Source organism: Streptomyces huasconensis (assembly GCF_021028635.1).
Classification (GTDB): Bacteria; Actinomycetota; Actinomycetes; order Streptomycetales; family Streptomycetaceae; genus Streptomyces; species Streptomyces huasconensis.
Window position 1 is genome coordinate 2,997,171 of sequence record NZ_CP086119.1, and the last position, 57,671, is coordinate 3,054,841.

Sequence of the window (57,671 nt, forward strand, 5' to 3'; positions counted from 1 at the left end):
ACGTCCACCGGCGTGGGGCGGTTCAGGACCACGCCGAGCGAGCCCTCCTCGTCGTGGTCGAGGAGCAGCACCACCGCACGGTCGAAGTTGGGGTCCGCCAGGGTCGGCGTGGCCACGAGCAGCCGCCCTGTGAGCGAGGACACCTCGGTCATGAACGACATGATCCCGCATCTTCGCCGTGGGCGGGGAGGTAATGGCCGTACGTGAGCCGGTGCAGTTCAGGGCGCATGAGAGCGACCGGAGCGCACGGCCGGGGCCGGTGACCCGGAGTGTCCGGTTCCGCACGGTTCGTGTTGTGGCGAACTCATGACCTGTTTTGCGCCCCCTTGGCCTTACGGAAGGGGGGTACGCGGCCATTACGCTTGCCCCTTGTTCCCCCGTCCATCCAATCGGAACGCGAGATTCATGACCGTCACCGGCATTGACGATGTACTGCTTGTCCACGGCGGAACCCCGCTGGAGGGCGAGATCCGTGTCCGCGGCGCGAAGAACCTCGTGCCCAAGGCCATGGTTGCCGCGCTGCTCGGCAGCGCTCCGAGCCGGCTGCGCAATGTCCCGGACATTCGCGACGTGCGTGTCGTACGCGGCCTGCTCCAGCTGCACGGCGTGACGGTCCGCCCCGGCGAGGAGCCGGGCGAGCTGATCCTGGACCCGTCGCACGTGGAGAGCGCCAACGTCGCCGACATCGACGCCCACGCCGGGTCGTCGCGGATTCCGATCCTCTTCTGCGGGCCGCTCCTGCACCGCCTCGGGCACGCCTTCATCCCCGGCCTCGGCGGCTGCGACATCGGCGGCCGGCCGATCGACTTCCACTTCGAGGTGCTGCGCCAGTTCGGCGCCACCATCGAGAAGCGCGCCGACGGCCAGTACCTGGAGGCCCCGCAGCGCCTGCGCGGCACCAAGATCCGCCTGCCGTACCCGTCCGTGGGCGCCACCGAGCAGGTCCTGCTCACCGCCGTCCTCGCGGAGGGTGTGACCGAGCTCTCCAACGCCGCGGTGGAGCCGGAGATCGAGGACCTGATCTGCGTCCTGCAGAAAATGGGCGCGATCATCGCCATGGACACCGACCGGACCATACGGATCACCGGTGTCGACAGCCTCGGCGGCTACAACCACCACGCCCTCTCGGACCGCCTGGAGGCCGCCTCCTGGGCTTCCGCGGCCCTGGCGACCGAAGGCAACATCTACGTCCGCGGCGCCCAGCAGCGCTCGATGATGACGTTCCTGAACACCTACCGGAAGGTGGGCGGTGCCTTCGAGATCGACGACGAGGGCATCCGCTTCTGGCACCCGGGCGGCTCGCTCAACGCGATCGCCCTGGAGACGGACGTGCACCCCGGCTTCCAGACCGACTGGCAGCAGCCGCTGGTCGTGGCGCTGACGCAGGCCGCGGGCCTGTCCATCGTCCACGAGACGGTCTACGAGTCGCGGCTCGGCTTCACCTCCGCCCTGAACCAGATGGGCGCGCACATCCAGCTCTACCGCGAGTGCCTCGGCGGCTCCGACTGCCGCTTCGGCCAGCGCAACTTCCTGCACTCGGCGGTCGTCAGCGGCCCCACGAAGCTCCAGGGCGCCGATCTGGTCATCCCCGACCTGCGCGGCGGCTTCTCGTACCTGATCGCCGCTCTCGCGGCCCAGGGCACCTCCCGCGTCCACGGCATCGACCTGATCAACCGCGGCTACGAGAACTTCATGGACAAGCTCCAGGAGCTCGGCGCGAAGGTCGAGCTGCCGAACGGCAAGGCGGCGCTGTAGGCGTCTGCTGCACCTGAGAACCAGAAAACCTGAAACAAAAGGGGCGGTCACCCGGTGGGTGACCGCCCCTTTCAGCTGCTCAGGGTCTTTACTTCCCCTTGGCCGCTTCCTTCAGCTTGGAACCAGCCGAAACCTTGACGCTGTAACCGGCCGGGATGTTGATCGGCTCGCCGGTCTGCGGGTTACGGGCGGTGCGAGCGGCACGGTGGGTGCGCTCGAAGGTCAGGAAGCCGGGGATGGTGACCTTCTCGTCGCCCTTGGCAACGATCTCGCCGACGGTCTCGGCGAACGCGGCCAGCACGGCGTCGGCGTCCTTGCGGGTCACCTCGGCGCGGTCGGCCAGCGCGGCCACCAGCTCACTGCGGTTCATGTTTGTACTCCCGTGTTCTTTTGCCGTTGAGGCGTGATCGAAGCCGATGCTGCCAGGGTCCTCGGACAGTCCCCGGACCCGGGTCTTACGTCAGACCCTCGCGCCCGATTACGCATCCTGCCCCCACCTGCGGCGGGAAAGCCAATCCGGCACCCTCCGAAGGGCCGCAGAGCCCATGGTCCGCCACCCTAAAGGGGCGTTTAGGGGCCCGCGCCCCGCGACGCGCCGAGGGTCAGGCGGACGTGGGACCCGTCACAGTGACCCCCGCGGCCTTCGCCGCGGTGCGCACCGCACCGGCCACGGCGCCCGCGACCTTGTCGTTGAAGACGCTCGGAATGATGTAGTTCCGGTTCAGCTCGTCCTCGGCGACGACGTCGGCGAGGGCGCCCGCGGCGGCCAGCATCATCTCCGTGTTGACCGTACGCGACTGGGCGTCGAGCAGGCCGCGGAAGACGCCCGGGAAGACCAGGACGTTGTTGATCTGGTTCGGGAAGTCCGAGCGGCCGGTGGCCACGACCTCCGCCGTCTGACGGGCGATCGCCGGGTCGACCTCGGGGTCCGGGTTCGCGAGCGCGAACACGATGGCACCGTCGGCCATGGCCGCGACGTCGTCGCCGTTGAGCACGTTCGGGGCCGAGACGCCGATGAAGACGTCGGCGCCGACCACGGCCTCCTTGAGGGTGCCCGTGAGGCCCTCGGGGTTGGTGTTGTCGGCGATCCAGCGCAGCGGCGAGTCCACGTCGTGCGAGACCAGGTCCTCGCGGTCGGCGTGCACGACGCCGTGGATGTCGGCCACCACGGCGTTCTTGACGCCCGCTGCGAGCAGCAGCTTCAGGATGGCCGTACCGGCCGCGCCGGCGCCCGACATGACCACGCGCACGTCGCCGATGCCCTTGCCCACCACGCGCAGGGCGTTGGTGAGCGCGGCGAGGACGACGATCGCGGTGCCGTGCTGGTCGTCGTGGAAGACGGGGATGTCCAGCGCCTCGCGCAGCCGTGCCTCGATCTCGAAGCAGCGCGGCGCGGAGATGTCCTCAAGGTTGATGCCCGCGAAGCCGGGGGCGATCGCCTTGACGATCTCGACGATGGCGTCGGTGTCCTGGGTGTCCAGGCACAGCGGCCAGGCGTCGATGCCGGCGAAGCGCTTGAAGAGGGCCGCCTTGCCCTCCATGACCGGCAGCGCGGCCTTCGGGCCGATGTTGCCGAGGCCGAGGACGGCCGAGCCGTCCGTTACGACCGCAACGGAGTTGCGCTTGATGGTGAGGCGGCGCGCGTCCTCGGGGTTCTCGGCGATCGCCATGCAGACCCGGGCGACACCCGGGGTGTAGATCATGGAGAGGTCGTCGCGGTTCCTGATGGGGTGCTTGGACGCCATCTCGATCTTGCCGCCGAGGTGCATCAGGAAGGTTCGGTCGGAGACCTTGCCGAGGGTCACGCCCTCGATCGTGCGCAGCTGCTCGACGATCTCGTCGGCGTGCGTGGTGGAGGACGCCGCGATCGTCACGTCGATCCGCAGCATCTCGTGGCCGGAGGCCGTGACGTCGAGGCCGGTGACCGAGCCCCCGGATGACTCGACGGCCGTGGTGAGCTGGGAGACCGCGGTTCCGCTCGCGGGCACCTCCAGCCGGACCGTCATCGAGTAGGAGACGCTGGGCGCCGTTGCCATGGCCGACTTCCTCTGCTTTCACCGTGTAGCTCTTGCCGTCCGATGGTCGCACCTACCGCCGGGTACGTGGTAGCCGCCCCGGATTGAGAACGTTTTGTTCACCGGGCGGCACACCGCACTGGGGCGCGATTTCGGAAACTTGTTTCCACCATACGAGAAGTTGTGGAAAACAGAAAGAGGCCCACGTCACGTGGTGACGTGGGCCTCTCTCATCCGTTCATGACACCGACCCGCCATGCTCGCCTCGCGGCAAGTGGTCGCTCGTAGCGACGAAGGTTGGGCCCGGGGGCTTGGATCGGGCCGGTGCCACATCCAAGGTAACAAACGATCCCCGTAAGGCAATTCCCGTCCTGGGAAGTGCCGGGAACTCAATCCCGGAGCAGGTCCGGCACCCCGTCCCCGTCCGGGTCGTCCCGCTCGCCCGACAGGACCGTGAGCTGCTGCGTGGCGCGCGTCAGCGCCACGTACAGGACCCGCAGGCCCGCCGGGGACTCGTCGGCGATCTCCGCGGGCGAGACGACGACCGTGGCGTCGTACTCCAGGCCCTTGGCCTCCAGGCTGCCGAGCGCCACCACGCGATCGCCGAGCCCGGCGAGCCAGCGGGCCGCCTGGTCGCGGCGGTTCATCGCGACGACCACCCCGACCGTGCCGCTCACCCGCTCCAGGAGCAGCGCCGCCTCCTCCCGTACGGACGCGCCGAGGTCCCCGTCGCGCACGACGCAGAAGCGGGGCTCCACGCCGGTCGAGCGGACCGCGGAGGGCGACTCGGCGCCGGGCAGCGCGAGCGCCAGGACCTTGGCGGCCACCTCGGCGATCTCGGCGGGGTTGCGGTAGTTCACGGTGAGGGTGAAGCGGCGGCGCGGGCGGGAGCCGAGGGCCTCGTCCCGGGCCTCGGCCGCCTCGTCGGGGTCGGACCACGAGGACTGCGCGGGGTCGCCGACGACCGTCCAGGTGGCGTGCCGGCCGCGGCGGCCGACCATGCGCCACTGCATGGGGGTGAGGTCCTGCGCCTCGTCGACGATGACGTGGGCGTACTCGGTGCGCTCCGCCGCCAGGCGTTCGGCGCGCTCGCGCTGGGTCTCCTCGCGCTGCGGCATCAGCTCTTCGAGGCCGGTGAGCAGGTCGAGGGGGTCCAGTTCGCGCTTCTTCTTGGGCCGGTGCGGCGTGCCGAGGATCGCCTGGAGTTCGTCGAGGAGCGCCACGTCGTGCACGGACAGGGCGTCCCTCCTGAGGGACCGGGCGACCTTGCGGACCTCGCCGGGGTTCAGCGCGCGGCGGGCCCAGCGGGCCAGGCGCCGCTCGTCGCCCATCGCGGCCAGCACCGCGCGCGGGGTCAGCTCCGGCCACCAGGCGTCGAGGAAGCGGATGAAGTCGTCCTCGGAGGTGATGTCGTCGTCGAAGGAGGAGCGCAGCTCGGCGGCGAGTTCCGGGTCGGAGTGGCGGCCGGCGGCCCCGGACTGCGACCACAGGGCGTCCAGGAGGAGCTTGCGGGCGCGCGGGCGCAGCAGGTTGACGGGGGCGGTGCCGCCGAGGGCGTTGCGGCGGATGCGGTTCAGCTGCTCGGCGTCCAGTTCGAGGCGGCGGCCGAAGGCGACGACGCGCAGGCGCGTGGGGGCGCCCTCGGCCGCCTGGGACGCCCCGGGCTCCGGCTCGGGGTCGTCGCCGAAGGTCAGCTGCTCGTCGCGGGGGGCCTTGGGCCTGGCCTGTACGCCCTCCAGCGCGCCCCGGGCCGCCTTGCGCAGCACGTGCAGCATCCGCGAGGAGCCCTTGACGCGGGCCACCGCGGGCGAGTCGTAGACCGTGGCCTCGACGCCGTCGACCAGGGAGCCGACCGCGCGGATCGCCACCTGGCCCTCCTCGCCCAGGGAGGGCAGGACGCCTTCCGTGTAGGCGACCAGGAGCGGGGTCGGGGAGACGATGAGGATGCCGCCCGCGTACCGGCGGCGGTCCTGGTAGAGGAGGTAGGCGGCGCGGTGCAGCGCCACCGCCGTCTTGCCGGTGCCGGGGCCGCCCTCCACGTACGTCACGGACGCGGCGGGCGCGCGGATCACCATGTCCTGCTCGGCCTGGATGGACGCCACGATGTCCCGCATGGTGTGGCTGCGGGCCTGCCCGAGCGCGGCCATCAGCGCGCCGTCACCGATCACCGGCAGCTCTTCGCCGTCGAGGTAGGCGGTGATCTCCGGACGCATCAGGTCGTCCTCCACGCCGAGGACCTTGCGGCCCTTGGAGCGGATGACGCGGCGGCGCACGACACGGCCCGGGTCGACCGGCGTGGAGCGGTAGAACGGGGCGGCGGCGGGCGCGCGCCAGTCGATGACGAGCGGGGAGTAGTCCGCGTCGAGGACGCCGATGCGGCCGATGTGCAGCGTCTCGGCGATCTCGGCCGTGTTGTCCTCCGTGATGGCGCCCTCGGCGGGCTCCACGGCCGTGTACGCGCCGTCGGGGCCCTTCTTGCCGTCCTTGCCCCGGAGCAGGTCGATGCGGCCGAAGAGGAAGTCCTCGAACTCGTTGTTGAGCCGGTTGAGATGGACGCCGGCGCGGAAGACCTGCGCGTCACGCTCGGCGAGCGCGCCCGGCGTACCGACCTGGGAGCGCTTCGCGGCGTCGTTCATCAGGAACTCGGCCTCGTGGATCTTCTCCTCGAGGCGTCGGTAGACCTGGTCGAGATGGTCCTGTTCGACGCTGATCTCACGGTCGCGTGTGCCTGGCGGCCTCACTGCGTTCACGTCGGCCACCGAGGCCCCTTTCAAGCGTGCTGCTGCCCCTGTTGAGCAGCCGTCCACCGTACGCGAAAGGGACCGTGCTTGTGCACCTGGCCGCGCTTATACGTCGACCTCGACCAGACGGTCGCCGTCGAAGGTGGTCACCTCGAAGTGGTCGATGTCGTTGCGGTCCATGGCGGCGCCCCCGTGGACGTACAGAGGTCCGCGCGCCCACTTGTTCGGGCTGTCCTTGATGCCGTAGCCCCACTTGGGCACCGACCAGCTGGTGACCGTCTCCTTCGTGCCGTCCTTGCCGACCGCGACGAGGGAGCACTTGAGCGGGCCCTTGACGTTCTTCAGCTCCAGGACGGCGTGGGTGCCCCAGGCCTTCTTCTCCGTGCCGACGGTGGCGCTGACCTTGGTCGCCGGGTCGGTGGCCTCCCTCTTCTCCTCCATGTGGTGGAAGAAGGCGTCCTCGGCGGGGCTGGTGGGGTGCGGGTCCGCGGCGAGGTCCCGCGGGCCGCTGTCGCCGTCGCCGCTCACCGCGAGGACGGTGAGCGGGCCGCCGACGATCAGCGCGACCGCCGCCGCGACCAGGAGCAGGCCGCGCCTGCGCCGCCGCTCGCGCGTGCGCGACACCTCGCCGAGGAGGCGGTCGGCGAACCGCGGGCCGGGGCGCGCGGCGAGCGGTTCACCGGCCTCCGGTGCGCCGCGCCCGCCCGGGAGGTCGGCGAGCGCGGCCAGCATCGGCTCCACGGCGGAGAACTCCTCCAGGTGCCGCGCGCAGGGCTCGCAGCCCGCGAGGTGTGCCTCGAACCAGGCGTTCTCCGCCTCGTCCAGGACGCCCAGGGCGTAGGCGCCGACGGCCTCGTGGACGGTGCCGTCCTGCCACCCGCCGTGGTGGTCGTATGGGTCGTATGGGTGGCCGTAGGACCCGGTCATGCCTTCACCCCCCGCTCCTCCAGTGCGAGCTTCATCGAGCGAAGCGCGTAGAAGACCCGTGAGCGGACCGTACCGCTGGGAATGCCCAGCGTCGCGGCCGCCTCGTTGACCGTACGCCCTTTGAAGTACGTTTCGACAAGTACCTCCCGGTGCGCGGGAGTCAGGTCCTCCAGGGCGTCGGAGAGCGTCATCAGCCACAGTGCCTTGTCGATCTCGTCCTCCGCGGGGATGACCTCCAGCGGCGACGGATCGACCTCCTGCGGCCGGGCCTGCCGGCTGCGGTGGCCGTCGATGACGATGCGCCGGGCGACCGTCACCAGCCAGGGGCGTACCGAGCCGGTCGCCCGGTTGAGCTGACCGGCGTTCTTCCAGGCACGGATGAGCGTTTCCTGCACCACGTCCTCGGCGCGCTGCCGGTCCCCCGCGACCAGCCGCAGCACGTACGCGAGCAGCGGTCCCGCGTGCTCGCGGTAGAGCGCGCGCATCAGTTCCTCGTCCGGCCCCGGCGGCCGCCCGAGACGGTGCCGGGGCGGCCGCGGTCGTTCATCGGCCACAGCGGAATCCTTGCGCACGTCTGCCTCCGGTGTCCGCGCTTCGGGCGGGTCGGGTGGGTCTCATGACGGAGGTACGTACGAGGGGTGCGGGGCGTTCAACGGGCGGGCGGTTCTCCGCACCGCCCGTGACGCGGCGACGTCACGCGCGGGCCAGTGCCACCCGGCGGCGGTGGCGGGCGACCCGTTCGCGGTTGCCGCAGACCTCGCTGGAGCACCAGCGGCGGCGGTGGCCGCGGGAGGTGTCGAGGTAGACGAGGGGGCAGTTGTCGCCCTCGCACCGGCGCAGCAGGGCGCGGGCCGCGGGGTCGGTGAGCAGATCGACGGCGTCCCTGGCGACGCAGGCGAGCAGGGCCGCGCAGGCCGGGTCGTCGCGCAGGGCGCGGGCCAGGGTGCCGTCGGCGGCGCGCACCGCGCGGGGGGCCGGGGGCGCGGCGGCGGCCAGCGCGTTGACGTGCTCCAGGGCACTGTCGGCGGGGCGGTGCTCGATCTCGCCGACCACCAAATCCGCCACATGCGTACGTAGTTCACGGAACGCGGTGAGCCAGTCCGGGTCCGCGCCACGGAGCGGCGCACCCGCCGGGAGGAGACCGGCGCCGGTGAGCCAGGCGCGCAGTCTGCGGACGGAGTCGAGCCGTTCCACGGGGTGGTGCGTCGCCACGAGGTCCAGGCAGCTCCGCCCGGTGTCGAATCGCAGCTCGTACGGGACCGGGGCCATGCCCAACGCCATGCGTCTGTCACCGCCTTGGGGTAACCGGTGAGTAAATGCCGTCGCCTCCCCCTACAGTGCACGCCACCCGGCGGGTCCGGAACCCCTCCCGCCGCCCCGCGTCCGACGCGGCGTCAGATCATGCGCTACTCCGCGTACTTGGACTCCGCAGCCGGGTCGATCGCGAGCCGGTACCCCCGCTTGACCACCGTCTGGATCAGCTTCGGCGCGCCCAGGGAGGTGCGCAGCCGCGCCATGGCCGTCTCCACGGCGTGCTCGTCGCGCCCGGTGCCGGGCAGCGCGCGCAACAGTTCCGCGCGGGCCACCACCCAGCCGGGGCGGCGGGCCAGAGCGCGCAGCAGGGCCATGCCGGCGGGCGGCACGGCCCGCAGCTCCTCGTCGACGAGGACGGCGTGGCCGCGGATCTCCACCCGGTGCCCGGCGATGGGCAGCGCCCTGGCGCGGGCCGGGAGTTCCTGGCACAGCAGCTGGACGAGGGGGCCGAGCCGGAAGCGCTCCGGCTGCACGGTGTCCACGCCGCGCGACTGGAGCGGCAGCGCGGTCACGGGCCCCACGCAGGCGGGCAGCACGTCGTGGCCGAGGGCGGCCAGGAACTCCTCCGCCATACCGCGCTCCTCGGCGCGGGCCAGCAGTGAGGCGGCGGCGGGCGCGCTGGTGAACGTGAGGGCGTCGACGCCCCGCCCCACCGTCGCGTCGAGCAGCCGGTCCACGGGCGCGAGGTCCTCCGGCGGCAGCCACCGGTAGACGGGCACGCCGACGACCTCCGCCCCGCCCGCCCGCAGCGCCTCGACGAAGCCGGGCAGCGGCTCGCCGTGCAGTTGCAGCGCGATGCGGCGCCCGTCGACGCCCTCGCCGAGCAGCCGGTCGAGCACCTCCGCCATCGACTCCGACGACGGCGACCACTCCTCGGTGAGCCCGGCGGCGCGCACCGCGCCCTTCACCTTCGGGCCCCGGGCGAGCAGTTCCACCCCGCGCAGGCAGCCGAGCAGCGCCTCGCCGTACCCCCAGCCGTCGGCGGCCTCGATCCAGCCGCGGAACCCGATGGCGGTGGTGGCGATCACAACGTCCGGGGCGTGGTCGATCAGCTGCTTGGTCGCCGCGAGGAGTTCGCTGTCATCGGCAAGCGGCACGATGCGCAGCGCCGGGGCGTGCAGGACCGTGGCGCCGCGCCGCTGGAGCAGCGCGCCCAGCTCGTCGGCGCGCCGGGCGGCGGTCACCCCGACGGTGAATCCGGCGAGGGGTCCGTGCGCGGTCGGGGAGTTCGCTGGGGTCGCGTGCATAGGTCTGTCTCGTCTCGGCTGTCTCGTCTCGTCCCGCTCGTGGCGCGTGGGCGGCGGACGACCGAGCCTGTCAATGCCGCGTGACAGGCCCGGTTCGCGGCGATGTCCGCCGTGTTACGTCACACCTCGGCGTAGCTGAGCTGCGACTTCACGTCCGTACCGGCCCCGGCGGCCGTACGGCGGACCGCCTTGCCGCGAAGGTATACGGCCCAGGTGACCCCTGAACACACCGCGTAGAAGCCGAGGAACGCCACGAACGCCCCCGTGCCCGACCCCACCGCCTGGAACGACTGCCGCAGGGCGAGATTGATGCCGAGCCCGCCGAGCGCGCCGACCGCCCCGATCAGCCCCATCGCGGCCCCGGACAGCCGTCGCCCGTACGCCGCGGCCTCCTCCCCCGCCAGCCCCTTGCGCTCGGCCTTGGCCTGGAAGATCCCGGGGATCATCTTGTACGTCGATCCGTTGCCGAGCCCGGTGAGCACGAACAGGGCGATGAAGGCGCCGACGAACAGCGGCAGCGACTCCTTGACCGAGGCGATCACGACGACGCCGGTCGCGGCGCCCATCGCGGCGAAGTTGGCGAGGGTGATGCGCGCCCCGCCGTGCCGGTCGGCGAGCCGCCCGCCCACGGGCCGGATCAGCGAGCCGAGCAGCGGCCCGATGAAGGTCAGCTGCGCGGCCTCCAGCGGCGTACGCCCGAACTGCGTCTGGAGGACGAGCCCGAAGGCGAAGCTGTACCCGATGAAGGACCCGAACGTCCCCACGTACAGGAACGCCATGATCCACGTGTGCGCGTCCCGTACGGCGGCCCTGACGGCCCCGGTGTCGTTGCGCACGGACGAGATGCTGTCCATGTAGCGGGCGGCGCAGAACACGGAGACGAGAACCAGCGGGATGTAGATCCCGAGCACCACCCGCGGCCCGCCGCTCGCCCCGATCACGGCGAGCCCGACGAGCTGCACGACGGGTACGCCGATGTTGCCGCCCCCGGCGTTGAGCCCGAGCGCCCAGCCCTTCTCGCGCAGCGGGAAGAAGGAGTTGATGTTGGTCATGCTGGAGGCGAAGTTGCCGCCGCCGACGCCGGTGAGCAGCGCGCACACCATGAAGGTGGTGTACGAGGTCCCCGGCTCCATGACGAGGAAGGCGGCGACGGTGGGCAGGAGCAGGAGGGAGGCGGCGATGACGGTCCAGTTACGCCCTCCGAAGCGGGCGACGGCGAAGGTGTAGGGAACGCGGACGACGGCCCCCACGAGGGTCGCCATGGACACCAGGAAGAACTTCCCCGCCGGGTCGATCCCGTACTCCGGGCCCATGAACAGGACCATCACGGACCACAGGCTCCACACGGAGAACCCGATGTGCTCGGAGAGCACCGAGAACGCCAGATTCCGCCGGGCGACCCGCTCCCCTCCCTCCTCCTTCCAGAACTTCTCGTCCTCCGGCTCCCACCGCTCGATCCACATCGCGTGCCTCCACGGCTCATCCACATCCACATCCGCTGCCGACGCTCCCGAAGGTAGGGAGCACGCGTTTCGGCCCTGTGGCGGGGAGTGACCGGCGGGGAACGTTGCTCTCACGGGGGGTGGGGTGGGGTGGTGAGGAGCGGGCCAGGGGACCTACCGGTGCGGGAGGCGCGTTATGCCGAGACGGTCCACACCCCCGCACCCGAGAGCGCGTGGGCGATCTCCTCGGCTCGGGCTGTGCGGACCTCGATCGACTCGCCGGAATGAAGAAGGAGATCGACGGTCGGATCGAGCCGGCTCACTGAGTTGGGGATGTATGCCGCGCCCGCGAGATTCGCGAAGGAGAGGTCGAGCGCGCTCCCGTCCGCACCGCGGAGTCGCACCCCGTCCGCCCCGATCACCAGCACACCTGCACGCGGCGGAGCACAGTCCCAGGCAGCGGCTCCGACGGCCCCACGCTCTCCTGTCGGTTCACCCAGCCCGTACCGGACGGGGTGCACAACTGCCCCAGGGGGAAACGAACTCGTCAGGGCGCTCACGGCCTCTTCGAGTTGAGTCCGCTCCCTGCACCGCTTGAGCGCGACCGTCGGAAGGCCGACCATCAGGACAGCCAGGGCGATGAGGCCCACCAGCACGAGGCCGGTGATGTTGTCCGGACGGACCATTGCGAAAACCACCGCGACGATGGCGACAGGGGCACTCAGGGCGAGATACAGCAGCACCGGACGGATCGTCCCGGGCCGTTGGACTTCGACCGGTTGGGACATCCGCTCCCGGTGCCGCTTCCGTCGGCGCTCCCTTCCCCGGATCACGTTCTCCCGCGAGGCCCAGGCGTAGCGATCGGCATACTTCCGCACGGTCGCCCAGGCGAAGGACGCGGCCACTGCCAGCCCCGGCAGCATCACGAGAACGTCCCCATCGGATGCGTTCGCCAGCACCAGGACAGCCAGGATGAACGCCAGCACCAAGATGGCCGCCGCATTGAAGAAGCGGGAGTGCGGGGAACCCTGCGAGCCGTAACCACCAGGGATCTCCGAGTCGGGGCCCCGGTCCACAGCGGCCCACTGACGCAGTAGCCGACTCCGCCGCACCCCCCGAGCACGCAGGGAACGCAGAACCAGGAGCGCCGGGAGCGCGATGATCCCCAGTAGCAGGCATACCGCGGTTGTTACAGCGGCATTGTCGGCGTCACGGTCCTCGCCCCCGAGCGCGTCAACCACCAGGACCGGAATCAGGACAGCTACGAGGGTCACCACCGTCGAGCACAGGAAGAAGGCAACGCCGCGTACGCGCGAAAGGTCTTCACGCATCAGCACCTTGAGCGCCTCCGACTGCGCACGCAGGAGGGCCGCCCGGTCCGGCCAGGACCGGGCAGGCCCGGGTTCCTCAGGAAGCGGCGTCGCCCGGAACAGGGAACCTCGCGGGGAGGAGCCGACATCGGTGGTATTCGTCATGTTCATCCCTCTGTCGTCCTGCGGGTCACTCGGAGTCCAGGGGCGCTTCGCTCACGAAGACCGAATTCCCGGCAATTACCGCCACCAGAGCAGCGAGTTCACGCACTTGATCAGGATTCAAGCAGGTCCCGACGACCAAAAGCCCCTTTCCACCCTGGGGCGAGCAGGCCAACGCACCGGCAAGGCCTGTCCGGAGACCTGCGGGCACCTCGTCCTTCCAGTCTTCCGGAACGGGAACGAGAGGCTGTGACAGAAAGCCGAAACCGATCCCCATCTCTGTGGTGAACCGTTCGACATACGCGACTCGCTCCTTGAACCGCGCATCGAACACTCTCGACATCAAAGCGCCGAGGTCCACTTCTTCAGGAGTTGACGGAACAGCGACGACTCCAGCTTGAACCTGCCATACGGCCTGATCCCCGGTTCTGGGAAGCGGTGCCGTAATCACGCCATACATGAGCGCACCATCAACGAGGTGCCGCTCATGGCACTCCATCAGGCCGTCGACAAACTTTTCCCGCCGATCTATGGGGGTATTCGGGTAGGTGCGGTGGATAATTTCGGCACAGCGGACCCGAGTGGCTTCCCTCTCATCTCCATCGGCCATCAGGTCGAACCAGTCCGGGGGAACGAAAAGACTGACCTGCCCTGGCTCGATTTCCACGGTGTCGCTCCTCATGGCGCCCAATTGGACACCACCGGCTTCTGCGTCAACGCGCCGAAGTCCCACTTGAAGATCTTACCCATCGTCTCAGTAGTGTCACCCCCACCTTCGGCCGTCAATGCATGACCTGCCCAGGTTACGTGAAAACTAGCCACTCGTGAGGTGAATTCTTCCTGTCCCATGACATAGGAGGCGCTTGGGGTGCTTTTTGCAAGCTGAAATATTCCGTACGGGAGTTCCTGAGCCGGGCCAATCAGCTGAGGGACCGTTCGCATCGGCGCTCCCGACAACTGCGCAGCGGCGAGAACGCTGTCTCCCATCTTTGCGCCCAACTTGCCGACCCCGAACCCGACCGCATCCATGATGACATCTTTGGTCAGCAGAGCCTTGCCGAAACTTCCGGTCGTACCGACCGCAGAGAGATAGTGGGCGCCCAACGCAACACCCGCAAGGGGAAGCGAGGCGGCAGCCATGAATTGAAGGCCGGGGACGAGCGCCAGGAGCCCCGTGACGGCACTGAGCAGGCCGGCGATGTCACCGATGAGATCCAGCAAGGGGGCAAACTCACCCAGCAGCTCGATGAGTTGATCGTGCACCCAGGCCAGCGCATCACCGATCTTATCGAGCACTTCTCCGATGAAATCACCCAGACGTTCCCAGAAGCCAGGCTCATTCGGTGCCACATCAATGGCATCCTTCAAGCGGTCGGCAGCTTTCCGTCCTTCTTCTTCATAGTTGGCCCGGAGGGTCCGCGCCCGCCTGCGCACCTCCTCGACCGGGTCGCCCTCCTCCCCCGAACCCTCTGAGCGTTTCTTATCTTCGGAGTGAACAGCTGCTCTCCCTTTCTCCCCCCTGCCCTTTTCCTTGCCGGCAACCCTTTCGGCCTCAGCAGCTTCGCGTTCGAGACCTCGGGCAACCTTCTGCTTGTCCTTCATGTAATCGGCCCAGCCCTGGATTACCCCTTTCGCCCCGTCGAAAGAGTCGAAGGCCTCCTCGACCTTGGGCCTGAACTCGTCATCCAGTAGTTCGCGAAAAGCAATGGCCGCCTTGCCTCGCCATTCTCCATCATCCGCACCGCGCAGGACTCTCCGGATCTCTCCCAGGGCGGCTGCCGCTCCGCGTAGCGAGTCGGAGACCTTGTCCACGGCGTCATGGTCACCTGGACAGGGGATGAAGCCGAGTGTCGGGAAGTCATCGACCGTAGGTGCGCTCACTTCTTCCCCGCCGCCTTCGATAGCGCAGCAGCGAGATCCTCATCCAACTTTTCAAAGGTATTTTCGATGTGGGCCAAGGTCTTCGCCGCACCCTTGGAGAACTTCCGCAGCTGTGCGATGCCGTACTCCCACTCGCTGCCGAAATCCTCCATGCGACGTTCAAGGTCCTTGGCACCCATCGCCTTGGCGTCTATGTCAGCCATAGAGCGGATAGGTTTACCGAGAAGATCCTCGATGTTCTTCAAGTTTCGACGCACTCGGCTCAGCATTTCACCGTCGATGTACAGATCACTCACGCGCTTCTTCCCCGATTCGCACTCGTATCAGCCCAGGTCTTCGCAGCGCCGGGCGACGAGGCCCGGCGTTCGGTCACCGGTTGACGGACTGGATCTCCTCGACCTCGACCTGCTGATCCGCGCCGAACCGGCCCTCGGGAAGGTATCCGTCCTCACCGGTGGTGCTGGTCCAGCTGATCTTCCAGGTGACGGTCGCCTGGAGGTCGTACGAACTGTCGCCGGAGGACCGCAGGTACTTCACGCCGCACGGCGGAACGGTGTCCGCGGGGGTGCCCTTGGCCCGGGGCACGCCGATCCGGTGGTCCTCGATCGGGCACTCGCCGGACGCGGGATACGTCTCGGCGTCCTCCGTTCCGGGTGCAATCGAGAGGGACACGGGTTCGGCCGTCGTGGTCGCTGACAGGCCCGATCCCGGGATGCTCGCGGTGACGGAGACCTTCTTGAACTTCGCCTTGTCCAGCCAGATCCAGGTCGGGAGATTGACCTTCGTCGTTCCTTGCGGGGCCATCGAGATCTCGGTGCTCGGCACGGGGAGCTCGTCGTAGGCGTACTCGGCGAGGACCTTGGGGGTCACCGCGAGGGGTTCCTTGGGAGTCTCGCCGTCGGCCACCCAGAAGGGCAGCTTTTTGCAGGAGTTGGCCTCGGGGTCGTCCTTACGCTTCTCGTTGATGGACGCCGCCCAAAACTGGCCCTCGCCTTGCTTGTCGAGGTTGTAGTTCTTGTAAGGGTGGCCCTCTTTGAAATGTGAGTCGAGGATGCCGCCTACGAAGTCACCGATCCCGAATACCTTCATCTGCCGGATCGCCTTGACGGTCGCCTGGATCTCCTTCGGGGAGTACGCAGGCTCATACCAGCAGGCCGGCGGGTTCCAGTTGGTGTTGACCGGCGTGAGCGTTCCCGTCTTAGCGGTTTCCGGAGCGCCGTTGACAGTCGTCCGGATTCTCGTCTCGACGGTGAGGTTCTGATTCTGGCGTCCGCCCTGCGCCTGTGCGACAGGTGCTTCCGCCTCGTTGCCGCCCCCGGCATGAGCGGAAGTCGGGACCACAGCGACGATCAGCGCGAGAAGGGGCACGCACCGTCGGCTCAGCCTTCGGCAGGTCACGGCATGCACCGCTTCGCCGCTACGGTGGTCAGTACAGAAGTCGTCTGCCAGACACCTTCTTCGTTCTTCTCCAGGCGGGTGTTGTAGAAGGAGTAGTCCTGCGCGGATGCCGGAATCGACCTGTCGACCTTGCCGCTCTTGCGGTCCTTGGGATACGTCTTGGTGGCATCCATGCAGTACGTGACCGCAGCAGCGCCGTCCTTGAGGAACGTGACCTTGCGGTCGTAATACCGCGTGGTGCCCACGAAGCTCTTGTTCTTCTTGTAGAAGCCCTTGACGTGATTCGCTGCCGACAGCAGTGCGTCACCCGTCGAATAGAACTTCAGGGCCGGGTGCTTCTCCGCGTCGACCGTGACCGCCTCGGTCACCGAGCTGATCCGCCGCGCGTTGTCCGCCAGGACCGCGTCCTTCTTCGGGTCGCCGGTCCGGCCGCCCTCGAAGACATCCTTCACGTCCTTCGGCAGATTGATCCGCGGCCGATCGATCCCGTCGTCCGACGCCGACGGCGAAGCCGACTTCGATGCGCCGTCGTCGGCACCCGCGATCTTGTCCTTGCCCTCGGAGTCAGTACTGCCCCCTCCACAGGAGGTGAGCGAGAAGACCACCGCGGCAGTCATGGTGGCCGCGGCGAGCAGGGCGGCGGGTCGGCGGTTCACTGTCAACTCCTGATGGCACGAGATTCTCTGGAGTGAACCAAGCTATCGATGAGGGAAAGGTGAAGCCACGTCAAGGCCGACCGCACATGAGGCATACAGGGACATAGCAAGCGCGCACCAGCATCGTTGGCGCAAACTGATCGCCAGTGCATTCAGTTGATCACTGAGCGCCACAACTGACGGACGCGCGCTCCAACGTTCGCGCCCCCGCGACTGCAACGCACCACTCAGCCCAGGTGGGTGTCCCCGAGGGACACCAGCAGACGGCTCAGCGCCCGGTCGAGGGCCTCGCGGTCGGCGGGGGTCAGGGCGGCCAGCATGCGTTCCTCGTTGGCGATGTGGTCGACGACCGCGCGGTCGACCAGGTCGAGACCGGCCTCGGTGAGGCGGACGCGGATGGCGCGGCGGTCGGTGGGGTCGGGGCGGCGTTCGATCAGGCCCTTGCGCTCCAGCTTGTCGAGGCGGTTGGTGATGGCGCCGGAGGTCACCATCGCGGTCTTGAGGAGGCCGCCCGCGGTCAGTTCGTGCGGGGCGCCGACACGGCGCAGGGTGGCGAGGACGTCGAACTCCGCGAACTCCAGCCCGTACTCGGTGAAGACCTTCTTCATGCCCTTGCTCAGCAGGTGGTCGGCGCGCTTGATGCGGCCCACCAGGGCCATCGCGTCCAGATGCGCGGGGTCGAGGTCGGGGCGCTCGCGGCGCCACTGGCCGCGCAGCTCGTCGATGGCGTCGGGGCCGGACCCGGTCGGCGGTTCCTTCTCGGTCTTCTCCGTCATGACAGCGACCGCTCCCTCGAATCTCTCAACATTCAGATACTTGACGTTCGCGGACCTGGGGCCCATATTTATCTCAACGTTGAGAATAACAGCGTTCAGGGGAACAGCGAGGGGAGCGTCATGTCCGTGACCATCAGCAGCAGGAGCAGCGCCCGGCAGGGTGGTATCACGCAGGGCGGCGGCACCGCGCCCCGCGGCTCCGCCAAGGCCGTCGCGGGTGTCGCCGCGCTCGCCGCCATCGGCCCCGCCACCTGGGGCACGACCTACGTCACGACCACCGAACTCCTGCCCCCCGACCGGCCGTTGCTCGCCGCCGCGCTGCGCGCCCTGCCCGCCGGGCTGATCCTGCTCGCGCTCACCCGGCGACTGCCGCGCGGCGACTGGTGGTGGAAGGCGGCCGTGCTCGGACTGCTCAACTTCGGGGCGTTCTTCCCGCTCCTCTTCTTCGGCGCCTACCACCTGCCCGGCGGCGTCGCCTCGACGATCAGCGCGGTCATGCCGCTGCTCGTGGCGGGCTTCGGGATCGGCGTCCTGAAGGTGCGGCCCACCCGCCGTACGCTCCTTGCGGGCCTCGTCGGCCTTGTGGGCGTCGCCCTGCTGGTCCTGCGCGGCAGCGCGGCGGTCGACGCCGCCGGGATCGCCGCGATGCTGACGGCGACGACGCTGATGGCCCTGGCCGTGGTCCTCAGCAAGCGCTGGGGCCGCCCGGAAGGGGTCTCGCTCCTCGCGCTCACGGGATGGCAGCTGACCGCGGGCGGCCTGGTCCTGGCCCCCATCGCCCTGACCGCCGAGGGCCTGCCCGACCACTTCACCGGGGCCAACATCGCCGGATACGCCTACCTCGGCGTCATCGGCACGGCTCTCGCGTACGCCCTCTGGTTCCGCGGCATCGAACGCCTGCCCGCCTCCTCGGTCTCCTTCCTCGGCCTCACCAACCCGGTCGTCGCCACGCTCGCGGGCCTGCTGTTCCTGGGCCAGACACTGACCCTCTGGCAGCTGGGCGGCCTGCTCCTGGTCGTGGCGAGCGTCCTCCTGGGCCAGAACCTCCGCCGCGCCCGCCGGGCATGACGACACCGGCGCCGGCGCGACGCGGCACCCTCGAAAGGCTGCTACCTCGCGCCGAACAGCCGTCCGCGCGGGAACGCGCGCCGGGGCCTCCGATGGCACCCGCTCATCGGTTGACCGCCTGCACTTCCCGCACCACGACGTCCTGCGACGCGCCGTAGACCCCCTCCGGAAGAGGGCCGCCGTCCTCATCGGTGCTGGTCCAGCTGATCTCCCAGGTGAGGGTGGCCTTCAGCTGGTACGCCCCGTCCTTGGCCGACGACCGCAGGTACCGCACACCGCACGGCGGCTCCGTGTCCGCGGGCGTGCCCTTGGCGCGTGGGCTGCCGATCTTGTCGCCGTCGAGCGGGCACTCGCCCGAGGCCGGGTACGTCTCGGCGTCCGGCGTCCCGGGGTCGATCGTGAGCGCGACGGGCTTCGCGGTCGTGGTCGCGGAGAGTCCCGAGCCCGGAATGCTCGCGGTCACCGACACCGGCTTGAACTTCGCCTTGTCCAGCCAGGCCCACGTCGGCAGGTTGACCTTGGTCTCACCGTCCGGGGCCATCCTGATCTCGGTCTCCGGGACGGGCAGCTCGTCGTACGCGTACTCGGCGAGAATCCGCGGGGTCACGGCGAGCGGCTCGTCCGGCGTCTTGTCCTCGTCGACCCAGAAGGGCTGCTTGTCGCAGGCGCTGGCCTCCGGATCGTCCTTGCGGTTCGGGTTGACCGCCGCCGCCCAGAACATCCCCCTGCCCTGCTTGTCGAGGTTGTAGTTCTTGTACGGCTTGCCCTCCTTGTAACGGCTGTCGAGGTAGTCGCCGACGAACTCCCCGACCCCCTCGAAGAGCGGGACACCGTCACCGAAGCCCCGCCACGCCTTGACGGTCTTCTCGATCTCCTTGGGGGAGAAAGCGGGTTCGTACCAGCAGGCGGGCGGGGTCCAGTTGCTGTCCGCCGACGAGAGGTTGCCGGTGGCGGCGGACTTCGCGTCGCCGTTGACGGTCGTCTGGACCTTGGTCTGCACGGTGATGGTGCGGCCGTTCTTGCCGCCCTTGGCGTCCTTGGTGGTGCCCGAGGTGTTCGTCCGGTCCGCCCACGCCACTGGCGCGGCCTGCACGGTGAGCAGCAAGGCGGCGCATACGGCCAGGGCTGTTCCTCGGCGCGTCACGGCTGGCAGACCTCGCTCCCGCGCTCGGAGGTGCTCTTGGTCACCTGCCACACGCCCTTGGCGTTCTTGCGGAGCCGGTCGTTGTAGAACACGTACGAGTTCTTCGTGGGCTTGGTGACGTTGACCTTCTGCGTCTTACGGTCCTTCGTGTACCCCTTGGACTCGTCGGCGCAGTACGTGAGTCCGGCCGAACCGTCCTTGCTGAAGACGACCTTGCGGTTGAAGTAGCGCACGGTGCCCGTCACCGTCGTGCCGTCCTTGATGAAGCCGCTGACCCAGTCCACGGTCCCGAGCAGGGCCGAGTCCTTGCTGTAGAAGACGATGGCCTCGGACTTCGGGTCCTGCTTCTCGATGGCCTCGTCGATGGCGCGGAGATACTCCGCGTTGTCGCGCAGCACCGCGTCCGTCTTGGCCTCGCCTGTCGTCTCGGGCGAAAAGATGATCTTGTCGCCCTTCGGCAAGGTCACCTTGGGCCGCTCGATCCCGTCATCCGAAGCCTTCGCCGACGGCGACTCCCTCTCCTTGCCCCCCGCGTCCGCCCCCGCGATCTTCTCGTTGTCCTTGCCGCCCTCGTCGCCGCTTCCGCAGGCGGAGAGCGAAAGGGCCGCGACGGCGGTCAAGGCGGCCGCTACGAGCAATGTGGGGCGGCGGTTCACGGTCAGCTCCTGGTGGGGCGTGGGTTCTTCGGGTTATCCGGTTCTCTGGAGTGAACCAAGCTATCCATGCGGCAAGGGGCGACGCCAACCGCGTCGGCCCGCCGCCGTCGCCTCACGGCACCGCGCCGACACGAAAGGGCGCCGCCCCCACCCGCGTTCGCGGTCGGGGGCGTACAGACGGAAGGCGTGGCCGCCGGGCCGCGCCTCCTTCGTCACTTCGCCGGGAACTTCCAGACCGCCGGCTCGCTCTCGCTGTCCTCGGGCGCCCAGTGGACCTCCAGCTCCTTGGTGTTCACCGGCACCAGGTACGTCTGGCAGATCACGTGGCTCTCGCCCTTCTTCCAGCCCTCCAGCTCCAGTTCGTCCTCGCAGCCCGGCGCGTCCTCGGAGGCGCCGATCAGCAGGCCGCCGCGGGTGCCGTCGGCGTAGACCTCCGCGCCGTCGCCCACGTCCGGGACGTCCTTGAGCGGGGCGCCTTCCTTGAGGGTGTACTTCACGTGGGCGACCGCCGCCACCAGGCCCTTGGCGTCCTTCGGGTCCGAGACCAGCTTCTTGGTCTCGGCCTCCGTGCCCACGTCGACCTTCTGCGCGGCGACGTCGTACGTGACCGTGGCGTCGCCCTCCTTGACCTTGCCCGTGGTGCTCTCGCCGGCCGCCAGCGCCGATGGCTTCGTGGGCTCGGTCCGGGACTTGGGGGCGTCCGCCTTCGGCTTCTCCTCCGACTTCTTGTCGTCCCCGCCGCAGGCGGTCAGGGCGAGGGCGAGTACGGCGACGGGCGCGGCGAGCCGCAGCGCGGTCTTGGTGCAGAGCAAAGTGATCTCCTGGCAGTGACGGGCCCGCCGCTCAGCAGAGTTCCGCCCGTGCGAGCAGCAGGAAGAGCCGCCAGCTTAGGAGCCGGTGACGCGGCGCGTCGAGATCGTTACCGTCACTCGCACCCCTCGCGTTAGCGGTTGCAACGCTTTCCGTGGCCGCCCCGACAACCCGCCCACGTGCAGTCGCTTTACGCGCACCCAGACTTCGCCATCGCGAAGCGAACCAACCAAGCCGCCCCTGCGGGACGTTCGAACCGGCCCTTCAACGCCCGCATTTCCAGCGGTATTTCGGCTCATTACGGTCACGTACTCGCGCGTAACAGTCGCGCAACGCAACGGTTCGATCGCGAACCATCCGGCCCGTACAGCTCTTCACCGCTGAACCTCCGCCAAGGCCGCGAAGAACCTCCACCCCTCCTCCGCGGCGCCTCCACTCGGCCCATTCCGCCCACTCCGCCCGGACCGAGCGCCCCCCTGCCACACAGGGCCCGGAGCACGAACGCAGCGCGGCGTCGGCAGGAGTGGGTTTCGGTCATTTCCGACTCATCATGATGAGTGCGTCTGTGTCCGGAATCCATCCCTCTGCGGGCCTCTCCAGCCAGTCTTCGTCGGCCGCCAGCTCCGCGGCGGCGGCCCGGACGGCGGCGGCGCCCGGATGGGCCAGGCCCTTTCGCCACACCAGGGACACGGGAGAGAGCGGGACCGGGTCGATCAAGGGCCGCAGCTCCGCGCCCGGCATGGCCGGAAAGTCCACCACGGCGAGGACCGGGTGACGCTTTTTCGCCATGAGCCGACCGAACTCCTCCCGGCCCACGGCGAGCGGCGCGGGCGGCGCGACAGCGATGCCGCGCCCCTCGAAGAGCCGGTGCGCGAGGTCGGTCCACTCCGGCGTCCGGGGGTTGCCCGCCCCCGCGTACACGGTCTCCCCCGCGAGCGCGTCCAGCGGCACGGCGTCGAGCCGGGTCAGCGGATGACCGTGCGGCAGCAGCACCGCCATCGGCTCGTACCGCACGGGCTGGTGGGCGAGCGAGGCCCGCAGGGCGGGGTCCAGTCCCGCGTACCGCCCGAAGGACATGTCCAGCCGTCCGGCAATCATCTCGACGGCGGCTCCGGTCAGGCCGCTCTCGAAGCGGGCCATCAGCTCGTGCTCGGGGGCGAGTTCGCGGGCCCGCTCCAGGACGCGCCCGAAGACGAGCCCGGGGCTGTTCAGGTCGACGAGCAGCGGCCGCGCGGCCCCCGTGAAGGCGGCGACCAGCTCGTCCTGGGCCTCCAGGGCCCTGCGCGCGTACGGCAGGAGCCGCTCGCCGTCGGCGGTCAGGGCGACCTGTCGTGTCGTACGCGAGAACAGTTCGGCGCCCAACTCCCGCTCCAGGCGCCGCACATCACGGCTCAGCGCCTGCTGCGCCACGTACAGCCGGGCGGCGGCCCGGGTGAAGTGCAGCTCCTCGGCGACGGCGAGGAAGGCCCGGAGCAGGCGGGGTTCCACATCGCGGTGCGGGGCCGGAAGTCGGGTCACCGCAGGAACTTACAACGCGGGCGCGTGAATGGCGCCCCACAAGGTGTTGGACCCCGCCGATCCCCCGCCGCGAGGGTGGGCCCATGCCCCGCAACCCCTACGCCCGCCTCTTCGCGATACCCGGCGCCACCGCCTTCACCCTCGGCAACCTCATCGCCCGCCTGCCCATGGGCATGTTCAGCGTGAGCGCCGTCATCATGATCTCCGGCGCCCGCGGCTCGTACGCGCTGGCCGGCGCCGTCACCGCGACCGGCCTCGCGGCGACCGCCGTCGTGGCGCCCTGGACGGCACGGCTCGTCGACCGCCACGGCCAGGCGCGCGTCGCCGTCCCCGCCACCGTGATCGCCGCGCTCGGCTCGCTCTCGCTGCTGCTGTGCGTGCGGTACGGCGCGCCCGACTGGACCCTCTTCGCGTCGTACGCCGCCACGGCCACGACGCCCAACACGGGCGGCATGTCGCGGGCGCGCTGGGCCCACCTCCTCAAGGGCGACGCCGCGGCCGTGCACACCGCCAACTCCTTCGAACAGGCCGCCGACGAGCTGTGCTTCATGCTCGGGCCGGTCCTCGCCGCCTTCCTGTGCGCGGCGCTCTTCCCGCAGGCGGGCACCCTCATCGGCGTGGTGCTGCTGCTGACCGGCGTGCTGGTCTTCGCCGCCCAGCGGGCCACCGAGCCGCCGCCCCAGGGGCGTACGGACGCCGCCACGGAGGCAGCCGGATCGCCCCTGCGCGCGCCCGGGATGCCCGCGCTGCTGGTCGTCTTCGTCGCGACCGGCGCGGTCTTCGGCTCCCTGGAGGTCGTCACGATCGCCTTCGCCGACGCGCAGGGGCACAAGGCGGCCGCGGGCGCGATCCTCGCCCTCCAGGCCGCGGGCTCCTGCGCGGCGGGCCTCGTCTACGGAGCCGCGAGGCCCCGCGGCCCGCTCGTCCGCCGCCACCTGCTGTGCGGCGCGGCGATGGCGGCCCTGATGACGCTGCCGCTGCTCGCGGTGACCGTCACGGGCTCGCTGACCGCGCTGGCCGGAGCCCTGCTGCTCGCGGGCATGGCGACGGCGCCCACGATGGTCACCGGGATGACCCTGGTGCAGCACCGCACCCCCGAGGGGCGCCTGAACGAGGGCATGACCCTCGCCGTGACCGGCCTCCTCGGGGGCATCGCGTGCGGCGCGGCGGGCGGCGGCTGGGCGGTGGAGCGGCTCGGCCCCGCCGCGGGCTACTGGGTGCCGGTCGCCGCCGCCTGCGCGGCCCTGCTGCTCAGCAGCGCGCAGGCTTGCGCCACGAGCACTCCGCGTCGACGCCCCGCTCGGTCACGGCACGTGTCGCGCGAGGCATGACCGGCACGGCCCGGTCCCTGGTCGACGAGGCGAGGGTCACCACGATCGCGTCCTCCAGTGCCTTCACCGAGGGGGCGAGGTGGTTGTTGAGGATGACGCTGAAGACCAGTTCGCGGCCGTCCTTGTCCCGTACGTAGCCGGACAGCGCGGAGGCGCCCGTCAGCGTCCCCGTCTTGGCCCGGACGTTGCCGGCCGCCGGCGTCCCGCACATCCGGGACCGCAGCGTGCCGCCGACCGCCTTGCCCGGCCCGCAGCCCACCGGCAGGGACGCGTACCAGTCGGCGAACCACGGCTCGTCCTTGGCCGCGCGCAGCAGCCGGATGTACTGGTCGGCCGGGGCGTTGTCCTTGCGGGAGAGCCCGGAGCCGTCGACCTGGCGCAGCTTCCCGGGGTCGACGCCGACGGACTTCAGATAGCCGCCGACGGCCGCGATGCCGTCGCCCCAACTGCCGGGCCGCCCGGTCGCCTTGTGCCCCATGGTCTTGGTGAGGCCCTCGGCGTGCATGTTGTTGGAGAGCTTCATGAACGGCACCAAGAGGTCCTTGAGCGGCATGGAGTCGTGCGAGGCGAGGCGCCGCGCGCCCGTGGGCGTGGCGATCCCGGTCCTGGTCGGGCCGCTGACCCGCACCCCGTGCGCGGCGAGCGCGTCGCGGAAGACGGCGGCGGCGTACCCCGTCGGCTCCCAGACGGTGACCCACTCCTTGGTGGGGGACCCGCCGACCGGGACCGTGCCGGTGACCGTGATGGTGTTCTCGCCGTGCCGGCGCGCCACGGCGACGGTGTCCGCGCCGCCCGCGGCGACGGTGCTCGCGCGCAGGTCGATGTCCACGTAGTCGGTCCGCGGCGTCACGCTGACGCGCGGCTTGTCACCGGCCTGCGCCCCCGGCGCCACCTCGACGATGACGGTGCCGGTGTCGTAGTCGGTGTCGGGCGCGACGCTCAGGGCGCTGATCTGCGCCGCGTAGTACGCGGACTCGTCGTCGGCGCTCCAGGTGTCGCCGACGCGCTGGTCGTCGAAGCGGGTGTCGTCGGCGATCAGCCGCCCGGAGACGCGGCGGACGCCCGAGCCGGCGATCCGCGCGGCGAGGCGGTCGTAGTCCTCGGCGAGCGTCGTCGGGTCGCCGGTGCCGCGCAGGTACAGGTCGCCGCGGAGTACGGGGCCCCGCCGTTCGCCGTCGGCCAGGACGTCGGTGGTGAAGCGGTGGCCGGGCCCGAGCAGCTCCATGGCGGCGGCCGAGGTGAGCAGCTTGGTGTTGGAGGCGGGCATGAGGCGGCCGCTGGGGCGGTGGCGGTAGAGGACGTCGCCGGACGCGGCGTCGGCGACCACCACACTGGCCACGCCACCCTCCATGCGGGGGTCGCCGAGGACGGTGTCGATGGCTTCGGGCAGCCCGGATGGGTCGGCGTCGGCCCCGGCCGGGGAGCCGACGGTGAGGGTGACCGCCGCGAGGCCGAGCACGGCGGGCCAGATCCAGTGGCGCATACGGTTGTTGACGCGTCGCACGGGGCTTCTCATGACCCTGGAGCATCCCGGACGGCGCGCCCGAACGACAGCCCCCGCCCCGGCCCGGCACGAAAAACCCGGCGGCGCGGAGAAGGCTCGCACCACGGAGAAGGCTCACACCACGGAAGAAGCCCTCTGGCCTGGGGCCAGAGGGCTTCAACCTCACATGGGAATTGTGGAGATGGCGGGAATCGAACCCGCGTCCAACGGTGCGGAATCAGGGCTTCTCCGTGTGCAGTTCGCTGCGATTTTCTCGGCCCCGGCGATCACGCGAACAAGTCGCCGACGGGCCCAGTCACTGTTTGATTTCCTCCTGGACCCCGTGACCGGGTCCAGAAGTTTAGTTCCCTAGCTGATGCCAGGATCCGGGTCGGGAACAGCCCCGGGCTGACACTTCACCGAGTCGCTACTTAGGCAGCGAGGGCGAAGGAATCGCGCTTGGTGTTGGCGATTATTGGTTGCGACATATGGTTTACGAGATCATTGCCGCTTCCTCGACACGCTTCCCCTGCTTCGACATCCGCTGTCGAAACCGATCATCCCCATGTTGATTTTTCAATCCGCGCCCCGTCACCTGCGGGGCATGGCCCATCGTACGTGACCAACGCCGACCCGTGCCAGCCTATTCCCGACAGGCGGGTCCGACGCCTCGGGTCCGGTGCTTCAGGACCGGTGCTTCAGGACCGGTGCCTCGGGTCCGCGCCTCGGGTCCGCGCCTCGCCCGCCGCTAGGCGATGCCCTGCCGACGCCGGGCCGCCGAGATCGCGCGGTTGGTCTCGCGCGTGTCCTGCTTCTCCCGCAGCGTCTGCCGCTTGTCGTACTCCTTCTTGCCCTTGGCCAGCGCGATCTCGACCTTGACCCGGCTGTCCTTGAAGTACAGCGAGAGGGGCACGATCGTGTGACCCGTCTCCTGGGACTTCGACTCCAGCTTGTCGATCTCCGCCCGGTGCATCAGGAGCTTGCGCTTGCGCGTGGCGGAGTGGTTGGTCCAGGTGCCCTGCACGTACTCCGGGACGTGGATGTTGTGCAGCCACGCCTCGCCCCGGTCGATCTGCACGAAGCCGTCCACGAGGGAGGCCCGGCCGAGCCGCAGGGACTTCACCTCGGTGCCCATCAGCACCAGGCCGCACTCGTAGGTGTCCAGGATGGTGTAGTCGTGCCGCGCCTTCTTGTTCTGCGCGACCATCTTGCGGGCGGGGGCCTTCTCATTGGCCTTCGCTGCCTTGCGCTTTACCTTTTCCTTCGCCATAGTGCGGCCATTTTCGCACTACGAGGGGGGTCCGAGGCCAGTCAATACTGTCTCGGCCCTGGCGGCGGCCCCGTCCTCGACCTCCAGGTCGGGGGTGATGCCCCGCCCGTCCACCGCCCGGCCCGACGGGGTGCGGTAGTGGCCGACGGTCAGCTCGGCGACGGAGCCGTCGGGAAGGCGGCTCGGCATCTGGACGGAACCCTTGCCGAAGGTACGGGAGCCCACCACGACCGCGCGGCCGCGGTCCTGGAGAGCGCCGGTGAGGAGTTCCGCCGCGCTCATCGTGCCGCCGTCGACCAGCGCGACCACCGGCCGCCCGGTGTCGCCGCCGCGCTCGGCGTGCAGTGCCTTCTGCTCGCCCCGTACGTCGTACGTCGCCACGAGACCGCCGTCGACCAGTGCCGAGGAGGCGGTGACCGCCTCCGAGACCAGGCCTCCGGAGTTCCCGCGCAGGTCGAGCAGGATGCCCGCGCCCTCGGGGGCCTCGCGCACCGCGGAGCGCACGGCCTCTCCGGAGCCCTTGGTGAACGCGGCGACCTTGATCATGACGGCACCGCCGGGCAGCTTGGTGACGGTGACGGAGTCCGTGGACAGGCGTGCCCTGCGCAGGGTCTCGCTCCACGCGCGCGTGGCGCGCTCCAGCCCCAGTCGCACCGGGGTCCCCGCCCGGTGGCCGCGCAGCAGGGCGACGACCTCCGTGACGGGGCGGCCGGTGACACGCCTGCCGTCGATGGACCGCAGCCGGTCGCCCTCGCGGATGCCGGCGCGGTCGGCGGGCCCGTCCTTCTGGACCCGGGAGACCTCTATGCGCCCGTCGGCACCGCGCCGGGCCCAGAGCCCGACGCCGGTGTAGGCGCCGTCGAGGGCCTGCTCGAACTCGCGGTACTCGCCGTGGGAGTACACCGAGCCCCAGCGGTCCCCGCTGCGGCTGACGGCCTCCTCGGCCGCCTTCTCGGCGGACGTGCCGTCGGCCATGGCCTCGGCGGCGGCCTCGGCGGCCCGCTCGGCGGTGCGGCCGCCGCCCGACGGGGCCACGGCGTCCGAACGCACCGGAAGGGGTGGCGTATTCCGGCCGCCGTCCGCCGCCTCGCTCCAGGAACCGGTGGCGGCCCCGGTGACGAGCACGCTCGCGAAGACCAACGTCAGGGTCGCCCCGCGGCGTACACGGCGGGGCACGGCGAGCCGATCGGCGAACCGGTCAAGACCTGACATGCCGGTGAGTCTAGGACAACGAAGGGCGCCGTACGGTCCGTTGAACCGTACGGCGCCGCGGAACGCGCAGGGTGCTTGTCACACCTTCAGGTACTTGCGCAACGCGAAGAACGCGGCGAGGGCGGGCATCAACAGGCCGATCGCGAGCACCAGCGGCAGCTTGGCGAGGACGGCGTCCCAGCCGATGAAGTTGATGAGGTTGATCTTCTCGGAGAGCGCGAGCCCGTGGTCGATCATGAAGTAGCGGCCCACGAGCAGCATGCCGCAGGCGAGGGCGCCGCCGATGAGGCCGGCGACGGCGGCCTCCATGATGAACGGCATCTGGATGTAGAAGCTGGAGGCGCCGACCAGCCGCATGATGCCGGTCTCGCGCCTGCGGCTGAACGCCGAGACGCGCACGGTGTTGACGATCAGCATCAGCGCGACGACGAGCATCAGCGCCATCACCGCGATGGCCGCCCAGTTCATGCCGTTGAGCAGCTCGAAGAGGTTGTCCAGGTAGTCCTTCTGGTCCTCGACGGACTGCACGCCGTCCCGGCCCGAGAAGGCGGTCGCGACCACCTGGTACTTCTCCGGGTCCTTCAGCTTGACGCGGAACGACTCCTGCATCTGGTCCGGCGTGAGGGAGCTGGAGAGCGGGGAGTCGCCGAACTGCTCCTTGTAGTGCTTGTACGCCTCGTCCGCCGTCTCGTGCTGGACCGTGTCCACGACGGGCATCTTCTTCAGATCGCCGAGGATCTGGTCCTTCTGCTCGTTCGTGACGGCGCCCTTGGCGCACTTGGGGTCCTGCTCGGCGTCGGCCTTGTTGCACAGGAAGATCGAGACGTTGACCTTGTCGTACCAGTAACCCTTCATCGTGCTCACCTGGTCACGCATGAGCAGCGAGCCGCCGAACAGGGCGAGCGAGAGCGCTACGGAGACGACGACCGCGAAGGTCATCGTGAGATTGCGACGGAGGCCGACGCCGATCTCCGACAGGACGAACTGGGCGCGCATGGCGGCCTTTCAGTGGATCAGCTTTCAGTGGATCAGTTGGCGCGGAAGGCGTTGGGAGGTACGGGACGTCAGTGCTGGTAGCCGTACACGCCGCGCGACTGGTCGCGCACGAGACGGCCCTTCTCCAGCTCGATGACCCGCTTGCGCATCTGGTCCACGATCTGCTGGTCGTGTGTGGCCATCACGACGGTGGTGCCGGTCCGGTTGATCCGGTCGAGCAGCTTCATGATGCCGACGGAGGTCTGCGGGTCGAGGTTGCCGGTGGGCTCGTCGGCGATGAGGAGCTTCGGCCGGTTGACGAACGCGCGCGCGATCGCGACGCGTTGCTGCTCACCGCCGGAGAGTTCGCCGGGCATCCGGTCCTCCTTGCCGCCGAGCCCCACGAGGTCGAGGACCTGGGGGACGGACTTGCGGATCTCGCCGCGGGACTTGCCGATGACCTCCTGCGCGAAGGCGACGTTCTCGCCGACGGTCTTGTTGGGCAGGAGGCGGAAGTCCTGGAAGACGGTGCCCAACTGGCGGCGCATGTGCGGCACCTTGAAGTTGGACAGGCGTGCGAGGTCCTTGCCGAGGACGTGCACCTGGCCGTGGCTGGTGCGCTCCTCGCGCAGGACGAGCCGCAGGAAAGTGGACTTTCCGGAGCCGGAGGACCCCACCAGGAAGACGAACTCGCCCTTCTCGATCTCGAGGGAGACGTCCCTCAGAGCGGGGCGGGTCTGCTTGGGATAGGCCTTGGAGACGTTGTCGAAACGGATCACGGATGCACCACGGGTTGCCGGGGGTAGGTGAGCGTGACCCTACGCGAAGGCGGTACGCGAGCGCAGTCGGCGTCCGGAGTTGCGCGTTTTGTCCATGGACGTGTCGGAGGTCACGGGCGTGCGGAGGGGCGCAACCGTGCGGGACGGTCGCGCGAGGGCGGGCCGCGCCGAATTCCGCGGAAGCTGGCACAGTGGTAAGGGGAACGATTGGGTTCCCCGTACCGTTGGGCAGGCTGAGACTGTGCGGGAGGAGAAGCGCATGACCCTGGATCGGTTGGTATGCGCGAACTGCGCGGCGCCCGTGAGTGAAGGCCGCTGCCCCGTGTGCCGGGCCAATCGCGCGCGCATGCAGCAGGAAGGGCCCTTCGCGGGCCTCAATCCCGCGACACTGATAGCGCTGCTCGTGGTGTTGATCGCGGCGGTCGCGCTGCTGGCGCACCAGTCCGCGTAGGACGACGAAAGAAGGGCCCGGAGCTTCGTGAAGCTTTGGGCCCTTCTTCGTACGACTGCGCGGGCCGCACAGGCCGTATGTGCCGTACGACGTCCGCGTGAGGTACGGCACGTACAGACCGTACGTGCCGTACTCCGCCTACGCCGTCACGCGCGTCGGCGCCTGGGATCAGGCGGCGGCGCCGCGGTTGCCGACGAGGCGCGGCAGGATGCGGAAGCCGATGCCGCCGGCGATCATCGTGGCGGCGCCGATCACGAGGAAGGTGGTCTCGGCGGCGCCGGTCTCGGCCAGCTCGCCCTTGTCGCCGCCCTTGCCGCTGCCCGTGTTGCCGCCCTGCTCGACCGGCGCGGAGCCGGTGTCGGTCAGGCTGTCCTTGGCCTTGCCCTGCTCGACGGGGACGGAGCCGCCGCCGTCGGGGCCGGTGTCGTTGCCGCCACCGCCGTTGCCGCCGCCGTTGTGGCCGCCGTTGCCGTTGTTACCGCCGTTGCCGTTGCCGTTGTGGCCGTTGTTGCCGCCGTTGCCGTTGTTTCCGCCGTTCCCGTTGCCCGGCTCGGTCGGGTCCGAGGTGGGCAGCGGCGGGTCCGTCTCCTCGGGCGGCTCCGTCGGGTCCGTCGGCTCACCGGTGGGCTCCGGCGGGTCCGTCGGCTGCGGGTTCGTGGGCGTGTCCGTCGGGATCGTCGTCGGGTCGTCGTTCGGGACGTCGACATCGACGTCCACGCCGACGCCGGTCTCGTCCGCGTGGGCGCCCGCGCCCACCCCGCCGAGGTCGACGCCGACGTCGAGGGCCGAGGCGGCACCCGCGGCGGTCAGCGAGGCACCGGCGGCGATCACGGCGCCCGCGGCTATCCGCGCGATACGGATGCGCGTCTTCTTGGTCATCAGGCTGCTACCCCCAGTAGCTGAAATGTCAGTGAGGCAGCGTCCGGGGCGGCATTCGCCGGGGGCGATCGTTCCGGCCCCCACAGGTCCCACGCACCCCGCTGTTACGCATACCGCGCGCTAGCCTTTCCACTTTTCAAGGCAGCGTCAAGGTCGTTGCGTGCGCGATGCCCGATATGAGAGCAGTTGCCCGTCGTCGGGAGATGTGACTGTGACGTAAAAGGCAACTGCCGCCTCTTGGGCAGCAGTTGCCTTGTCGATAAAGCCGCTCAGAGCGGGTTTTTACTTCTCCTGCTGCTTGCGCCAGCGAATTCCGGCTTCCAGGAAACCGTCGATCTCGCCGTTGAAGACGGACTCGGGATTGCCGACCTCGAACTCGGTACGGAGGTCCTTGACCATCTGATACGGGTGCAGGACGTACGAACGCATCTGGTTGCCCCAGGAGTTGCCGCCGTCGCCCTTGAGGGCGTTCATCTTCGCCTGCTCCTCCTGGCGGCGGCGCTCCAGGAGCTTCGCCTGGAGGACGTTCATCGCGGTCGCCTTGTTCTGGATCTGCGAGCGCTCGTTCTGGCAGGAGACGACGATGCCGGTCGGCAGGTGGGTCAGGCGGACCGCGGAGTCCGTGGTGTTGACGCCCTGGCCGCCGGGGCCCGAGGAGCGGTACACGTCGACGCGCAGCTCGCTCTCGTCGATCTCGATGTGGTCGGTCTGCTCGACCACGGGAAGGATCTCGACGCCCGCGAAGGAGGTCTGGCGGCGGCCCTGGTTGTCGAAGGGCGAGATGCGGACCAGGCGGTGGGTGCCCTGCTCCACGGAGAGCGTGCCGTAGGCGTACGGGACGTTGACGGCGAAGGTGGTCGACTTGATGCCGGCCTCTTCCGCGTACGACGTCTCGTACAGCTCCGTCTTGTAGCCGTGGCGCTCCGCCCAGCGCAGGTACATGCGCTGGAGCTTCTCGGCGAAGTCGGAGGCGTCGACGCCGCCGGCCTCCGCGCGGATGGTGACGACGGCCTCGCGGGAGTCGTACTCACCGGAGAGGAGGGTGCGCACCTCCATCTCGTCGAGGGCCTTCTTGACGGCGGTGAGCTCGGACTCGGCCTCGGCACGGGTGTCCGGGTCGTCCTCCTCCTCGGCCATCTCGAACAGCACGCTGAGGTCGTCGATGCGCCCGCGCAGCGCCTCGGCCTTCCTGACCTCCGCCTGGAGGTGGCTCAGCTTGCTGGTGATCTTCTGCGCCGCCTCCGGGTCGTCCCACAGGCTCGGTGCGAGCGCCTGCTCCTCGAGCACGGCGATATCGGCCCTCATCTTGTCGAGGTCCAGGACGGCCTCGATCGACTCCATGGTCGAGGAGAGGGACTTGAGCTCTTCGGATACATCGACGACTGCCACGACTCCAGCGTAACGGCTGCGGCAACCGTCCCCGCCCGCCGTGGGCCCTCGGGGCCCCGGCGCCCGGCGCTCAGGGGGTCGGAGGCGCCGAGTTCCCGCTGTCCGGGGGCGCGTCCTCGCCCGAGGTCGCCGCCCACGTGCCCACGCCCGCGGCCGCGATCAGGACCACGCCCGCCACGCCCAGCGTGATCCGCCGGCGCCGGGCGGAGGCGCGGTGCTTGGCGGAGCCGGGCCGGGCCGCACCGGCCGCCCGGGGGACGCGGGCCGTGCCGCGGGCGCCGCCCGCCAGCTCGTCGGGGCCGGGGACCCGCATGGAGGTGTGGGTGTCACGGTTGGAGTCCGCGGACGCCGGGCCCGGCACCAGGGGCACCGCCCCGCGCCTGGGGGCGGCGGCGCGCGGCTCGGGGGCCGGGGCCGCGTCGTCGTACGCCTCCTCGGCCGCGGAGGGCTCCGTGTCCGGCTCGTCGACGTCCAGCGGCGGCATGCCCGCGATCAGCGGCAGCAGCTCCCGCAGGCGTGCGGCCAGCTCGGAGGCGCGCAGCCGGGACGCCGGGGCCTTGGCGAGGCACTGCACGAGGAGCTGCCACAGCTCCTCGGGGATGCCCGGGAGCGGCACGACCGTCTCGGTGACGTGGCGCCGCAGGACCGCGCCCGGGTGCCCGCCGCCGAACGGCGTGAAGCCCGCGAGCAGCTCGTACAGGACGGTCGCGAGGGCGTAGATGTCGACGGCCGCGCGCGGCGGCAGGCCCTCGATGATCTCGGGGGCGAGATAGTCCGGGGTGCCGATGATCTTCGTCGCGCGGGTCCGCCGCGGGGAGTCGATCAGCTTGGCGACGCCGAAGTCGGTGAGCAGCGCGGGGTGCGCCCCGCCGGGGCCGAGGGGGCCCTGCATGTCCAGGAGGACGTTCTCGGGCTTGACGTCACGGTGCACGATGCCCGCAGCGTGCGCGGCGGCGAGGCCGTCGGCGACGTCCGCGACGATGGCGACGGCGGCCTCGGGCGCCATGCGGCGCTCGCGGTCGAGGCGGGTGCGCAGGTCCGTGCCGCGGACGAGGTCCATGACCAGGGCCAGGTCGTTGCCGTCGACCACCAGGTCGTGGACGCCGACGACGCGCGGGTGGTCGAGGCTGAGCAGGGCCGTGCGCTCCTGGACGAAGCGGCCGACGAGTTCCTGGTCGGACGCCAGGTCCTCGCGCAGCAGCTTGATGGCGACGGGGCCCTCGGGCCCCTCACCGAGCCACACCGTGCCGGCGCTGCCACGGCCCAGGATCTGGTGGGCGGTGTACCGGCTGCCGATCTTGCGCGTCAAGACTGCTCCTACGGATGCGTGTTGGCGACAAAGCTACGCGTCCTTGCCGCCAACCTTCACTCCGGGAGCCGAAATCACCCTGCCGATGTCGACAAATCCCCAGAACCGCCCGCGCGCTAGTTGGCGCCGAGCTTGCCGATCCAGCCGCTGACCGTGTCGTACCAGTCCGTCAGCTGCTCCCAGTAGCCCTTGGTCGTGCCGATCCAGTCCTGGAGCGGGCTGAACTCCCAGACCAGCCAGCTCGCCACGAAGAGGATGACGAGCGTGAACAGGCAGCCCTTGAGGCAGCCGAGGCCCGGGATCTTCATCGGGTTGGCGCTGCGCTGCCGGGGCTGCCTCGGCTCGCGCGGCGGGCGCGGGGCGGGCTGCTGGGGCGGCGGCGCCTGCGGGGGCGCCGCGTACTGCTGCGGCTGGTGCTGCGGCTGCTGGTACGGCTGCGGCGCGGGTCGCTGCTGCGGGCGTCTGCCGCGGGGCTGCTGCGGCGCGTACTGCTGGGGGCGCGGCTGCGGCTGCTGCGGTTCGGGGCGGGCCACCTGGCGCTGGGGCCGCCTGCGCAGCGGGTCCTGGTCGGGGTCGAGGTACTGGACCTGCGTCTGGTCGTTGCGGTCGCGGGCCGCGCGCATCTGGTTCTGCCAGGGGTGCGGCTCGTTCGGGTCGGCGCCGGGGGTGCTCGGCGGGACCGGTGGCATGACCTCGGTCGGGTCGGCGGCGCCGGTGTTCGGCAGGACGGACGTCGGGTCGGCGTCGCCGGGGCCGCCGGTGTTGCGCATGACGCTGGTCGCCGCGTTCGGGTCGTACGGGCCCGCCGTGTTCGGCAGGACCTGGGTGGGGTCGGCGGCGCCGGGGGCCTCCGGCACGGGGGCCGGGGCCGGGTCGGGCATGAGCAGGGCGCCCACGCCCTCCGCCGCGGTGATCTGCGCCGGGGTGGAGTGCACGCCGATGCCCTCGGCGACGACACGCAGGCCGCGGGCGAGGTTCTCGGCGCTGGGGCGGCGGTCCGGGTTCTTGTCCAGGCAGCGCTCTATGACCGTCCACAGCGGGTCGGGGACGGTCGAGGGGCGGCGCGGTTCGGCGCTGAGGTGCTGGTGCAGGACCTCCAGGGCCGAGCCCCCGCCGAACGGCGGACGGCCGGTGACCAGCTCGTACAGCAGGATGCCCGCGCCGTAGATGTCGACGGCGCTGGTCTGCGGGCGGCCCTCGGCGGACTCCGGCGCGACGTACGCGGGCGTGCCGACGAACTCCTGGGTGCGGGTGAGCCCCGGGGAGTCGGCGAGGCGCGCGATGCCGAAGTCGGTGAGCATCGGGTGCATGCCCCCGGCATCCTGCTTGAGCAGGACGTTCGCGGGCTTCAGGTCGCGGTGCACGACGCCGTCGGCGTGGCTCGCGGCGAGGGCGTCGGCGATCTGGGCGGTCAGCAGGGCCGCCGCGACCGGCGTGAACGGGCCGTTCTCGCGCAGATAGCGGTGCAGGTCGGGGCCGTCGACCAGGTCCATGACCAGGGCGAGGAGGTCGCCCTCGACGACGAGGTCGCGCGTCCTGACGATGTTCTCGTGGGTCAGCCTGAGCAGGACGGACCGCTCCCTGAGGAAGCGCATCACGACGTCCGCGTCGTTGGCGAGTTCTTCCTTGAGGACCTTGATCGCGACCGTCTCGCCGGGCTGGCCGGGAACGGCCGCCTCGGCCCCCGCGGTCTCCCGCTGGCGGGCTCGCCAGACGGTGCCCGTGGCGCCGCGTCCGAGCGGCTCCTCGAGCAGGTACTTGCTGCCTACCGGCCGCACGTCATGCGCTCCCTGCTGGTCTGGCTGGTCCCCGCCGGACTGGTCCTGTCCGGTCCGGTCCGGGGGGCTGTCGCTGTCCGAAGGTGTTCCGACCCACTGTAGTGCTGCCGCCGGGGCCGCCGGCCGATCGGAATCCGACCGTTCTCTTGTCCGCAGGGAAGACGCCTGCCCGTGGCCATTGGTTGCCGCGGCGTCGTCCGCAACGGTCCAAGCAGGCACTTTTCCGAGCAGAGCCGACCAATCAAGATCACTTACCGGTGGCCGCCGGGCGTGTTGTCGGCGGCAGGTGCGAAGATGCCTCCCGTACTGGCCGACGTGCCCGTGTGCGGTGGGGGGAAACACAGCGCGAGTCCCCGTGCCGGGCGCCCAGCGCAGAAGGGACCGCTGACGGCGATGCAGATCCGGCTGACCGTCCTCGGGCCGCGCAGCGGCCAGACCGAGCAGCAAGGCCGCCCGGCCGGGGCGGCGGGGGCCCACGGCTCCTGTGACGTCCTGGTCACCGCCCCCGCGGGGACCGCGCTCGCCGCCGTCGCCTCGGGCCTCGCCACGGCCGTCGCGGGCAGCGACAGCCCCCTGGTGCTGTACGCGGGCCCCGAGCGGCTGGACGCCCAGCGGTGCACGCTAGGTGAGCCCCCCTTGATCGACGGCGCGGTGCTCTCGCTGGGCGCGCCCGCCGAGCCGGGGCCCGAACCGGCCGGTGCGGCGGCGCAGTTGCACGTGGTGGCGGGTCCCGACGCGGGCGGCGTCCATCTGCTGCACGGTGGCCAGATCCGGGTCGGCCGCTCCGCGGACGCGGACGTTCCGCTGGACGACCCCGACGTCTCCCGGATGCACTGCGCGGTCACCCTCGCGGCGGACGGCCTCGTCACGGTCACGGACCTCGGCTCGACGAACGGCACCTCCGTGGACGGCAGGGAGGTCACCGACCGTCCCGTGCGGCTCGCCCCCGGCTCTCTGCTGCGCATCGGCGAGTCGGCACTCCGGCTGGCGGACGGCGCCCTCACCCCGGCCCTCACGACCGCCCCGGACGGCGAGGGCCACGTGCGCGTGCGGACCGCCGAGACGCCTCAGCCGGCGTTCCCGGCCCGGTCCGGCCCCGCGCAGGGCCCCGCCCCGCACACGTACGGCTCGGCGCCGTGGGGAGCGGCGGTCGGCGACCGCACGGCCGGGGCGTACGGAGCTTCGGACGTGCACGGCGGCACCCCGGGGGCGTACGGCGGCGACCCGGGCGCCCCGCCCGCCCAGGGCGGCGCCCCCGACGAGGCCACCCGTGTCGGGACCCCCCTGCGGGGGACGACGGTCCCGCGCGGCCTGCGCAGGCGCGGCGGCCTCTCCGCCTGGGCGCGGCGGCTGACGGGCGGCCGGGACAGCGGCCACGACCAGGGCGCACACGCCGACCCCGGGGAGTACGACGACGCGTACGGCAGCGGTTTCACCGGCTTCGGCGCCCCCGAGCCCACCCCCGAGGAACTGGCCGTGGCCGCCGCCGCGCGGACGCCCGAGTCCTGGCCGGACCCCGCCACCCTGCTGCTCACCGCGCTCGGCCCGGGGGCCCGCCTGTGGGAGCGCGGTCCGGACCACCCGGAGTCCCTCGCGGTGCGGCTCGGCACGGTCGACCGGGTGGGCCCCGACGACGGGGGGCCGCTGCCCGCGGTACCCGTCACCGTGAGCCTGCGCGAGGCGGGCGCGCTCGGTCTCGCCGGGCCCCGGGAGCGGCTGACCGGGCTGGCCAGGGCGGTCGTCGCCCAGCTCGCCGCGCTGCACTCCCCCGACTGCCTGGAGATCGTGCTGATCAGCACGGACCGCGCGCGCACCACCGCGGAGCGCACCGCGGAGTGGGCCTGGCTCGGCTGGCTCCCCCATCTGCGGCCCACGCACGGCCAGGACTGCCGCCTCCTGCTCGCCTACGACCGCGACCAGGCGGCGGCGCGCACGGACGAGCTGATCCGCCGCCTGGACGACCGCATCGCGGACAGCGCGGGCGGCACCGACGGCGTCGACGGTGCGGGGGTGAGCGCCGACGGCGGGGCGGCCGCCGCGGAGCCCACGTCCCGGACCGTCGTCATCGTCGACGGCGACCCCGGTTCCGCCGGGCTGCGCGAGGCCGCCGTCCGGCTCGCCGGTGAGGGCGCGCGGGCCGGCATCCACGTCGTGTGCCTCGCCGAGACCGAGGCCGCCTCGCCCGCGTCACCCGTCCTGGACACGTACGAAGCCGCCTGCTCGGTCTCGCCCCCCTTCCGCGCGTGCGGTGCCGTGGCGCTGCTCAGCGGGGACGTGGCGACGGCGCTGCGGCTGATGCGGACGGCGGGCGGACGCCCCGCGGGGCACGGCACCGTCGCCGCGCTGGACGCGGTGTCGCGGGCCTGGGCCGAGCGGTTCGCGCGGGCGCTGGCGCCGCTGCGGACGGACGGCACGGCCGGTGAGGGGCACGCGCGCGTGTCCGCGCCGCTGCCCCAAGCGGCCAGACTGCTGGACGAGTTGGGCCTCGCCCGGGCCACGCCCGCCTCGCTGATGGCGCGGTGGGCGGCGGCCGCGGACGACCCCGAGGCGCTCGGCGGGCGCGCCACCGCCGTGCTCGGCGCGGGGCCGCGCGGACCCGTCGTCGCGGACCTCGCGGCCGACGGGCCGCATCTGCTCGCCGAGGGCCCGGCCGGCAGCGGGCGCACCGAACTGCTGCGTTCCCTCGCCGCGTCGCTGGCCGCCGCCGAGCGGCCCGACCGGCTCGGCATCGTGCTCGTCGACGGCCGGGACAGCGGCGGTGGAGGCGCCGGGCGGCAGGGCGCGGGGCTCGGCGTCTGCACGGACCTGCCGCATGTCACGACCCACCTGGTGGCCAACGACCCCGTGCGCATGCGGGAGTTCGCGCAGTCTCTGGCCGCCGAGCTGAAGCGGCGGTCCGAGCTGCTCGGCAGGCTCGGGTTCGCCGAGTGGCACACGCGGCGGGAGGTCTCGGGGCGGATGGTGGCGCAGCGCTCGCCGTCGTCCTCCGGGGCGTCCGGTGGCGGCGTGGGCGGTTCCGCCGCCGCCGGGTCCGCGCAGCCGTCCGACGGTGATCTGGACGTGCCGCCCAGTTCCACGATGCGGCTGCGGCCCATGGCGGCGCGGCAGCGGGCCGAGCCCGGGCCGCCGCTGCCCCGGCTCGTGGTGCTCGTCGACGACTTCGACGCACTGCTCGCGCCCGCCCTCGGCTCCCCGGGGCGACCCGCGGCCGGTTCGGTCGTACGCGCCCTGGAGGCCGTCGCGCGGGACGGCGAGCGGCTCGGCGTGCACCTCGTGGCGACCACGGCGCGAAGTGAGCGGATGCCGGAGACCGAGCTGTGCCAGCGGGCCTCGCTGCGGGTGGTCCTCGACGCGGTGACGGCCGGGCCGGAGGAGCCCGCGCCGGGCCGGGGCGAGCTGCGTTCCCCGGACGGCAGGGCCACCCCCTTCCAGGCGGGGCGGGTCACCGGCCGGATTCCGCGGACGGCGACGCTGCGGCCCACGGTGGTGCCGCTGGAGTGGGAGCGGATGGGGGACCCGCCGGCGCGGCGGCCCGTCCGTGAGCTGGGGAACGGGCCCACGGATCTGGCCCTGCTGGCCAGTGCGTTGGAGCGGGCGGCGCGGTCGGTCTCGGCGGATCAGGTGCCGTCGCTTTTGTAGGCGGGGGTGGGGCGTGGTTTCGGGCGGTTGCTCTCCGCTGGTCGGCTGCGGGTTCGTTCTGGCTGGGCGCGCAGTTCCCCGCGCCCCTGGGGGGCTGCCCGCCCCCGAGGCGGTGGACCTGGTGCCCCGCCCTGCACCACGAAGACCGCCGCCGTCAGTCCGCTGCGGGTTCGTTCTGGCTGGGCGCGCAGTTCCCCGCGCCCCTGGGGGGCTGCCCGCCCCCGAGGCGGTGGACCTGGTGCACCGCCCTGCACCACGAAGACCGCCGCCGTCAGTCCACTGCGGGTTCGTTGTGGCTGGGCGCGCAGTTCCCCGCGGCCCTGGAGGGGGCTGCCCGCCCCCGAAGAGTGAACCTGGCGCACCACCCCCGCGCCACGAAGCCGACCGCCGTCCGTCGGGGCCGGGTGCGCAGTTCCCCGCGCCCCTGCGGGGCGTTTCAGCGGATGTCCGCCCCGTACACCCGCTCCACCTCCATGGTGATCAGCACGCGCCGTTCCCTGACCATCACCGCGCGGTATTCGTCCCAGTCGGGGTGTTCCCCCGCGGCGGCGCGGTAGTACTCCACCAGTGCCTCGACCTCGGGGCCGTGCGGGTCGGTGCCGGGGCCGGTGAGGGTGGCCGTGCCCTCGGCGGTGGCCCAGGCCATGCCGTCGGGGTGGGTGACCTCCAGTGCGGCGCGGGCGTCGCGGCGGAGGTTGGTGATCTTGGCGGTGCCCGCGGTGGTCGACACCTGGAGGCGGCCGGTGGCGCGGTCGTACGCCGGCTGGACCGGGGAGAGCTGCGGGCGCCCGTCGGACTTGATCGTGGCGAGGACGCCGAGGCGGCTCTCGGCGAGCAGGGCGTGCGGGTCGAAGGAGCCGTCGGTCGCTTCAGTCATGCCCGGCTCAACCGGCGGGCGGGGTTCGCCTATTCCCACCAGTGGTGTGACATGGCGTGGCAAGGGGTGATGACGGCACGTCACAACGCCATCACGATCTACGAGTTGACACCGCAGGCCATCTTGCCGCCCCTCCCCGCGCGGGCGTAGACCAGAGCGCACGGGACTCGTCAGGGAAGAGAACGGGGCAGTGATGCGCAGCACTCTTCGCAGTACACGCAGGACACCGCGGCACCGGCGTACCACCGCCAGAATCGCCTCAGCCGTCGTCGCGGGCGCGCTCGCGCTCACCGTCACCGCGTGCGGCGGCGACGGCGACGAGGGGGACAAGACGGACGAGGGCGGGGGCAAGGACACCGGTTCCACGGTCCAACTGCCCAAGCTGGACGGCGAGACCGTCTCCGTGTCGGCCGTGTGGGGCGGCTCGGAGCGCAAGGTCTTCCTGAAGGTGCTCGACGAGTTCGAGGAGAGGACGGGCGCCAAGGTCTCCTTCGTTCCCGCGCAGGACCCCATCATCAGCTTCCTGGAGTCGAAGGTGGCGGGCGGGCAGCCGCCGGACGTCGCGATGCTGCCGCAGGTCGGGGCGATCGAGCAGGCGGTGGCGAACAAGTGGGCCAAGCCGGTCGGCCCCGAGGCGCAGAAGCAGCTGGAGAAGAACTACGCCAAGGGGTGGCAGAACCTCGGGGTGGTCGACGGCAAGCAGTACGGCGTGTACTTCAAGGCCGCCAACAAGTCGCTGATCTGGTACAACACGCGGGTCTTCGAGAACGCGGGGGTGAGCGAGCCCAAGACCTGGGACGACTTCATGAAGACGGCCCAGACGGTCTACGACTCCGGGGTGCCGCCGGTATCGGTGGCGGGCGCCGAGGCGTGGACCCTCACCGACTGGTTCGAGAACATCTACCTCTCCCAGGCGGGTCCGGAGAAGTACGACCAGCTCGCCCAGCACAAGATCAAGTGGACGGACCCGTCGGTCAAGGAGGCACTGACCACGCTCGGCGAGGTGTTCGGGAAGAAGGGCTTCGTCGCGGGCGGCGCCGACGGCGCGCTCCAGACGGAGTTCCCGGCGTCCGTGAAGCAGACCTTCAAGGGCGGCGACCAGCCCGGTGCGGGCATGGTCTTCGAGGGCGACATGGTCTCGCTGCCGATCTCCGAGACCAAGGCCGAGGTGGGCAAGGACGCCAAGGTGTTCCCGTTCCCGGCCGTGGGCGCGGAGTCCCCGGCGGTGGTCGGCGGTGACGCGGCCGTCGCGCTGAAGGACAGCAAGGGCGCGCAGGCGCTGCTGACGTATCTGGCGTCGCCGGACGCCGCGCGGATCTGGGCGGAGGCGGGCGGCTTCATCTCGCCGAACAAGAACCTGGACCTGGCGGCTTACCCGAACGACGTGCAACGCGACATCGCCAAGGCGCTCATCGCGGCGGGCGACGACATCCGCTTCGACATGTCCGACCAGGCCCCGCAGTCCTTCGGCGGCACGCCGGGCAAGGGCGAGTGGAAGGCGCTGCAGGACTTCCTGAAGGACCCGCAGGACGTCGAGGGGACACAGAAGACGCTGGAAACGGCCGCCGCCAAGGCCTACAAGGACTGACGCGGTGGCGACCGCGAACGCCGGGGGCACCCCGAAGGCGGTGCCCCCGGCTCCGACTCCGCGCAAGAGCGTGACCGGCACCCGCAGGCTGGTGGCGGTGCTCTTCCTGCTGCCCGCCCTGGTGCTGCTCGGCGCGCTCGTCCTCTACCCCATCGGGTACTCGCTGTTCCGCAGCTTCTTCGACTCGTCGGGCGACTTCACGGCGTTCGGCAACTACAAGACGCTGTTCACGGACGACAGCATCCTGACCGCCATCAAGAACAACGCGATCTGGGTGGTCGTGGCGCCGACGGTGGCGACCGCGCTCGGCCTGATCTTCGCCGTGCTGACCGAACGGGTCCGCTGGGGCACGGCGTTCAAGCTCGTCATCTTCATGCCGATGGCGATCTCGATGCTCGCCGCGGGCATCATCTTCCGGCTCGTGTACGAGTCGGACCCCGACCGCGGGGTGGCCAACGCCGTCGCGGTGAGCGTGCACGACACGTTCGCCGAGTCGTCGGCGTTCCCGCAGGCGCATCCGGCGATGGACTCGCCCCTGAAGGCGGCCGGCGGCGGCGCGTTCATCACCAAGGAGCCGGTGCGGGCGGGCGAGCCGGTGGCGCTGGCGCTGACGGGCGTACCGCCGAACCAGCTGCCCGACGACGCGAAGGCCGCGAAGCCCGCGCAGGCCGACCCGGACAAGGTCACCGGCATGTCCTGGCAGGACTTCACGCGCGGCAAGGGCCGGGGCAAACCCAACGCCCCCGACCCCGCCGAGTTCGGCTACGCGGGCATCAGGATCGAGGCCGTCAAGGGCGGTGAGGTGGTCGCGTCCACCGAGGCGGCGGCGGACGGCACCTTCGCGCTGCCGAAGGAGGCGGACGGCGCCCACCTGCGCTTCCCCGCCTCGAACTTCCGCGAGCCGTACAACGGCGTCGACTGGCTCGGCCCGTCCCTGATCACGCCCGCGGTCATCGGCTCGTACCTGTGGATGTGGGCCGGTTTCGCCATGGTCCTGATCGCGGCGGGCCTCGCGAGCGTGCCCCGTGAACTCCTGGAGGCGGCCCGCGTGGACGGTGCCAACGAGTGGCAGGTCTTCCGGCGGGTGACGGTGCCGCTGCTCGCGCCGGTCCTCGCGGTGGTCCTGGTCACGCTCATGATCAACGTACTGAAGATCTTCGACCTGGTCTTCGTGATCCCTCCGGGGTCGTCGAAGGACGACGCGAACGTCCTCGCGCTCCAGCTCTACAACTCCGCGTTCGGCGACCGGGACGCGGGGGTGGCGAGCGCCATCGCGATGCTCCTGTTCCTGCTGGTGATCCCGGTGATGCTGTTCAACATCCGGCGCATGCGGCGGGAGGCACGGCGATGACGACGAACCGGGTGGAGATCGTCAAGGCCAAGCAGTCCCTGGGCGGGCGCGTCGCCTCCGCGCTGGGCGGGACCGCGCTGCGCGTGTTCCTGGTGCTCGTGGGCCTCTTCTGGCTGATGCCGACGGTCGGGCTGCTGATCGGTTCGCTGCGGTCCTCCGCCGACATGAGCGAGAGCGGCTGGTGGAAGGTCTTCGGCGCGCCCTCGCAGCTGACGCTGGACAACTACGCGAACCTCCTCAAGGACGAGACGATCACCGACTCGCTCCTGGCCAGCGTCATGATCACCGTCCCGGCGACGCTGCTCGTCGTGCTGCTCGGCTCCCTCGCCGGGTACGCGTTCGCGTGGATGGACTTCCCGGGCCGCGACTGGTGGTTCATCGGCGTGGTCGGGCTGCTCGTGGTGCCGGTGCAGGTGGCGCTGGTGCCGATCGCCGATCTCTTCGGCAAGATCGGCATCTTCGAGACGACGGTGGGCGTGGTCCTCTTCCATGTGGCGTTCGGCCTGCCGTTCGCCGTCTTCCTGCTGCGGAACTTCTTCGCGGAGATCCCCCGCGAACTCCTGGAGGCGGCGCGGCTCGACGGGGCGGGTGAGCTGCGGCTCTTCCTGCGGGTCGTGATGCCGCTGGGGGCGCCGGCGATCGCCTCGCTCGGCATCTTCCAGTTCCTGTGGGTCTGGAACGACATGCTGATCGCCCTGATCTTCGCCGACTCGCAGAATCCGCCGATCACGGTGGCGCTTCAGCAGCAGGTGCGGTTCTTCGGCGACAACGTGCAGATTCTGGCGCCGGGGGCGTTCATCTCGATGGTGATTCCGCTGGCGGTGTTCTTCGCGTTCCAGCGGCAGTTCGTTACGGGGGTGATGGCGGGGGCGGTGAAGTAGCCCGGTGCGCCTTGGGTGCGTTTGTGGGGCGGGGCCGCGGGGGTATGTCCGTGCTCGCCATCTTGGTGCGGGGGTTCTGCTGCTTCGGGGACGTCATGACCACCACTGTGCTCCGCGCGCACATACCCCCACGTCCCCTCGCTTGCGTACGCGGGTGCGGGCCCGCGTCGGCTCGGGGGGGGCGGGGATGCGGGGGGGGGTGCGTACGCGGGTGTGGGGCCGCGTCGGCTCGGGAGGCCCCGGGGCGTGGTCCGCTGCTCCGTGCGGGCCGAATCTGGGGGGGTCGTGGGGGAGAAACGGGGCGCGGAGCGCGAGCTCTGGTCGCAAAATGGGCAAAGTGGATAAATGGACCGCATTGGTTTCACGCCACCCCGCCTTCCCGGGGCCCCGCCGCACCTCGTCCGGCGGCTGCGCGCCACCGTGCGCAGCACGCGGTTCCGCCTGGAGCGGGCCGCCGCCGGGCACGTGTCGCGCGCCGCGCCGCCGCTGACGCCCGTGCACCTCTCGCTCCGCGACAGCCGCACCCTGAACCTCGCCCTCGCCGCCGGGAGCACCGGGCCGTCGGACCGCGCCCGGCTGCTGATCACCCGCGGCCGCCGCCGGCTCGCCGTCCCCCTCGCCTACGAACGGCACACGGCCGCCGTCCCGCTCCTGACCGCCACGGCCACCCTGCGCGACATGCGGGACGGCGTGTGGCGGCTGACCGTCGAGACGCGGGGCGCCGACGGCCGCGTACGGCGTCGGGGGCTCGCGCCCGTCGAGGACGGCGCGCCGCCCGCGACACCCACCGTGCCGTGCGCCCCCGACCCGCTGACCGGAACCCTCGTACGGATCGTCCGGTCCCGCACCGGGCGGGCCGTGCTCCAGGCCACGCGGTCCCGGGCGCGCGCGGAGCTGGTGCGCTTCGAGCCGCGCGGGGACGGGATCACCGTGCACGGGCGGTTCATCGGGGCGGCGGCCGGGCCGGTGTGCGCGGAGGCCGTGCGGCGCAGGGACAAGGTCGTCGTACCCGTCGACGTCGCCGTGCGCGGCGGAGCGTTCACGCTGTCGGTGCCGCTCGGCGCGATGACCGGGGCCGGTGCCGGGCAGTGGGTGTGGGACTTCCGGGTGGCGGGGCTGCCGCTCGGCCGGTGGCTGACGGACGTGCGCGACCCCTCGGCCGCCTGCCCCACGCCCTTCCGGGTCTTCGCGCTGCCGGAAGGGGCACTGGTCCGGGCGCACGCCCACTTCACCCGGACGGGCGCCTTCGCGGTGACGTGCCGGGACATCAGCCACCTCACGCGGGAGCCCGCCAAGGAGACCTCATGAAGATCACGTACCTGCTCGGGTGGGGGGACGAGATGGGAGGGACGGAGCTGGCCACCTACACCCAGGCCGCGCACCTCGCCGAACGCCCCGGCATCGAGGTCGAGGTCGTCTCCGTCTTCCGGACCCGCGCCGAGCCGTTCTTCGCGGAGGCCCGCGCCCTGCCCGTGCGGTATCTCGTGGACCGCACGGTGACGCCCGAACGGCCGGTGCGGGCGACGGAGTTGGACGCCTCCGCGTGCCGCACGCTCGCCGCGCTGCCCAGCGAGCTGATCCGGCCCGCCTGGGAGGACACCTTCGACCGGCTCTCCGACATCGAGCTGACCGCCGCGCTCTCCGCGATCGACACCGACGTGCTGGTGACCACCACGCCCGCGCTGCTGGCCGCCGCCGTGACGCTCGCGCCCGCGCGCGTCGTCACCGTCCACCAGGAGCACCGCCCCACCCAGCGGCGCGGCCCCTCCGGTGAGCCGCTGCTCCTGCACGCGCCGCGCCTGGACGCCCTGGTCACCCTCACCGAACGCACCCGGGAGTGGATCGCGGAGTCCCTCGGGCCCACCGCGCCCGAGCTGGCCGTCATCCCGAACGCCGTGCCGGACGGCTTCCGGCCGCGCGCGGACGGCGAGAGCAAGGTCATCGTCATGGCGGCGCGGCTGACCGGCGAGAAGCGCGTCGACCATGCGGTGCAGGCCTTCGCGCAGGTCGCCGAGGCGCATCCGCAGTGGCGGCTGCGGATCTTCGGCAGCGGCCACCGCGAACGGCATCTGCGCCGCCTGGTCGACGGGTTCGCCCTGCACGACCGGGTCGAACTCCTCGGCCCCTGTCAGGACATGGCCGCCGAATGGGCCAAGGCGGGGCTGAGCCTGATGACCGCCGGGCACAACGAGGCGTTTCCGCTGGTGCTCCTGGAGGCGCTCGCCGCCGGGGTGCCCGTCATCGCGTACGACGTGCTGACCGGGCCCGCCGAGATCGTGCGGCACCGCGTCGACGGGCTGCTCGTGCCACCGGGAGAGGTCGGCGAACTGGCGCGCGCCATGGACGAGTTGATGAGCGATGACGCGACCCGGGGCGCGTACGCCCGCGCCGCCCGCGAAGGCGTCTACGCCCGCTTCTCCTCGGCGGACGTCACCGCGCGCTGGGAGGAGCTGTACACGCGGCTCGTGGCGGGACGGGAGCTGCCCGAGCGGCTGCGCGGGCGTGCGGACCGCGTGGCGCTCGGCGTCGCCTCCGGCGGCTGCGGCTTCCGGCCGACCGCGCCGCACACCTTCGACGCCGCGGCCGCCGCCGACGAGCGGGCCCGCGAGGACGAGATCCTCGCCGCCGACCCGACGGGCCGCGTCATCCGCTCGGTGGGCCGCCTCGCCGAGCGGCGCGACGACGTGCTCGCCCCGCGCATGGCGGAGTGGAACCTCGAACTCACCGCCTCCGCCCTGGAGGCGCAGGACGTGCCCTACGTCCTGGTCCGCACCCCCGACGGCACCGCCCACACCTTGGCGGTGGCCGCCGACGACCAGGACCGCGCGCTGAAGGCCCTGGCCGCGGCGTTGCGCGGGCAGCCGGTCTACGCCGAGCTGGTCAACCCGCGCGACGCGGCGCCCGGAGTCGTCCTCGCCGAACGCCTGGACTCCATCGGTGCCCTGTCCGGCGTCAAGGTCTTCAAGCCGGTGACCACGACCACCCTGTCGCTGCGGCACGGCGCGGGCCTCGCCTGCACGGTGGCGTTCTGGCCCCGCACGCCCCAGGGCACCCCCGCCGCCGAGGACGGCTTCCGCGCGCCCTTCGGGACGACGCTGGCCGGCGCGGTGCTGCCCTCGCTCACCCCGACGGCGGCCCTGCGGGTGGCGGACCGCGACTACCCGACCCTCCAGGTGTTCACCGAACTCCTCGTCAGGGACGTCGACTTCCCCATCGACGCCGTCTACACCTGGGTCGACGACTCCGACCCCGAGTGGCGCGCCCGCCGTGACGCGACGCGCGGCGGCGGCCGGCGGGAGTCGGCGGACGACGGGGCCGTGCGCTTCCGCAACCGCGACGAGCTGCGCTTCAGCCTGCGCTCGCTGGCGATGTACGCGCCGTGGGTGCGGCACGTGTACCTCGTCACGGCCGGGCAGGTCCCGGAGTGGCTCGACCGGGAGCACCCCGGCCTGACGGTCGTCGACCACCGCGACCTGTTCGCCGACCCCGACGCGTGTCTGCCCACCTTCAACTCGCACTCCATCGAAAGCCAGCTGCACCGCATCGAGGGCCTGTCGGAGCACTTCCTGTACTTCAACGACGACATGTTCCTCGGCCGCCCCGCCGGCCCGGACCTGTTCTTCCTCAGCAACGGCCTGCCCCGCTTCTTCTGGTCCTCGCAGTCCGTGCCCGCCCTGCCCCTCTCACCGGACGACGAGGGCTATCTCGCGGCGGCGAAGAACAACCGCGAGCTGCTGCGCGCCGCCTTCGGCAGGACCACGACGCACAGCTTCTTCCACGTGCCGTACGCGCTGCGCCGCAGCATCCTCACGGAGATCACCGAACGCTTCCCGGAGGAGCTGGCGGCCACGGCCCGCAGCCGCTTCCGCTCCGTGGGCGACCACTCCCTGGTGTCGTCGCTGCACCAGCACTACGCGTACCTCACCGGGCGGGCGGTGCCGGGCACCATCTCGTACGACTTCGTGGACATCGGCGACCGCGCCGACCACGCGCGGCTCGGGCGGCTGCTGCAGAACCGCGACCGGGCGGCGTTCTGCATCGGCGAGTCGCCCGACAGCGGCATGGCCGACGAGGAGATGGCGCTGGCGATCAGGTCGTTCCTGACGGCGTACTTCCCGGTGCGCTCGCCCTACGAACGCTGAGACGCGGGCGTGAACAGCCGCCGGACGACCCGTTCGGCGGCTCTCCCGTCGTCGTAGGGGCAGAAGCGGGCGCGGAACGCCGACCGCAGCCGCGCCGCTTCCGGGGAGTTCCAGCCGCCGTCCCGGAAGAGCCCGGCCAGTTCGTCCTCGGTGGTGGCCACCGCGCCCGGGGTCTCGCCGGGCCGCCCGGAGAGCAGGTCGAAGTAGGTGCCGCGGGCGAGGCGGTAGGCCTGCCAGTCGGGGGCGTACGTCACGATCGGGCGGTCCAGGCAGGCGTAGTCGAACATCAGGGACGAGTAGTCCGTGACGAGGGCGTCGGCGGCCAGGCACAGCTCCTCCACGCGCGGATGCCCGGTGACGTCGATGATGCGCGGGTGGGCGTCGAGCCCGGCGTCGGCGCCGTAGAAGTAGTGGGCGCGCACCAGCACGACGTACTGAGGGCCGAGCCGTTCGGCGAAGCGGCGCAGGTCGAGGCGGGGCAGGAAGCCCTTCTGGTAGTCGCGGTGGGTGGGCGCGTACAGCAGTACGGTCTGCCCGTCCTCGACGCCGAGCCGCGCGCGGATGCGGGCGATCTCCTCGTCGCCCGTCGTGAAGTACACGTCGTTGCGCGGGTAGCCGGCCTCCAGGGCCTCGTACGCGGCGGAGGGGTAGACGCGCTCCCAGATCTCCGTGGAGTGCGGGTTGGCGGAGAGGCTGAAGTCCCACTGGTCGGTGTGGTCCAGGACCTTCTGGAAGCTGATGCCGTGCGTGCCCGCCGGGTAGCGGCGCTGGTCCAGGCCCATCTTCTTCAGCGGGGTGCCGTGGTGCGTCTGGAGGTAGACCTGTCCGGGCCGCTTGGTGAAGCCGCCGGGGAAGCTGGAGTTGTTGATGAGGTACGTCGCCCTGGCCATCGCCTCCCAGTAGCGCCGGGAGCCTTCGACGACGTACTCGATCCCGGCGGGCACCTTGTCCCTGTGGCGTCCGGAGACCACCCACACGCCCCGGATGTGCGGGGCCAGTTCGCGGGCCTTGGCGTGGATCGCGGCGGGGTTGCAGGAGACCGCGCGGTTCCAGTAGGCGCCGTAGACCGCCAGGTGCGGGTCGAGGGAGCGGTACCGGTCGGCGCGGTAGGCGGCGCGCATGGCGTGGGCGCGCAGTTTCTTCTTCTGCCGCTTGAGGTGCCGGGTCACGCGCAGGCGCCGCGACTCGGCCTTGCGCAGCCCTTCGTAGGCGGCGTAGGAGGCGGCGGCGAGGGCCTTCTCGCCGGGGTCGCGGGGCTCGGTGCCCTCGGGCGCGTACGCGCGGTGGACGCGGGCCGCCTCGCGGAAGAAGTCGCGCCGGTCGCTCGCGCGGACCCGTCCCGGGTCGTCCAGGACGGCGAGCAGGTGGGCGGCGGCGTGCGGCAGGAGCCGGGCGCGGTCGGCGGCCCCGGCGGCGGCGAGGAGTTCGCCGTACCGCCCGATGACGGCGAAGTGGTGGCGGCCCGGCGTCGTGGAGAAGCTGCCGCCGCGCCGCTCGCGCCAGCGCACGCAGGTCCGGTCGAGGACGGCGATCCGCTCGCCCGCGCGCAGGGTCGCGGTGTGGACGGGCACCACGTCCTCGTAGGCGGCGTCGGAGAAGGCGAGCCGCTGCGCGCGCCAGAAGTCGCGGCGGAAGAGGCGGTTCCAGGCGGCCGGGGCGGCGGCCAGCGGGTCGTCCGCGCGGGGGGCCGTGGCGGGGCGGACGGTCTCCCACCAGTCGACGCGGTCGTGTCCGAAGAGCAGGACGTCCGGGTCGCCGTGGTCGGTGAGGGCCGCGTCGAGGGCTTCGAGGGCGCCCGGCAGGAGCAGGTCGTCGCCGTCGAGGAAGAGGAGGTGGCCGCCGGTGGCGCGGTCGGCGCCGATGTTGCGGGCGGGTCCGGTCCCCGCCCGGACGGGGAGGCGGATCAGGCGCACGCGCGGGTCTCGCTCCGCGTACTCGGCGGCGATCGCGGCGCAGGCGTCGGGCGAGGCGTCGTCGACGACGGTCAGTTCGAGGTCGCCGAAGGACTGGCTGAGCACCGACTCCAGGCAGGCGCGCAGGTAGCCCTGGACGCGGTGGACGGGGACGACGACCGAGAAGCGCGACATGTCAACCGACCGTAGCCAGCCGGGCACCCCCTGTCGAAGACCTCACCTCACTCATTGGGGTGACACACGCCGGAGAAACTGACCGGCGCGGACCGCGAACGGGCAAAGGGGGCTAAATATGCCCGTACTCCCATGAAAGGCCGGTCGCCGTGCAGCCCCGTCTCAGCGTCGTCGTGCCCATCTACAACGTCGAGGAGTTTCTGGAGGAGTGCCTGGAATCGATCGCCCGGCAGACCGTCAACGGCATGGCCGGCCCCGGGCACGGCGGCCCAGGCGGTCTGGAGTGCGTCATGGTCGACGACGGCTCGACCGACGGCAGCCCCCTCATCGCCCGTGAGTTCGCCGCCCGCGACCCCCGCTTCGTCTACGTCCGCCAGCGCAACGCCGGACTGAGCGCCGCCCGCAACACGGGCGTGCGCAAGGCGTCGCCCACCGCCGAGTTCCTGACTTTCGTCGACAGCGACGACGTCGTGCCGCACGACGCGTACGAGCGGATGATCGCGAGCCTGGACGAGACCGGCTCCGACTTCGCCAGCGGCAACGTCTGGCGGCTGACCGAGCGCGGCCGCTCCCAGGCCTGGCAGTACAAGTGGCTGACGGAGCCGCGCACCCGTACGCACATCTCCCGCGACCTGGACCTGCTCTCCGACCGCGTGGCCTGGAACAAGGTGTTCCGCCGCGCCTTCTGGGACCGGCACCGCTTCACCTTCCCCGAGGGCAAGCTCTACGAGGACACGCCCGTGATGATCCCGGCGCACTTCCTCGCCCACTCCGTGGACGTGCTCAGCGACCACGTCTACTACTGGCGGGTCCGCGAGGGCTCGATCACCCGGCGGCGCACCGACGTCAAGGGCGTCCGCGACCGGATCGCGGCGTGCGCGCACGTCAGCGGCTTCCTCGCGCGGCACGCGCCGGAGATGAAGAAGACGTACGACGCCTCCTGCCTGCGCGACGACTTCGTGTACTTCCTGGAGGGGCTGCCGATGGGCGGCCCCGAGTACCGCGCGGCCTTCATGACGGACACCGCCGCCTTCCTGCGCCGCGCCGACCCGTCCGTCATCGCCGGGCTCCCGGTCGACCTGCGCGTCAAGTGGCATCTGGTCCGCGAGGGGCGCACCGCCGAACTCATCGACCTGCTCACCTTCGAGCGGGCCAACGGCACCGCCTTCCACGTGCGGGGCGCGCTGCGCCGCCGGGCCGCCTACCCGGGCATCGGCCGCGTCCCGGAGAGGCTGACGCGCGTCGGGCGGGACGAACTGCCCGTGGTGGCGCGGGCCGGCGAGATCCGGTGGGGCGCCGACGGCACGCTGCGGATCAGCGGATACGCGTACGTCCGCAACCTGGAGGCGACCCGCCCCGCGCACTCCGTCAAGGCCGGGCTGCTGCGGTCGACGCGGAGCAGGGGCCGCTTCCGTCGCGTGCCGACGAGGACGGTCGCCGCCCCGCAGGCCACCGAGCAGTCACGGCAGCGCCTGCACTGCTACGACCTGGCCGGCTTCGAGATGACCGTCGACCCCGAGCAGTTGCGGACCGGCGGGGCGTGGCAGCCGGGGAACTGGCTGCTCGGCGTGGTCGTCGCGGGTCACGGCACGGTGCGGCGCGCGGCCGTGCGCGCCGCCGACGGGCCCTCCGCCCAGTCCCTGGTGCGCGAGCTGGGCGACGGGCTGCGCCTGGTCGTCGGGTACAGCAAGGGCCGCCTGGTGCTGCGGATCAAGGAGTACGCGGCGCGCGTCGAGGCCCACCGGCGCGACGGCGGCGACGTGGTGCTGAGCGGCAGCCTGCCCGGCCGGGTGCGCCCCCGCTCCCTGCGGCTCACCCACCCGCACTCGGGGACGGACGTCGACTGCCCGGTGGCACTCGCCGACGACCGCTTCGAGGTGCGGGTGCGGCTCGCGGACCTGACGGGGGTGGCGCCCACCCCGCACCTCGCGCCGAAGGAGGTCGAGCCGCCGCACGGCGAGCGCTGGCAGGCCAACCTCGTGCTGCCCGACGGCACGCTGAAGTCGCTGGCCGCGAGCCTCGCCCTGGCCCCGGGGCGGTACGCCTCGGACGACGGCCGCGAGCTGTGCGCCACCGCCAACGACCGGGGCGAGTTGGTCGTCGAGGTGACGCGGCAGCCGGTCGCCGACCGCGTCGCGTGGGGCGCGGACGGCACGCTCACCGTCGAGATGCTCGCCTCCGAGGCCGCCTGGCCCACCGCCGAACTGGTCCTGCGGCACAGCGGCCGCGACGAGGAGCTGACGGTCCCGGCCGAACGCGTCGGGGAGCGGCTGCGCGCGGTGGTCGCGCCCGGCGGCGGGGCGCTGCGCGAGGGGCGGTGGTACGCGTTCCTGCGGGACCCGAACGCCTCTCCGGGGCAGGCCGGGCGCGCCGACGACGGGATGCCCGTGCGGCTGCTCGCCTCCGTGGCGGCCGGCCTGCCGCTCCACCAGAGTGTCCAGGGACGGGAGTTCACCCTCGACCGGCGGTTCGGTGACCGCCTCCTCGTCGAGGCGGGCTCCGTGCTCGCCCGCACCGAACGCGGCGCCTACCGGCAGCACCGGCTGCGCACCGCCCACTACCCGCGCCACCGCCAACAGCCGCTGACCGACGCCGTGCTGTACCTCGACGGGGACTCGCCGCGCGCCGTCCACGAGGAGCTGGTGCGGCGCGGCGCCGACGTCGAGCACCTGTGGGTCACGCACGACCAGCAGACCCGTGTGCCCGCCGGGGCCAAGGCCGTGGAGGAGCACAGCGCGGCCTGGTACGAGGCGCTGGCCCGCTGCCGCCGCATCGTCACCGCGGGCCACCTGCCGGAGTTCTTCGAGCGCCGCGAGGGCCAGACCGTCGTCCAGACCTGGAACGGCGCGCCGCTCAAGCGCATCGGCACCGACCTCACCGACTCCCTCTACGCCGACCACGGCCACCTCGACGCCCTGCCGCGCCTGTCCCGCCAGTGGGACGTCCTGGTCTCGCCGAATCGCTTCTCCACCCCGCACCTGGGCCGCGCCCTCGCCTACGAAGGCGAGGTCCTGGAGGCCGGTTCGCCCCGCAACGACGTGCTGTTCGGCGACGACCGCCAGAAGGTCGCCGAGCGGGTCCGCAACGAGCTGGGCGTCACGCCGGACAAGCGGGTCGTGCTGTACGCGCCGACGTACCGGGACCATCTCGCGTACGCCCCGGGCCGGTTCCGCTACGAACCGGCGCTCGACTTCCGCGCCGCCGAGTCGGTCCTCGGCGACGACCACGTCCTGCTGGTGCGCAAGCACCCGCTGACGGCGGGCCGGCTGCCGGGCGCCCGCGCGCCCTTCGTACGCGATGTGACGGCGCACCCGCGCGCCGCCGAACTCCTGCTGATCGCCGACGTGCTGGTGACCGACTACTCCTCGCTGATGTTCGACTTCGCGCACACCGGGCGCCCGATGCTCTTCCACGCCTACGACCTGGAGCACTACCGCGACACCGTGCGCGGCTTCTACCTCGACTTCGAGACGAGCGCGCCGGGGCCGCTGCTCGCCTCCACCGGGGAGGTCGTCGAGGCGCTGCGCGACCTGGACGCGATCGCGGCCCGGCACACGGACGCGTACTCGGCCTTCCGCGAGGCGTACTGCGACCTGGACGACGGCCGGGCCGCCGCCCGTGTCGCGGAGAGGCTGATGCGGTGAGCGGCACGCTCCTCGTGCGCAGGGCCGTCCACGGCGCGACGGCCCTGGGGGGCGGCCCCCGGTGGCGGCCCTCCCCCTACGCGGTCTTCGGCGGGCTGTTCTGGCTGGTGATGTCGCTGGCGTTCTGGCGGGTGCCGATGTGCTGCGACTTCGGGCAGCACGCGGCGGTCGTGGAGCGCCTCAAGGACGACCTCCTGCACCCGGCGCACCCGATGGCGGACCTGCCGGGCGACGGCAGCGCGTACTACTCGCCGTACGCGGGCCTTCAAGGCCTGTTCGCCCAGGTGACGGACCTCGCCGGCTGGCAGGTCGTCAAGGTCTCGGGCCCGCTGAACCTCCTCGTCCTGCTCACCGGCGTCGGCCGGTTCGTGCGGGTTCTGACGCCCCGCCCGTGGGCCCCGGTGCTCGCGCTGGGCGCGATGGTGCTGCTGTGGGGCACGCGCATGGCGTGGTGGAGCGGCTATCTGGGCCTGATGTCGATGACGGGGAACCTCGGCTATCCGTCGACGTTCGCGATCGGCCTGGCGTTCTGGGCCTGGGCGTGGGCCGGTTCACTGGCGCGCGGTCCCCGGCGCAGGGGCGTCGGGGCGTACGTGGGTCTGGGTGCCCTGTGCGGACTCATCCTGCTCGTCCACCCGATCTCGTCCGTGGCGGCGGTGATCGGCGTGGTCGCGTTCGCGGCGTCCGGCCGCAAGGTGTGGGCGTGGGCGGCGACCGCCGCGACCGCGGCCCTCATCGCGTCGCTCTGGCCGTACTACAGCGTCTTCTCCCTGGTCGGTGACGCGAGCGTCGACTGGATTCACCGCCAGCTCTACAGCGGGATGCCGCAGCGGTTCTGGCTGGCGCTGCTCGGTCTGCCCGCCCTGTGGCTGCGCTTCCGCAGGGACCGCACGGACCCGCTGGTGCTGATGTTCGCCCTGGAGTGCGCGGTCGTCGCGTACGGCTGGGTCAGCGGCCACTACACCTACGGCCGCATCCTCGGACTGACGCTCGTGCCCCTCCAGTTCGCCCTGGCCATCGAGCTGGCGGCGCCGCGTCCCTGGGGGGCGCGGCGGGGGGCGCTCGCGGGGGCGGCGGCGCTCGGGGCCTGCGTCGGGTTCTTCCAGATCCAGGCGGGCGCGGTGGTGCCGCGGGCGCTCGACCCGATCGGGTTCGACCAGCCGCCGCGCTGGCCGGACTACGGCTGGGCGGTGGGGCACATGCGGCGCGGCGACGTCGTGCTGACCGACGGCTACCGGCCCACGCGGTCCGTGCCCGCGTACGGCGTCAACCTCGTCGCCCCGGCGTGGCCGGACGCCTCGCTCGACGAGGACGTGCGGGGCCGCCGCCTGGCCGCCGTGCGCGCCTACCTCGCGCCGGACTCCACCCGCCGGGAGCGCGCGGCGATCGCGCACCGCTACGACGTGCGGTGGCTGCTGCTCTCCCCCGGCCAGAAGGTGCCGCGCGAGGCGGTCGTCGTCGACTGGAGCCGACGCACGGGCGAGGTGCTGGCCCGGGTCGGGGGTTCACCGGAGCCGCACCGGGACGGTGCCGCACCCATGAATGCCCCCCTAATCGGATAATTACGAGAAACCACTAACATTTCCCCCGTGGACCGCATCCCGCCTCACCCGACTGCCCTGAACACACCCGCCCCTAACCCGTCCGCCGAGGCCGCTCCCGTCCCCGAGGCCGCTCCCGTCTCCGTCGTCGTGATCGGTTACGACGACGCCGCCCACGTCGCGGACGCGGTGCGCTCCGCGCTGGCCCAAGGGCCGGTCGTCCGCGAGGTCATCGCCGTCGACGACTGTTCGACGGACGGCAGCGACGCGATCCTCGCCGAACTCGCGGAGCGGGACGCGCGCGTGCGGGTGATCCGCCGCGCGAGCAACAGCGGCGGCTGCGGCACCCCCCGCAACGACGGGATCGACGCCGCGTCGGCGCCGTACGTGATGTTCCTGGACAGCGACGACGTGCTGCCGCCCGGCGCGGCGGCCGCGCTGCTCGCCGCCGCCGAACGGCACGGCGCCCAGGTCGCCTCCGGGCTGTGCGTGCGCCGCGAACTGCCCTCGGGGCGCGAGGTGCCCTGGCAGCCGGAGCTGTACGCCAAGGCCCGGCTCGTCGCCCGGCCCGAGCTGCGCACCCGCCTCGTCCACGACACGCTCTGCGTCAACAAGCTCTACCGCACGGACTTCCTGCGCGAGCACGGCATCCGCTTCCCCGAAGGCCGTTTCGTCTACGAGGACTTCGTCTTCACCGCGCGTGTCCTCGCCGCCGGACCCCGCATCGCGCTCGTCCCGGACACCGTGTACGTGTGGCACGTGCGGCGCGCCGCCGCCAAGCTCTCCATCTCCCTGGACCGCTCCGGGATCGCCAACTGGCGGGCCCGCATGGAGGCCCACCGCCAGTCCGTGGAGATCCTGCGGGACGCGTCCGGGCCCGGCGGCAAGCGGCTGGCGCGGGCGGCCCGCGCCAAGTTCATCGACCACGGGCTGCGCATGTACGCCCGTGAACTGACCGCGCGCGGCGAGGAGTACCGGCGCGAGTGGTGGGCGCTCACGCGCGCGTACCTGGAGACGTTCGACGCCGCCGACCTCGACGCCGCGCCCGCCCCGGGCCGCGTCATCGCGCGCGTCGTCCTCGCCTCGGAACGGCCGCGCGACCTGACGCGGCTGAAGCAGGTGGCGGCGCGCCCGGCACGCCTCGCGCCGCCGTACCCCCGGGCGGCCGACGGCACGCCCGTCTGGGCCGACGACCTGCCCCAGGTCACCCTGGAGCACCTCCTCGTACGCCCCATGCGGCTGCTGCCCCTCGCGGTCGAGGGCGAGCTGCGGCCCCGCGCGGGCGGCAGCCGCCTCACGCTGCGGCTGCGCGAGCTGTACGGGCGGGTCGCGGCCGCGGGCCCCGCCACCGTCGACGTCGAACTGGTCGACCGGCACAGCGGCCGGCCGGGCCTGCGCCGGACGGCGGCGTTCCGGACCGAGCGGCCCGGTGAGACCTGGACCGCCGAGGTCCTGCTCGACCTCGGGGCGTTGGCCGGCGGCGTATGGGACCTGCGGCTGCGGCTCCACTTCGACGACGGGACGGCCCGCGAGGCCACCGCCCACGCCGTCGCGGGCCCCGGGCTGCTGCGCCGCACGGTGGTGGCGAACGGATGGCGCGGGGTGCTGCTCGTCCAGCCGTACGCCACCCAGGCGGGGAACCTCTCGGTGCGGCTCGCGCCCGGCGTGCGGGGGGTCGCGGGGGTCGCGAAGCGGCGCCTCACACGCCTGGCCCGCTCGCTCCAGGGCTCCCTCGGGGGCGCTTCCGGCCGCTGACGCGACCCGTACACCGGCTCTGCGACACTGCACGTCGAGGGAAACCGCACGACAAGACGGGACAAGACGACCATGACCTGGCTGATCACCGGCGGCGCCGGATACATCGGGGCGCACGTCGTCCGCGCCATGACGGAGGCGGGCGAGCGGACCGTGGTCTACGACGACCTGTCCACCGGCATCGCCGGGCGCCTGCCCGCGGAGGTCCCGCTCGTGACCGGCTCGACGCTGGACGCGGACCTCGTCGCCCGCACCCTGAAGGACCACGCCGTCACCGGAGTCGTCCACCTCGCGGCGAAGAAGCAGGTCGGCGAGTCGGTGGAACAGCCCCTGCGGTACTACCACGAGAACATGGAGGGCCTGCGGGTCCTGCTCGAAGCGGTGGTGGAGGCGGGCGTCCCGTCCTTCGTCTTCTCCTCCTCCGCCGCGGTGTACGGCATGCCCTCCACCGAGAACGGGCTCGTCACCGAGGAGACGCCGTGCCAGCCGA

The 57,671-nt window shown here is 71.7% G+C and carries 45 protein-coding genes and 1 other RNA gene (2 of these 46 cut by a window edge); 14 read left to right on the forward strand and 32 right to left on the reverse strand.

Features of this window, described 5'->3' with window-relative positions; genetic code table 11:
* Positions 1-152 carry the 5' end (the start) of a YqgE/AlgH family protein gene (locus J2N69_RS13550; RefSeq protein WP_230904716.1) on the reverse strand. It extends 448 nt beyond the left edge of the window, so only the first 152 of its 600 coding nucleotides appear in the window; the start codon lies at positions 150-152; its stop codon lies beyond the left edge, outside the window.
* Between the two features lie 253 nt (positions 153-405).
* Between J2N69_RS13550 and murA the strand changes: the two genes are divergently transcribed.
* Positions 406-1,755, forward strand: a complete 1,350-nt coding sequence (gene murA / locus J2N69_RS13555) for a UDP-N-acetylglucosamine 1-carboxyvinyltransferase (RefSeq protein WP_127910285.1) — start codon at positions 406-408, stop codon at positions 1,753-1,755.
* Between the two features lie 88 nt (positions 1,756-1,843).
* Here murA and J2N69_RS13560 read toward each other — a convergent pair whose 3' ends face one another.
* The 15 genes from J2N69_RS13560 to J2N69_RS13630 form a co-directional block, all read right to left on the reverse strand.
* Complete coding sequence (locus tag J2N69_RS13560) at positions 1,844-2,125, reverse strand: HU family DNA-binding protein (RefSeq protein WP_016645140.1); 282 nt, start codon at positions 2,123-2,125, stop codon at positions 1,844-1,846.
* A gap of 232 nt (positions 2,126-2,357) precedes the next feature.
* Positions 2,358-3,791 (reverse strand): NAD-dependent malic enzyme, encoded by a 1,434-nt coding sequence (locus J2N69_RS13565; protein WP_230900974.1) that lies wholly within the window; start codon positions 3,789-3,791, stop codon positions 2,358-2,360.
* A gap of 368 nt (positions 3,792-4,159) precedes the next feature.
* Complete coding sequence (locus J2N69_RS13570) at positions 4,160-6,520, reverse strand: HelD family protein (RefSeq protein ID WP_230900975.1); 2,361 nt, start codon at positions 6,518-6,520, stop codon at positions 4,160-4,162.
* Positions 6,521-6,616: 96 nt separating this feature from the next.
* Positions 6,617-7,438, reverse strand: a complete 822-nt coding sequence (locus tag J2N69_RS13575; protein WP_230900976.1) for a zf-HC2 domain-containing protein — start codon at positions 7,436-7,438, stop codon at positions 6,617-6,619.
* Positions 7,435-8,010 (reverse strand): sigma-70 family RNA polymerase sigma factor, encoded by a 576-nt coding sequence (locus J2N69_RS13580; protein WP_223774903.1) that lies wholly within the window; start codon positions 8,008-8,010, stop codon positions 7,435-7,437. The genes J2N69_RS13575 and J2N69_RS13580 overlap by 4 nt, the downstream gene beginning before the upstream one ends.
* Positions 8,011-8,131: 121 nt before the next feature.
* Positions 8,132-8,719: a CGNR zinc finger domain-containing protein gene (locus J2N69_RS13585; protein WP_230900977.1), complete on the reverse strand. Its 588-nt coding sequence runs from the start codon at positions 8,717-8,719 to the stop codon at positions 8,132-8,134.
* A 125-nt stretch (positions 8,720-8,844) separates the two neighbouring features.
* Positions 8,845-9,999, reverse strand: coding sequence for a uroporphyrinogen-III synthase (locus J2N69_RS13590; protein ID WP_230900978.1), 1,155 nt, complete (start codon positions 9,997-9,999; stop codon positions 8,845-8,847).
* Positions 10,000-10,118: 119 nt separating this feature from the next.
* Entirely contained in the window at positions 10,119-11,462 is a 1,344-nt protein-coding gene (locus J2N69_RS13595) for a nitrate/nitrite transporter (RefSeq protein ID WP_230900979.1), read from the reverse strand.
* A gap of 173 nt (positions 11,463-11,635) precedes the next feature.
* Positions 11,636-12,916, reverse strand: coding sequence for a hypothetical protein (locus tag J2N69_RS13600; RefSeq protein WP_230900980.1), 1,281 nt, complete (start codon positions 12,914-12,916; stop codon positions 11,636-11,638).
* 25 nt (positions 12,917-12,941) lie between these two features.
* Positions 12,942-13,580 (reverse strand): hypothetical protein, encoded by a 639-nt coding sequence (locus J2N69_RS13605; RefSeq protein WP_230900981.1) that lies wholly within the window; start codon positions 13,578-13,580, stop codon positions 12,942-12,944.
* An 11-nt stretch (positions 13,581-13,591) separates the two neighbouring features.
* On the reverse strand, positions 13,592-14,794 hold the full coding sequence (locus J2N69_RS13610) for a putative T7SS-secreted protein (RefSeq protein WP_330166810.1): 1,203 nt from the start codon (positions 14,792-14,794) through the stop codon (positions 13,592-13,594).
* The gene (locus J2N69_RS13615; protein ID WP_230900983.1) at positions 14,791-15,090 is read right to left on the reverse strand and encodes a hypothetical protein; all 300 of its coding nucleotides are present in this window, start codon (positions 15,088-15,090) and stop codon (positions 14,791-14,793) included. Before J2N69_RS13615 ends, J2N69_RS13610 begins: the two co-directional genes overlap by 4 nt.
* A gap of 73 nt (positions 15,091-15,163) precedes the next feature.
* Positions 15,164-15,883, reverse strand: coding sequence for a hypothetical protein (locus tag J2N69_RS13620; RefSeq protein ID WP_230900984.1), 720 nt, complete (start codon positions 15,881-15,883; stop codon positions 15,164-15,166).
* A 305-nt stretch (positions 15,884-16,188) separates the two neighbouring features.
* A complete protein-coding gene (locus J2N69_RS13625; RefSeq protein WP_230900985.1) occupies positions 16,189-16,848 on the reverse strand; it encodes a hypothetical protein in 660 nt (219 codons plus the stop codon).
* A gap of 227 nt (positions 16,849-17,075) precedes the next feature.
* Positions 17,076-17,624: a MarR family winged helix-turn-helix transcriptional regulator gene (locus J2N69_RS13630; RefSeq protein WP_230900986.1), complete on the reverse strand. Its 549-nt coding sequence runs from the start codon at positions 17,622-17,624 to the stop codon at positions 17,076-17,078.
* 120 nt (positions 17,625-17,744) lie between these two features.
* Between J2N69_RS13630 and J2N69_RS13635 the strand changes: the two genes are divergently transcribed.
* Positions 17,745-18,692 carry an EamA family transporter gene (locus J2N69_RS13635; protein ID WP_230900987.1) on the forward strand — a complete coding sequence of 316 codons (948 nt, stop codon included), beginning with the start codon at positions 17,745-17,747 and terminating at the stop codon, positions 18,690-18,692.
* Positions 18,693-18,795: 103 nt separating this feature from the next.
* On the opposite strand, the gene J2N69_RS13640 is transcribed toward J2N69_RS13635, so the two are convergent.
* From J2N69_RS13640 to J2N69_RS13655, 4 genes are all read right to left on the reverse strand, one after another.
* Entirely contained in the window at positions 18,796-19,836 is a 1,041-nt protein-coding gene (locus J2N69_RS13640) for a hypothetical protein (RefSeq protein WP_230900988.1), read from the reverse strand.
* A complete protein-coding gene (locus J2N69_RS13645; RefSeq protein WP_230900989.1) occupies positions 19,833-20,492 on the reverse strand; it encodes a hypothetical protein in 660 nt (219 codons plus the stop codon). Before J2N69_RS13645 ends, J2N69_RS13640 begins: the two co-directional genes overlap by 4 nt.
* A 212-nt stretch (positions 20,493-20,704) precedes the next feature.
* On the reverse strand, positions 20,705-21,304 hold the full coding sequence (locus J2N69_RS13650) for a hypothetical protein (protein ID WP_230900990.1): 600 nt from the start codon (positions 21,302-21,304) through the stop codon (positions 20,705-20,707).
* A gap of 532 nt (positions 21,305-21,836) precedes the next feature.
* Entirely contained in the window at positions 21,837-22,820 is a 984-nt protein-coding gene (locus tag J2N69_RS13655) for a LysR family transcriptional regulator (protein ID WP_230900991.1), read from the reverse strand.
* 83 nt (positions 22,821-22,903) lie between these two features.
* On the opposite strand from J2N69_RS13655, the gene J2N69_RS13660 reads away from it, so the two are divergent.
* The gene (locus J2N69_RS13660; protein ID WP_230900992.1) at positions 22,904-24,151 is read left to right on the forward strand and encodes an MFS transporter; all 1,248 of its coding nucleotides are present in this window, start codon (positions 22,904-22,906) and stop codon (positions 24,149-24,151) included.
* Here J2N69_RS13660 and dacB read toward each other — a convergent pair.
* The 6 genes from dacB to ftsE form a co-directional block, all read right to left on the reverse strand.
* Positions 24,072-25,667, reverse strand: coding sequence for a D-alanyl-D-alanine carboxypeptidase/D-alanyl-D-alanine endopeptidase (dacB, locus tag J2N69_RS13665; RefSeq protein WP_230900993.1), 1,596 nt, complete (start codon positions 25,665-25,667; stop codon positions 24,072-24,074). The two genes, J2N69_RS13660 and dacB, sit on opposite strands and share 80 nt — an antisense overlap.
* A gap of 161 nt (positions 25,668-25,828) precedes the next feature.
* Positions 25,829-26,199: a transfer-messenger RNA gene (gene ssrA, locus J2N69_RS13670) on the reverse strand.
* Positions 26,200-26,382: 183 nt separating this feature from the next.
* Positions 26,383-26,904, reverse strand: a complete 522-nt coding sequence (gene smpB, locus J2N69_RS13675) for an SsrA-binding protein SmpB (protein ID WP_230900994.1) — start codon at positions 26,902-26,904, stop codon at positions 26,383-26,385.
* Between the two features lie 18 nt (positions 26,905-26,922).
* Positions 26,923-28,116: a S41 family peptidase gene (locus J2N69_RS13680; protein ID WP_230900995.1), complete on the reverse strand. Its 1,194-nt coding sequence runs from the start codon at positions 28,114-28,116 to the stop codon at positions 26,923-26,925.
* 78 nt (positions 28,117-28,194) lie between these two features.
* Positions 28,195-29,112, reverse strand: coding sequence for a permease-like cell division protein FtsX (gene ftsX, locus J2N69_RS13685; protein WP_127910296.1), 918 nt, complete (start codon positions 29,110-29,112; stop codon positions 28,195-28,197).
* A gap of 68 nt (positions 29,113-29,180) precedes the next feature.
* Positions 29,181-29,870, reverse strand: a complete 690-nt coding sequence (gene ftsE, locus J2N69_RS13690; RefSeq protein ID WP_030788113.1) for a cell division ATP-binding protein FtsE — start codon at positions 29,868-29,870, stop codon at positions 29,181-29,183.
* 259 nt (positions 29,871-30,129) lie between these two features.
* On the opposite strand from ftsE, the gene J2N69_RS13695 reads away from it, so the two are divergent.
* Positions 30,130-30,321 (forward strand): hypothetical protein, encoded by a 192-nt coding sequence (locus J2N69_RS13695; protein ID WP_127910297.1) that lies wholly within the window; start codon positions 30,130-30,132, stop codon positions 30,319-30,321.
* Positions 30,322-30,489: 168 nt separating this feature from the next.
* Here J2N69_RS13695 and J2N69_RS13700 read toward each other — a convergent pair whose 3' ends face one another.
* The 4 genes from J2N69_RS13700 to J2N69_RS13715 all read right to left on the reverse strand — a co-directional run bounded on the left by J2N69_RS13700 (position 30,490) and on the right by J2N69_RS13715 (position 35,676).
* Complete coding sequence (locus J2N69_RS13700; protein ID WP_230900996.1) at positions 30,490-31,200, reverse strand: hypothetical protein; 711 nt, start codon at positions 31,198-31,200, stop codon at positions 30,490-30,492.
* 282 nt (positions 31,201-31,482) lie between these two features.
* Positions 31,483-32,589 (reverse strand): peptide chain release factor 2, encoded by a 1,107-nt coding sequence (prfB, locus tag J2N69_RS13705; protein WP_230900997.1) that lies wholly within the window; start codon positions 32,587-32,589, stop codon positions 31,483-31,485.
* 70 nt (positions 32,590-32,659) lie between these two features.
* On the reverse strand, positions 32,660-33,898 hold the full coding sequence (locus J2N69_RS13710) for a serine/threonine-protein kinase (RefSeq protein ID WP_230900998.1): 1,239 nt from the start codon (positions 33,896-33,898) through the stop codon (positions 32,660-32,662).
* A gap of 116 nt (positions 33,899-34,014) precedes the next feature.
* A complete protein-coding gene (locus tag J2N69_RS13715) occupies positions 34,015-35,676 on the reverse strand; it encodes a serine/threonine-protein kinase (protein WP_230900999.1) in 1,662 nt (553 codons plus the stop codon).
* A 393-nt stretch (positions 35,677-36,069) separates the two neighbouring features.
* On the opposite strand from J2N69_RS13715, the gene J2N69_RS13720 reads away from it, so the two are divergent.
* Entirely contained in the window at positions 36,070-39,315 is a 3,246-nt protein-coding gene (locus tag J2N69_RS13720; RefSeq protein ID WP_230901000.1) for an FHA domain-containing protein, read from the forward strand.
* Between the two features lie 436 nt (positions 39,316-39,751).
* On the opposite strand, the gene J2N69_RS13725 is transcribed toward J2N69_RS13720, so the two are convergent.
* Entirely contained in the window at positions 39,752-40,192 is a 441-nt protein-coding gene (locus tag J2N69_RS13725; protein ID WP_230901001.1) for a PPOX class F420-dependent oxidoreductase, read from the reverse strand.
* A gap of 193 nt (positions 40,193-40,385) precedes the next feature.
* On the opposite strand from J2N69_RS13725, the gene J2N69_RS13730 reads away from it, so the two are divergent.
* From J2N69_RS13730 to J2N69_RS13750, 5 genes are all read left to right on the forward strand, one after another.
* The gene (locus tag J2N69_RS13730; RefSeq protein ID WP_230901002.1) at positions 40,386-41,780 is read left to right on the forward strand and encodes an ABC transporter substrate-binding protein; all 1,395 of its coding nucleotides are present in this window, start codon (positions 40,386-40,388) and stop codon (positions 41,778-41,780) included.
* Between the two features lie 70 nt (positions 41,781-41,850).
* Positions 41,851-43,131 (forward strand): carbohydrate ABC transporter permease, encoded by a 1,281-nt coding sequence (locus J2N69_RS13735; protein ID WP_230904717.1) that lies wholly within the window; start codon positions 41,851-41,853, stop codon positions 43,129-43,131.
* The gene (locus J2N69_RS13740; protein ID WP_230901003.1) at positions 43,128-44,012 is read left to right on the forward strand and encodes a carbohydrate ABC transporter permease; all 885 of its coding nucleotides are present in this window, start codon (positions 43,128-43,130) and stop codon (positions 44,010-44,012) included. Before J2N69_RS13735 ends, J2N69_RS13740 begins: the two co-directional genes overlap by 4 nt.
* A 345-nt stretch (positions 44,013-44,357) precedes the next feature.
* Entirely contained in the window at positions 44,358-45,320 is a 963-nt protein-coding gene (locus J2N69_RS13745) for a hypothetical protein (protein ID WP_230901004.1), read from the forward strand.
* The gene (locus J2N69_RS13750; RefSeq protein ID WP_230901005.1) at positions 45,317-48,154 is read left to right on the forward strand and encodes a stealth conserved region 3 domain-containing protein; all 2,838 of its coding nucleotides are present in this window, start codon (positions 45,317-45,319) and stop codon (positions 48,152-48,154) included. The genes J2N69_RS13745 and J2N69_RS13750 overlap by 4 nt, the downstream gene beginning before the upstream one ends.
* Here J2N69_RS13750 and J2N69_RS13755 read toward each other — a convergent pair.
* Positions 48,142-50,241 carry a bifunctional glycosyltransferase/CDP-glycerol:glycerophosphate glycerophosphotransferase gene (locus tag J2N69_RS13755; RefSeq protein ID WP_230901006.1) on the reverse strand — a complete coding sequence of 700 codons (2,100 nt, stop codon included), beginning with the start codon at positions 50,239-50,241 and terminating at the stop codon, positions 48,142-48,144. The genes J2N69_RS13750 and J2N69_RS13755 overlap by 13 nt on opposite strands.
* Before the next feature lie 149 nt (positions 50,242-50,390).
* Between J2N69_RS13755 and J2N69_RS13760 the strand changes: the two genes are divergently transcribed.
* The 4 genes from J2N69_RS13760 to galE form a co-directional block, all read left to right on the forward strand.
* Positions 50,391-53,885, forward strand: a complete 3,495-nt coding sequence (locus J2N69_RS13760) for a bifunctional glycosyltransferase/CDP-glycerol:glycerophosphate glycerophosphotransferase (protein ID WP_230901007.1) — start codon at positions 50,391-50,393, stop codon at positions 53,883-53,885.
* On the forward strand, positions 53,882-55,447 hold the full coding sequence (locus J2N69_RS13765; protein ID WP_230901008.1) for a hypothetical protein: 1,566 nt from the start codon (positions 53,882-53,884) through the stop codon (positions 55,445-55,447). Before J2N69_RS13760 ends, J2N69_RS13765 begins: the two co-directional genes overlap by 4 nt.
* A gap of 57 nt (positions 55,448-55,504) precedes the next feature.
* Positions 55,505-57,181: a glycosyltransferase family 2 protein gene (locus tag J2N69_RS13770; protein ID WP_330166855.1), complete on the forward strand. Its 1,677-nt coding sequence runs from the start codon at positions 55,505-55,507 to the stop codon at positions 57,179-57,181.
* Between the two features lie 72 nt (positions 57,182-57,253).
* Positions 57,254-57,671, forward strand: the beginning of a protein-coding gene (gene galE / locus J2N69_RS13775; RefSeq protein WP_230901009.1) for a UDP-glucose 4-epimerase GalE. Its footprint extends 581 nt past the window's final position; 418 of the gene's 999 nt are visible here — the first part of the coding sequence; it begins with the start codon at positions 57,254-57,256; its stop codon lies off the right edge, out of view.

Excerpts from the sequence above, each read along its gene's own strand:
- J2N69_RS13750 (WP_230901005.1), top strand. The coding sequence starts at position 45,317 with ATGAAGATCACGTACCTGCTCGGGTGGGGGGACGAGATGGGAGGGACG.
- J2N69_RS13575 (WP_230900976.1), bottom strand. The coding sequence starts at position 7,438 with ATGACCGGGTCCTACGGCCACCCATACGACCCATACGACCACCACGGC.
- J2N69_RS13635 (WP_230900987.1), top strand. The coding sequence starts at position 17,745 with ATGTCCGTGACCATCAGCAGCAGGAGCAGCGCCCGGCAGGGTGGTATC.
- J2N69_RS13660 (WP_230900992.1), top strand. The coding sequence starts at position 22,904 with ATGCCCCGCAACCCCTACGCCCGCCTCTTCGCGATACCCGGCGCCACC.
- J2N69_RS13595 (WP_230900979.1), bottom strand. The coding sequence starts at position 11,462 with ATGTGGATCGAGCGGTGGGAGCCGGAGGACGAGAAGTTCTGGAAGGAG.
- ftsX (WP_127910296.1), bottom strand. The coding sequence starts at position 29,112 with ATGCGCGCCCAGTTCGTCCTGTCGGAGATCGGCGTCGGCCTCCGTCGC.
- J2N69_RS13695 (WP_127910297.1), top strand. The coding sequence starts at position 30,130 with ATGACCCTGGATCGGTTGGTATGCGCGAACTGCGCGGCGCCCGTGAGT.
- J2N69_RS13600 (WP_230900980.1), bottom strand. The coding sequence starts at position 12,916 with ATGACGAATACCACCGATGTCGGCTCCTCCCCGCGAGGTTCCCTGTTC.
- J2N69_RS13680 (WP_230900995.1), bottom strand. The coding sequence starts at position 28,116 with ATGTCAGGTCTTGACCGGTTCGCCGATCGGCTCGCCGTGCCCCGCCGT.
- smpB (WP_230900994.1), bottom strand. The coding sequence starts at position 26,904 with ATGGCGAAGGAAAAGGTAAAGCGCAAGGCAGCGAAGGCCAATGAGAAG.
- J2N69_RS13755 (WP_230901006.1), bottom strand. The coding sequence starts at position 50,241 with ATGTCGCGCTTCTCGGTCGTCGTCCCCGTCCACCGCGTCCAGGGCTAC.
- J2N69_RS13745 (WP_230901004.1), top strand. The coding sequence starts at position 44,358 with ATGGACCGCATTGGTTTCACGCCACCCCGCCTTCCCGGGGCCCCGCCG.
- J2N69_RS13585 (WP_230900977.1), bottom strand. The coding sequence starts at position 8,719 with ATGGCGTTGGGCATGGCCCCGGTCCCGTACGAGCTGCGATTCGACACC.
- J2N69_RS13700 (WP_230900996.1), bottom strand. The coding sequence starts at position 31,200 with ATGACCAAGAAGACGCGCATCCGTATCGCGCGGATAGCCGCGGGCGCC.
- murA (WP_127910285.1), top strand. The coding sequence starts at position 406 with ATGACCGTCACCGGCATTGACGATGTACTGCTTGTCCACGGCGGAACC.
- J2N69_RS13565 (WP_230900974.1), bottom strand. The coding sequence starts at position 3,791 with ATGGCAACGGCGCCCAGCGTCTCCTACTCGATGACGGTCCGGCTGGAG.
- J2N69_RS13740 (WP_230901003.1), top strand. The coding sequence starts at position 43,128 with ATGACGACGAACCGGGTGGAGATCGTCAAGGCCAAGCAGTCCCTGGGC.
- dacB (WP_230900993.1), bottom strand. The coding sequence starts at position 25,667 with ATGAGAAGCCCCGTGCGACGCGTCAACAACCGTATGCGCCACTGGATC.
- J2N69_RS13590 (WP_230900978.1), bottom strand. The coding sequence starts at position 9,999 with ATGCACGCGACCCCAGCGAACTCCCCGACCGCGCACGGACCCCTCGCC.
- J2N69_RS13730 (WP_230901002.1), top strand. The coding sequence starts at position 40,386 with ATGCGCAGCACTCTTCGCAGTACACGCAGGACACCGCGGCACCGGCGT.
- J2N69_RS13725 (WP_230901001.1), bottom strand. The coding sequence starts at position 40,192 with ATGACTGAAGCGACCGACGGCTCCTTCGACCCGCACGCCCTGCTCGCC.
- J2N69_RS13560 (WP_016645140.1), bottom strand. The coding sequence starts at position 2,125 with ATGAACCGCAGTGAGCTGGTGGCCGCGCTGGCCGACCGCGCCGAGGTG.
- J2N69_RS13630 (WP_230900986.1), bottom strand. The coding sequence starts at position 17,624 with ATGACGGAGAAGACCGAGAAGGAACCGCCGACCGGGTCCGGCCCCGAC.
- J2N69_RS13720 (WP_230901000.1), top strand. The coding sequence starts at position 36,070 with ATGCAGATCCGGCTGACCGTCCTCGGGCCGCGCAGCGGCCAGACCGAG.
- J2N69_RS13620 (WP_230900984.1), bottom strand. The coding sequence starts at position 15,883 with ATGAAGGTATTCGGGATCGGTGACTTCGTAGGCGGCATCCTCGACTCA.